The sequence below is a fragment of the Glaciimonas sp. CA11.2 genome (genome assembly GCF_034314045.1).
Taxonomy (GTDB): Bacteria; Pseudomonadota; Gammaproteobacteria; order Burkholderiales; family Burkholderiaceae_D; genus Glaciimonas.
The window spans coordinates 346029-403699 of sequence record NZ_JAVIWL010000001.1; the positions used below are offsets into that span (position 1 = coordinate 346029).

52 protein-coding genes, 2 tRNA genes and 3 pseudogenes (2 of these 57 cut by a window edge) are annotated in these 57671 nt (G+C 49.9%); 16 read left to right on the forward strand and 41 right to left on the reverse strand.

What is annotated here, in order from left to right; translation table 11 throughout:
• The 6 genes and pseudogenes from pgi to RGU75_RS23900 form a co-directional block, all read left to right on the forward strand.
• Positions 1 to 396: the final stretch of a glucose-6-phosphate isomerase gene (pgi, locus tag RGU75_RS01440; RefSeq protein WP_322232482.1), read on the forward strand. The gene continues 1308 nt to the left of window position 1, outside the view; only the last 396 of its 1704 coding nucleotides appear in the window; its start codon lies beyond the left edge, outside the window; it ends in the stop codon at positions 394 to 396.
• Between the two features lie 150 nt (positions 397 to 546).
• Positions 547 to 2019: a glucose-6-phosphate dehydrogenase gene (gene zwf / locus RGU75_RS01445; protein WP_322232483.1), complete on the forward strand. Its 1473-nt coding sequence runs from the start codon at positions 547 to 549 to the stop codon at positions 2017 to 2019.
• 15 nt (positions 2020 to 2034) lie between these two features.
• Positions 2035 to 2889 carry an SIS domain-containing protein gene (locus tag RGU75_RS01450; RefSeq protein WP_322240154.1) on the forward strand — a complete coding sequence of 285 codons (855 nt, stop codon included), beginning with the start codon at positions 2035 to 2037 and terminating at the stop codon, positions 2887 to 2889.
• Between the two features lie 127 nt (positions 2890 to 3016).
• The gene (locus RGU75_RS01455) at positions 3017 to 4228 is read left to right on the forward strand and encodes an AGE family epimerase/isomerase (RefSeq protein ID WP_322232484.1); all 1212 of its coding nucleotides are present in this window, start codon (positions 3017 to 3019) and stop codon (positions 4226 to 4228) included.
• A gap of 680 nt (positions 4229 to 4908) precedes the next feature.
• Complete coding sequence (locus tag RGU75_RS01460; protein WP_322232485.1) at positions 4909 to 6024, forward strand: porin; 1116 nt, start codon at positions 4909 to 4911, stop codon at positions 6022 to 6024.
• 191 nt (positions 6025 to 6215) lie between these two features.
• A pseudogene (locus RGU75_RS23900) lies at positions 6216 to 6299 on the forward strand (cytochrome b); the annotation flags it as partial.
• A gap of 116 nt (positions 6300 to 6415) precedes the next feature.
• Here the strand turns inward: RGU75_RS23900 and RGU75_RS01465 are convergent.
• Both RGU75_RS01465 and zwf (RGU75_RS01470) read right to left on the reverse strand, forming a co-directional pair.
• The gene (locus RGU75_RS01465; RefSeq protein WP_322232486.1) at positions 6416 to 8392 is read right to left on the reverse strand and encodes a glucokinase; all 1977 of its coding nucleotides are present in this window, start codon (positions 8390 to 8392) and stop codon (positions 6416 to 6418) included.
• A 138-nt stretch (positions 8393 to 8530) separates the two neighbouring features.
• Positions 8531 to 10006 carry a glucose-6-phosphate dehydrogenase gene (zwf, locus tag RGU75_RS01470; RefSeq protein ID WP_322232487.1) on the reverse strand — a complete coding sequence of 492 codons (1476 nt, stop codon included), beginning with the start codon at positions 10004 to 10006 and terminating at the stop codon, positions 8531 to 8533.
• Between the two features lie 367 nt (positions 10007 to 10373).
• Between zwf (RGU75_RS01470) and RGU75_RS01475 the strand changes: the two genes are divergently transcribed.
• The 4 genes from RGU75_RS01475 (at position 10374) to RGU75_RS01490 (ending at position 15067) form a co-directional block, all read left to right on the forward strand.
• Positions 10374 to 11639, forward strand: a complete 1266-nt coding sequence (locus RGU75_RS01475) for an ABC transporter substrate-binding protein (protein WP_322232488.1) — start codon at positions 10374 to 10376, stop codon at positions 11637 to 11639.
• Between the two features lie 245 nt (positions 11640 to 11884).
• The gene (locus RGU75_RS01480) at positions 11885 to 12847 is read left to right on the forward strand and encodes a sugar ABC transporter permease (protein WP_322232489.1); all 963 of its coding nucleotides are present in this window, start codon (positions 11885 to 11887) and stop codon (positions 12845 to 12847) included.
• Positions 12848 to 12851: 4 nt separating this feature from the next.
• Positions 12852 to 13748, forward strand: coding sequence for a carbohydrate ABC transporter permease (locus RGU75_RS01485; protein ID WP_322240155.1), 897 nt, complete (start codon positions 12852 to 12854; stop codon positions 13746 to 13748).
• 161 nt (positions 13749 to 13909) lie between these two features.
• Positions 13910 to 15067: a sn-glycerol-3-phosphate ABC transporter ATP-binding protein UgpC gene (locus tag RGU75_RS01490; protein WP_322232490.1), complete on the forward strand. Its 1158-nt coding sequence runs from the start codon at positions 13910 to 13912 to the stop codon at positions 15065 to 15067.
• Positions 15068 to 15472: 405 nt separating this feature from the next.
• Here the strand turns inward: RGU75_RS01490 and RGU75_RS01495 are convergent, their stop codons facing one another.
• From RGU75_RS01495 to RGU75_RS01580, 18 genes are all read right to left on the reverse strand, one after another.
• Positions 15473 to 15664 (reverse strand): DUF1289 domain-containing protein, encoded by a 192-nt coding sequence (locus tag RGU75_RS01495; RefSeq protein ID WP_322232491.1) that lies wholly within the window; start codon positions 15662 to 15664, stop codon positions 15473 to 15475.
• Complete coding sequence (gene dmeF / locus RGU75_RS01500; RefSeq protein ID WP_322240157.1) at positions 15661 to 16947, reverse strand: CDF family Co(II)/Ni(II) efflux transporter DmeF; 1287 nt, start codon at positions 16945 to 16947, stop codon at positions 15661 to 15663. Before dmeF ends, RGU75_RS01495 begins: the two co-directional genes overlap by 4 nt.
• A gap of 7 nt (positions 16948 to 16954) precedes the next feature.
• Entirely contained in the window at positions 16955 to 17236 is a 282-nt protein-coding gene (locus RGU75_RS01505) for a metal/formaldehyde-sensitive transcriptional repressor (protein WP_322232492.1), read from the reverse strand.
• 155 nt (positions 17237 to 17391) lie between these two features.
• Positions 17392 to 17733, reverse strand: coding sequence for a copper-binding protein (locus RGU75_RS01510; RefSeq protein WP_416186843.1), 342 nt, complete (start codon positions 17731 to 17733; stop codon positions 17392 to 17394).
• Positions 17734 to 17780: 47 nt separating this feature from the next.
• The gene (locus RGU75_RS01515) at positions 17781 to 18266 is read right to left on the reverse strand and encodes a cupredoxin family protein (RefSeq protein ID WP_322232493.1); all 486 of its coding nucleotides are present in this window, start codon (positions 18264 to 18266) and stop codon (positions 17781 to 17783) included.
• Between the two features lie 66 nt (positions 18267 to 18332).
• Positions 18333 to 19724, reverse strand: coding sequence for a copper oxidase (locus RGU75_RS01520; protein ID WP_322232494.1), 1392 nt, complete (start codon positions 19722 to 19724; stop codon positions 18333 to 18335).
• Positions 19725 to 19751: 27 nt separating this feature from the next.
• Entirely contained in the window at positions 19752 to 21158 is a 1407-nt protein-coding gene (locus tag RGU75_RS01525; protein WP_322232495.1) for a TolC family protein, read from the reverse strand.
• 9 nt (positions 21159 to 21167) lie between these two features.
• Complete coding sequence (locus RGU75_RS01530; protein WP_322232496.1) at positions 21168 to 21545, reverse strand: hypothetical protein; 378 nt, start codon at positions 21543 to 21545, stop codon at positions 21168 to 21170.
• Positions 21546 to 21674: 129 nt separating this feature from the next.
• A complete protein-coding gene (locus RGU75_RS01535; protein WP_322232497.1) occupies positions 21675 to 22088 on the reverse strand; it encodes a hypothetical protein in 414 nt (137 codons plus the stop codon).
• A gap of 314 nt (positions 22089 to 22402) precedes the next feature.
• A complete protein-coding gene (locus RGU75_RS01540; RefSeq protein WP_322232498.1) occupies positions 22403 to 23461 on the reverse strand; it encodes a DMT family transporter in 1059 nt (352 codons plus the stop codon).
• 68 nt (positions 23462 to 23529) lie between these two features.
• Positions 23530 to 23736, reverse strand: a complete 207-nt coding sequence (locus RGU75_RS01545) for a DUF1289 domain-containing protein (RefSeq protein WP_322232499.1) — start codon at positions 23734 to 23736, stop codon at positions 23530 to 23532.
• A gap of 275 nt (positions 23737 to 24011) precedes the next feature.
• Complete coding sequence (locus RGU75_RS01550) at positions 24012 to 24293, reverse strand: metal/formaldehyde-sensitive transcriptional repressor (protein ID WP_322232500.1); 282 nt, start codon at positions 24291 to 24293, stop codon at positions 24012 to 24014.
• A gap of 236 nt (positions 24294 to 24529) precedes the next feature.
• Positions 24530 to 24910: a copper-binding protein gene (locus RGU75_RS01555; protein WP_322232501.1), complete on the reverse strand. Its 381-nt coding sequence runs from the start codon at positions 24908 to 24910 to the stop codon at positions 24530 to 24532.
• Positions 24911 to 25082: 172 nt separating this feature from the next.
• On the reverse strand, positions 25083 to 28265 hold the full coding sequence (locus RGU75_RS01560) for an efflux RND transporter permease subunit (protein WP_322232502.1): 3183 nt from the start codon (positions 28263 to 28265) through the stop codon (positions 25083 to 25085).
• Positions 28262 to 29872: an efflux RND transporter periplasmic adaptor subunit gene (locus RGU75_RS01565; protein ID WP_322232503.1), complete on the reverse strand. Its 1611-nt coding sequence runs from the start codon at positions 29870 to 29872 to the stop codon at positions 28262 to 28264. Before RGU75_RS01565 ends, RGU75_RS01560 begins: the two co-directional genes overlap by 4 nt.
• The gene (locus RGU75_RS01570; protein ID WP_322232504.1) at positions 29869 to 31218 is read right to left on the reverse strand and encodes a TolC family protein; all 1350 of its coding nucleotides are present in this window, start codon (positions 31216 to 31218) and stop codon (positions 29869 to 29871) included. Before RGU75_RS01570 ends, RGU75_RS01565 begins: the two co-directional genes overlap by 4 nt.
• A 75-nt stretch (positions 31219 to 31293) precedes the next feature.
• On the reverse strand, positions 31294 to 31692 hold the full coding sequence (locus tag RGU75_RS01575; RefSeq protein WP_322232505.1) for a hypothetical protein: 399 nt from the start codon (positions 31690 to 31692) through the stop codon (positions 31294 to 31296).
• 414 nt (positions 31693 to 32106) lie between these two features.
• Positions 32107 to 33684: a hypothetical protein gene (locus RGU75_RS01580; RefSeq protein WP_322232506.1), complete on the reverse strand. Its 1578-nt coding sequence runs from the start codon at positions 33682 to 33684 to the stop codon at positions 32107 to 32109.
• Positions 33685 to 34045: 361 nt separating this feature from the next.
• On the opposite strand from RGU75_RS01580, the gene tal reads away from it, so the two are divergent.
• The 5 genes and pseudogenes from tal to RGU75_RS01600 all read left to right on the forward strand — a co-directional run.
• Positions 34046 to 34981, forward strand: a complete 936-nt coding sequence (tal, locus tag RGU75_RS01585) for a transaldolase (RefSeq protein ID WP_322232507.1) — start codon at positions 34046 to 34048, stop codon at positions 34979 to 34981.
• Positions 34982 to 35121: 140 nt separating this feature from the next.
• Positions 35122 to 35466, forward strand: a pseudogene (locus tag RGU75_RS01590) (efflux RND transporter permease subunit); the annotation flags it as partial.
• Complete coding sequence (locus tag RGU75_RS23905; RefSeq protein ID WP_416186896.1) at positions 35408 to 35680, forward strand: hypothetical protein; 273 nt, start codon at positions 35408 to 35410, stop codon at positions 35678 to 35680. The pseudogene RGU75_RS01590 and the gene RGU75_RS23905, both read left to right, overlap by 59 nt.
• Before the next feature lie 15 nt (positions 35681 to 35695).
• On the forward strand, positions 35696 to 35902 hold the full coding sequence (locus RGU75_RS23910) for a hypothetical protein (RefSeq protein ID WP_323506654.1): 207 nt from the start codon (positions 35696 to 35698) through the stop codon (positions 35900 to 35902).
• 527 nt (positions 35903 to 36429) lie between these two features.
• Positions 36430 to 37015: pseudogene (locus tag RGU75_RS01600) on the forward strand (ABC transporter permease subunit); the annotation flags it as partial.
• A gap of 70 nt (positions 37016 to 37085) precedes the next feature.
• Here the strand turns inward: RGU75_RS01600 and RGU75_RS01605 are convergent.
• From RGU75_RS01605 to RGU75_RS01635, 7 genes are all read right to left on the reverse strand, one after another.
• Entirely contained in the window at positions 37086 to 37937 is an 852-nt protein-coding gene (locus RGU75_RS01605; RefSeq protein ID WP_322232508.1) for an ABC transporter permease, read from the reverse strand.
• 116 nt (positions 37938 to 38053) lie between these two features.
• Positions 38054 to 38878 carry an ABC transporter ATP-binding protein gene (locus tag RGU75_RS01610; protein WP_322232509.1) on the reverse strand — a complete coding sequence of 275 codons (825 nt, stop codon included), beginning with the start codon at positions 38876 to 38878 and terminating at the stop codon, positions 38054 to 38056.
• Between the two features lie 286 nt (positions 38879 to 39164).
• Positions 39165 to 40202, reverse strand: a complete 1038-nt coding sequence (locus RGU75_RS01615) for an ABC transporter substrate-binding protein (protein ID WP_322232510.1) — start codon at positions 40200 to 40202, stop codon at positions 39165 to 39167.
• A gap of 307 nt (positions 40203 to 40509) precedes the next feature.
• Positions 40510 to 41106, reverse strand: coding sequence for a recombination mediator RecR (gene recR / locus RGU75_RS01620; protein ID WP_322232511.1), 597 nt, complete (start codon positions 41104 to 41106; stop codon positions 40510 to 40512).
• Positions 41107 to 41114: 8 nt separating this feature from the next.
• Positions 41115 to 41423: an antibiotic biosynthesis monooxygenase family protein gene (locus RGU75_RS01625; RefSeq protein ID WP_322232512.1), complete on the reverse strand. Its 309-nt coding sequence runs from the start codon at positions 41421 to 41423 to the stop codon at positions 41115 to 41117.
• Positions 41424 to 41435: 12 nt separating this feature from the next.
• Complete coding sequence (locus RGU75_RS01630; RefSeq protein WP_205321753.1) at positions 41436 to 41756, reverse strand: YbaB/EbfC family nucleoid-associated protein; 321 nt, start codon at positions 41754 to 41756, stop codon at positions 41436 to 41438.
• A gap of 285 nt (positions 41757 to 42041) precedes the next feature.
• Positions 42042 to 44234: a DNA polymerase III subunit gamma/tau gene (locus tag RGU75_RS01635; RefSeq protein WP_322232513.1), complete on the reverse strand. Its 2193-nt coding sequence runs from the start codon at positions 44232 to 44234 to the stop codon at positions 42042 to 42044.
• Between the two features lie 204 nt (positions 44235 to 44438).
• Between RGU75_RS01635 and RGU75_RS01640 the strand changes: the two genes are divergently transcribed.
• Positions 44439 to 46091 carry an isovaleryl-CoA dehydrogenase gene (locus RGU75_RS01640; RefSeq protein ID WP_322232514.1) on the forward strand — a complete coding sequence of 551 codons (1653 nt, stop codon included), beginning with the start codon at positions 44439 to 44441 and terminating at the stop codon, positions 46089 to 46091.
• 140 nt (positions 46092 to 46231) lie between these two features.
• Here RGU75_RS01640 and RGU75_RS01645 read toward each other — a convergent pair.
• The 14 genes from RGU75_RS01645 to lepA form a co-directional block, all read right to left on the reverse strand.
• Positions 46232 to 46305 (reverse strand) — tRNA-Cys (locus RGU75_RS01645).
• Positions 46306 to 46510: 205 nt separating this feature from the next.
• Positions 46511 to 46586 (reverse strand) — tRNA-Gly (locus RGU75_RS01650).
• 123 nt (positions 46587 to 46709) lie between these two features.
• Positions 46710 to 47282: a CDP-diacylglycerol--glycerol-3-phosphate 3-phosphatidyltransferase gene (pgsA, locus tag RGU75_RS01655; protein ID WP_322232515.1), complete on the reverse strand. Its 573-nt coding sequence runs from the start codon at positions 47280 to 47282 to the stop codon at positions 46710 to 46712.
• Positions 47283 to 47606: 324 nt separating this feature from the next.
• Positions 47607 to 49463, reverse strand: coding sequence for an excinuclease ABC subunit UvrC (gene uvrC / locus RGU75_RS01660; RefSeq protein ID WP_322232516.1), 1857 nt, complete (start codon positions 49461 to 49463; stop codon positions 47607 to 47609).
• A gap of 36 nt (positions 49464 to 49499) precedes the next feature.
• Positions 49500 to 50513 (reverse strand): beta-N-acetylhexosaminidase, encoded by a 1014-nt coding sequence (gene nagZ / locus RGU75_RS01665; protein WP_322240159.1) that lies wholly within the window; start codon positions 50511 to 50513, stop codon positions 49500 to 49502.
• Between the two features lie 173 nt (positions 50514 to 50686).
• Positions 50687 to 51079, reverse strand: coding sequence for a holo-ACP synthase (acpS, locus tag RGU75_RS01670; protein ID WP_322232517.1), 393 nt, complete (start codon positions 51077 to 51079; stop codon positions 50687 to 50689).
• Between the two features lie 31 nt (positions 51080 to 51110).
• The gene (gene pdxJ / locus RGU75_RS01675; RefSeq protein WP_322232518.1) at positions 51111 to 51875 is read right to left on the reverse strand and encodes a pyridoxine 5'-phosphate synthase; all 765 of its coding nucleotides are present in this window, start codon (positions 51873 to 51875) and stop codon (positions 51111 to 51113) included.
• A 118-nt stretch (positions 51876 to 51993) separates the two neighbouring features.
• Positions 51994 to 53265 carry a benzoate/H(+) symporter BenE family transporter gene (locus RGU75_RS01680; RefSeq protein WP_322232519.1) on the reverse strand — a complete coding sequence of 424 codons (1272 nt, stop codon included), beginning with the start codon at positions 53263 to 53265 and terminating at the stop codon, positions 51994 to 51996.
• Positions 53266 to 53283: 18 nt separating this feature from the next.
• Entirely contained in the window at positions 53284 to 54273 is a 990-nt protein-coding gene (gene recO, locus RGU75_RS01685; protein ID WP_322232520.1) for a DNA repair protein RecO, read from the reverse strand.
• 9 nt (positions 54274 to 54282) lie between these two features.
• Entirely contained in the window at positions 54283 to 55194 is a 912-nt protein-coding gene (gene era, locus RGU75_RS01690; RefSeq protein ID WP_322232521.1) for a GTPase Era, read from the reverse strand.
• Positions 55195 to 55252: 58 nt separating this feature from the next.
• Positions 55253 to 56245, reverse strand: a complete 993-nt coding sequence (gene rnc, locus RGU75_RS01695; protein WP_322232522.1) for a ribonuclease III — start codon at positions 56243 to 56245, stop codon at positions 55253 to 55255.
• Between the two features lie 20 nt (positions 56246 to 56265).
• Positions 56266 to 56658, reverse strand: a complete 393-nt coding sequence (locus tag RGU75_RS01700) for a DUF4845 domain-containing protein (RefSeq protein WP_322232523.1) — start codon at positions 56656 to 56658, stop codon at positions 56266 to 56268.
• Positions 56659 to 56692: 34 nt separating this feature from the next.
• The gene (gene lepB / locus RGU75_RS01705) at positions 56693 to 57610 is read right to left on the reverse strand and encodes a signal peptidase I (RefSeq protein WP_322232524.1); all 918 of its coding nucleotides are present in this window, start codon (positions 57608 to 57610) and stop codon (positions 56693 to 56695) included.
• A protein-coding gene (lepA, locus tag RGU75_RS01710; protein ID WP_322240161.1) for a translation elongation factor 4 crosses the window boundary here: on the reverse strand, positions 57607 to 57671 show its 3' portion. It continues 1729 nt past the right edge of the window; 65 of the gene's 1794 nt are visible here — the last part of the coding sequence; the start codon falls outside the window, past its right edge; the stop codon is at positions 57607 to 57609. Before lepA ends, lepB begins: the two co-directional genes overlap by 4 nt.

Here is a 57671-nt window from a genome sequence, read left to right on the forward strand (position 1 = left end):
TTGGCAAATTGTTTTGCCCAATCAGAAGCCTTCATGCGCGGCAAAACAGCAGACGAAGTGCGTGCTGAGATGCAGAATAAAGGGATGCCAGAATCTGACATCAGCGCACTCTTGCCGCATCGGACCTTTCCCGGTAATCGTCCTAGTAATACCATTTTGCTACAAAAGTTAACGCCAACATCGCTCGGATCACTGATTGCACTATACGAACATAAAACCTTTGTACAAGGTGCCATCTGGGGAGTTAACAGTTTTGATCAATGGGGTGTCGAGTTGGGCAAGGTAATGGCTACGCATATTCTTGACGAACTGACCGGCAATACGGCCCCCGACAAGCACGATAGTTCAACCAATGGTTTAATTGGTCGTGCACGTGCGGCTTTATCAGGTAACTAAAACACGCTAAGACACGCAAATAGGCCAAAACGCAGTCTCAACGCCGGCACTGCATTATCGGTTGAGGCTGCGAAACGTCACGCAGCATAGCGCGCAATAATGTCGCTCGAATCAATGTAGACTTTTTAAGTAAACGGATAATCAAACATCATGGCTCTAGCAGAATTTGACCTGGCAATCTTTGGCGGCACTGGCGATCTGTCAATGCGTAAATTGTTACCTGCGATGTACTCGCGTGATCGCGCCGACGATTTGCCACCACACGCGCGCATTTTGTGCATTGGGCGACATGAATTGTCGAACGATGATTTTCTACAGCATATCGATAAAGACGCCCGCCCTCACATTTCGATGGAGACGTTTGATCCCGTCATCTGGGAACGGTTTTGCAAGCGCGTTCAGTATGTAGCGATGGACGCCACCGATGCGAAGTCTTATAAAGCACTTGTGGCAGCAATGCGGCCTGATCCAAGCGTCACTAATGTATTTTATCTGGCGACGCCACCTGCGCTGTTTTCTAAAATTTGTCGTAACCTGTCAGCTTCCGGATTAGCCACGCCCAACTCGCGTGTAGTCCTCGAAAAACCACTCGGTCGCGATCTTGCCAGCGCCAAACAAATTAACGCTGAAGTGGGTCAGATATTTTCTGAATCACAAATTTTCCGCATCGATCATTACCTCGGCAAAGAGACTGTTCAAAACCTGCTGGCGCTCCGCTTCGGTAATGTTCTGTTCGAGCCATTGTGGCGTCGCGAATGGATTTCTGACGTACAGATCACGATCGCGGAAGAACTTGGCGTTGGTAATCGAATGGGTTACTACGAAAGCTCCGGCGCCCTGCGCGACATGCTACAGAACCATTTGCTGCAATTATTATGCATCGTCGCCATGGAGCCGCCGGTATCGATCACTTCCGATGCTGTCCGCGATGAAAAACTCAAAGTTCTGCGCTCATTAAAACGCTTTACACCAGTCAGCCTCGCGCAAAATGTCGTGCGCGGCCAATACCGGGCAGGACATGTGAATGGCATTGCAGTACCCGGCTATCGCAAAGAGCAGGATGCCGATCCGCACTCACGTACCGAAACCTTTGTGGCGATAAAAACCGAGGTGGATACATGGCGCTGGGCTGGCGTCCCCTTTTATCTGCGTACCGGCAAGCGTATGGCCGATTCGCTGGCAGAAATTGTTATTCGATTTAAGAAAATTCCACATTCAATTTTTACGCAACCGAATAGTAGTTTTGAATCCAATTGCCTCGTCATCAGATTGCAACCCGATGAAGGTCTGCATTTGAATTTAATGGCAAAAACGCCAGGCGACGGCATGCGGCTGAAACCGGTTGAACTGGAGCTGAATTTTCGCGAAAGCTTTAAAGCACCGCGCATGGAGGCCTATGAACGTTTACTACTCGATGTATTGCGCGGCCAGTTGACGCTATTCATGCGTAGTGATGAATTGGAAGCGGCCTGGGAATGGGTAGAGCCAATTCTGAACTATTGGGAGCAGGAAGAAAACGAACCGATTCCTTATAGTGCAGGTACTTGGGGACCGGCGGCGGCGAGCGCCCTGATTGGACGCGACGGCTTGCAATGGCGCGAAGAAGCATTACCGGAAGTATAGGAGTCCACCGTGGCAATGCTCCTCGATGCTATTCGTACGCAAATTGATTTGTTATCTAAGTCGGAGAGAAAAGTCGCGTTGACGATTCTCGATAATCCGCAACTCGCGCTGTCCGAGAATATCACCGCGCTAGCCAAAAATGCCCTCGTTTCTGAGCCCACGGTAGTACGCTTTTGTCGGGCTGTCGGGTATGAGGGCTGGCATGATTTCAAACTGAAATTGGCCCAGAGTCTCGCGGTAGCATTGCCTGGTGCGAATGAAATGCTGGCGCAAGATGATATCGCTGCGGATCTGGTTAATAAGATTTGCAGTCGATCAATTAATACTTTGCTGGACTTGCGCAATCACCTCAGCCCGGATGCGATTCAGCGCGCCCTGGATGTTCTGCTCAAAGCGAACAAGATCGAGTTTTACGGCCAGGGCACGTCAGGTATTGTCGCTGCTGATGCACAGCATAAATTCTTTCGATCCGGCGTTCCAACCGTCGCCTATTCCGATCCGCACATTCATAGTATTGCCGCATCGCTGTTGCAACCAGGCGATGCCGTTGTCGCCATCTCGCAACGAGGTGGCAATGCCGCGCTGCTGAGAAGCGTGCAGCTAGCAAAAAAGGGCGGTGCCGATATCATCGTGTTGGGACCAAGCGGAACGCCGTTGGCTGAACTGGCAACGGTATTAGTGCCGATCGATCTCAGTTTCAATACTGACCCGTATACGCCGATCTCAGCGCGTCTTGCGCATCTTGTCGTGATCGATATTCTGGCAGTCGGATTAGCCCTTAAACGCGGTCCGGAGTTTCGAAAGAAAATGCAGAACGCACAAAAAGCATTGCAGCAATTTGACATGCAGTTTGACTCATTCTTTCGTTGATGCACTCCTTATAAATATCGCGTAAAAATCAATCTCAAAAAGACCTGCGCTAATGTGGTTACTGCACCATGCAGCGCGGTGATACGTAACACCATAAAAATAAATTGACCCAAAAGAGACAAACCAGATGACGCTACCTTCCGGATTTCAACTACCAGTTTTTTTGCACGAACAAATGCGCCGCGACATCGCTTTTTTTCATCCACGCTCGATTGATCCCGCTGGTGGATTTTTTCATTACTTTAATGACGACGGTAGTATCTACGACGCGTCGAGTCGCCATCTGGTGAATAGCGCGCGTATGGTATTTTGTTATGCACTGGCATTTCGTCTGGATGGCAAGGAAGAATATCGGGATGCGGCGCGTCATGGTTTGCGCTTCCTAGAAGAAAAACATAAACAACCTGAATATGGTGGCTATGCTTGGGTGCTTGAAAATGGTACGCCAATCGACCGCACTCAGCATTGTTACGGCTTGGCGTTCGTTTTATTAGCCCATGCACACGCGCTAAAAATTGGCATTGCCGAAGCCGCGACCGGCTTGCGCACCACCTTTGCATTGATGGAACGCGTGTTCTGGTCGGAGGCCGACGGTTTATATGCGGACGAAGCGACGCCGGATGGCGTTGTATCGCCCTATCGTGGACAAAACGCGAATATGCATAGTTGTGAAGCGTTGATTGCCGCATTTGAAGCGACCGGCGATAAAGTCTATCTTCATCGCGCAGAGCTGTTAGCCAACAACATCACAAACCGTCAGGCGGCGCTCTGTGATGGCTGGATATGGGAACATTACGATGCTGACTGGCGCGTGGATTGGGAATACAACCGTCACGACAGTAGCAATATGTTTCGACCGTGGGGTTATCAACCGGGCCACATGACCGAATGGTCCAAATTATTGTTGCTGCTTGATCGCCATAGCGCACAGTTGCAACATGACAGCGACTGGCTGGTGGTGCGCGCACAAGCACTCTTTGATGTAACGATGCCGTTGGCTTGGGATGCGCAACACGGTGGCTTGGTGTACGGGCTAGCACCGGACGGCACCGCCTGCGACGATGACAAATATTTTTGGGTCCAGGCAGAGTCGCTGGCAACGGCTGCATTGCTGGCGCAGCGCACTGGCAACCCGGAGTATTGGGATTGGTATAACAAGCTATGGCAATACAGTGCGGATCATTTGATCGATCAGCAGCGAGGCGGCTGGTATCGGATTTTGCACCGCGATAACCAACGCTACGGTCCTGAAAAGCCACCGCACGGCAAGACTGACTTCTATCACCCGATGGGCGCGTACCTGGAGTCGTTATATGCGGTTGACTGCGCTTTAGCATAGGAAGCGTATCGATATTGTTGGTTTTTCGGATGCAGGGATTGCCGCTAAGATTTATTCCTTGATCCGCAAATACCTGCAAGCCCGTGACTCGAAGAGGTAACCAAAAACCGCCGCAAGATGCAAACCTTATTTGTGGCACAACCGCCAAATACCTCGGCTTGAATCAACAGCGCCATCAACTGCGACTCTCCTCATCCGCTCATATAAGTATCGGCTACCCACCCGCCGCAAAGCGCGCAAGCAGATTCCTTGGTGCGCCGTATAAAAACACGCTGAATTTTATTTCGCGCTGATAAATGTAGCGACAGCACCGCGACTGCGCCTTCCTATACCGTCCTTTAGAGCAATGAAAATGTACCAAAGCTACTTGTAGTAAAAATACAAAATATTACCTTCGTTCAAGACAGCATACAATTTCCATTAAACCGATAACCATTTCTATTCCAGCGATAACTTTTAAGGTATTTAAGTGCTGAACCCCTAGACCAATCTGCGGCTTTTTTGCAACACAAATATAGTAAAACTACATAAAACAAACAATTTACATCGAATGTCGTTTAACATCCTCATCAACAAATCAAGTCCGGCAATGCAAATATTTGCAATAGCAAGACTCAAAAAATTTCGAGCAAAAAGACTCGAAAAGCGTGGTTAACACCATATTTTACTTAGGAGATGAAATGAGCAAAACTGTTTTAAAAAGTCTGCGCGCGGGCTCTCGCCTGCCAATGGTAAAGCCACTTGCAGCTGCAATTATTCTGGCCGCCACTTGCGCCGGCCAAGCACAAGCCCAATCCAACGTCACCATCTATGGTCGCGTGGATGCCGGTATCGATTACAACAGCAACCAGTACAACGCTTCGAACGGTCAACGCGGTGGAAAATGGGGTACTGGCGGTAACAGCTGGGGTACCAGCATGTTCGGTTTTAAAGGTACTGAAGATCTGGGTGGCGGACTAAAAGCTATCTTCACGTTGGAAAACGGTTTTAATGCGGGCAACGGCTCAATCAACGGTAGCAGCCCAAACAACCCGGCACAAATCTGGTCACGTCGTTCTTTTGTTGGTTTGTCAGGTGATTTCGGTACTGTCAAAATCGGTCGTGATTTAACTTTACCGAGTGACATCGTCTGGAGCCTGGATCCAACCGGTCAACAGAATCTGGGTTCGGCAACCTTGGTTAAAGGACGTAACTGGCCGCAAACCAGCAATCAGGTTCAATACATCTCGCCAAGTTTCGGTGGCTTCACAGCCCAAGGCGCATACGGTTTCGGCGAAACGCCTGGTGCAACCAAACCTAAGAGCAGCAGCGGTATAGCATTATCTTTTGTCCAACCTGGTTACTCCCTTGTAGCGATGTATGACGTTGCAAACGACGGTGCTGGTCGCTACTCGACCTTGTTCACAAATTCGAAAGAGTTGACACTAGGTGGAACGGTCAATATCGATAAGCTGAAACTATATGCAGCTTACCAAAATCTGTCGGCACCACAAGACGTGACGACTGGCTCAACCAAAGCGAACCATTTCTGGGTCGGCGCCAACTATCAGTTGACACCTGCACTGACATTGATCGCGGCCGCATATCACGTAAAACTTAACCAAAATGTCGGCAGCGCCAACTTGTTTATGGTGGGTACAAACTACAGTTTGTCGAAACGCACTTTGCTGTACGCAAGCATCGGTACTGTACGTAACGGCTCGAACACCAACTTCCAGGTTGAGTCAGGCGATGGCACTGGTTTGACTGGTCAAAACCAAAATGCGTTTTACACAGGTGTCAGCCACTCGTTCTAAGCAATACCCGGGTAAAGTGGATGGTCGCGTCGCTTGAGCTCGGCACGGCTGTTCACTTTACCTTGTAAATCTGCCGATTAGTGGCAACTGCAAGACGTCCCTGGGTATCCCCCAGATTTTGCCCATTCGACTATGAATGGGCATTTTTTATGGGCGATGCTTATTGATTGATAAATCGCGATTGACTATCTTACTTTGTGATTGGCTTGAAGGCTGCGGCAGCGTTATTTCATCATTTTGTCAAACGCGACAGTGCGTTACGCAGAATGTGGTGATGTGGTGATATAGCTGGCACTCCGGTGGCTGGCACTCCGGTGGCCGGCGAACCGGTCGCCAACGGTAGGCGACAGTTCAGCAGTCACAATCATAAAGTTGAGATAGCACGCAACTTTTACTTGGTATGTGAAATCAGGTTTGGCGTTGACGGGCCATTTTTATCTGATGCTGTTGAGGGCGATGCCTGCGTACCCTCTTCGGCTGCCATTTTATCGCTGGCCCCATCACCCTCGATTGCGGCAGTGTGCGTCAGAATGCCGCGTTTAGCCTGCCTCTGAAGCTCTGCAAATGGGCTCGCACGATTCATCGATACGCCAACCGCCAGAACGTCGATCAACAACAATAACAATATCCGCGACACCATCGGAATATGCATATTGCTGCCTTCGTCGTGCTCGACCGCCAATGTGTAATCTGCCCTCTTGGCAAGCTGAGAATTGCTCGGTGCCAGCGCAATGATGGTCGCACCGGAATTCACCGCCACCTCAACCGCTGGAGCCAAATGGCGCAAACGACCGGAGTTCGAGATAATCACGGCGACATCAGTACTTCTCAACAACGAGGCTGAGATTTCCTGTAATTGTGGATCAGTGTAAGCGGACGCAGGTATACCCAAACGGAAGAATTTCTGTTGCGCATCTTCTGCCACCAGACCGCAACTACCAAAACCATAAAACTCTACGCGTGAAGCCTGACTCAGAATATCGATCACCTTGGTCAGTGTGTCTGCATTGAGATTGTCGCGTACTTCCATCATCGCTGAAATAGTATTGTCGACGACCTTGACTCCCACATCCAGAGACGAATCGCCGACGTGCACCTGACTATGCGCGACCGGTACAGTGCCGGTGACGCCCGACGCCAGTTTCAACTTAAAATCGGCAAGTCCCTGACAACCCATGGTGCGGCAAAAACGAATCACGGTTGGTTGACTGACCTCCGCACGACGTGCGATTTCCGATATCGGCTCGCTCATGACGGCGCGAGGATGGGCTAAAATCAGACTCGCTACTTTCTGTTCAGCTGGTGAGAACTGTGAACGCGCCTTGCGTATTCTTTCCAGAATCGGCACGGCGTTGCCGCCACCTAAATGCTCTGCCAAAATAGCTGCGACGCCGACAAAAGCGGGATAAGGCGCAGTGATGACATACGTTGGAATTTTGGCCAGATAAGTACCGAATCGCCCTTTATTTTCAAAGCGTGCACGGAATGCTGAAGTGGCAAAATATTCACCCAAGCGTGGCACTACACCACCGCCAATATAGATACCGCCCAACGTACCCAACGTCACCGCCACGTCAGCTGCAACTGTACCCAACATAGCGCAAAAGCACTCCAATACTTCACTACACAAGACGTCAGTGCCATTTAAAGCCCGCTCCACAATCTGGGCCGTGTGTAGCGGCTCCGGATTGACTACACCGCGCATGTCGGCCAACGCCATATACGTAATTTCGATACCAGGACCTGACACCAGACGCTCGGCAGAAACGTGAGAATAGTGTCGCCAGCAATAGGCAAGGATCGCTGCTTCACGCGCATCGCCAGGCGCAAAACTGACATGACCGCCTTCGCTACCCAGGGCAATCCAACGTCCCTCTGAAGGAATTAAGCCTCCGACGCCTAATCCGGTTCCAGCACCGACCAGTCCGATGACGCCGCCAGTCAATGGTTTTCCACCACCGATTTGAACGCAATGGACATGCTCCAGATGCGGCAATGCCATTGACAACGCGGTGAAATCATTGACCACTAACAACGTGTCAAAATTGAGGCGACGACGCGTGGCTTCGATCGAAAAAGCCCAATGGTGGTTGGTCATTTTGATCTCATCACCATGCACCGGATTGGCAATCGCGATAGCGGCATGCCGCACTTGCGGATGGGGAATGGATGCCAGATAAGCTTCGACCGCCAGCGCAAACTCTGCATAATCAGCGCAGCGTAAAGTCTGAATCGCTTCAATTTGGCCGGGAGCACGTTCCAATGCAAATCGCGCATTCGTACCGCCGACATCTGCGAGCAAGCGTGGGCCATCCAGGTAACCGTCCGCCGAGATTGCGTTAAGATTTGCGGTTGTAGATGACGCCATGAAGTGAAACTTTCAATTAATACAATTGGTTAATTAATCTAAAAGATAATTCGACTGTTGATGCATCGGTGCACTTCGACATATCGTTAAATGCACGCATCTCTTAATATCAAATTATCGCATTAGTTTTGCCAAATTTCAGCGATCCTCAGGCCATTGCGCCCCGGCTCGTGCCATCATCGCAAACGAGGCCGTTGGGCCCCAACTACCGGCCATATAAGGCTTGGGTGGAGACGCGCTTGATTGCCAGTGGTTCAACAAAGGCTCTACCCATTTCCAAGCTGCTTCTTGCTCGTCGCGACGTACAAACAACGATAAATTACCGCGAATGGCATCCAGCAAAAGACGTTCATAGGCCTCGGCCCGACGTTGTTGAAAAGCTTGATCGAACGACAGATCAAGTGCTACCGGCTGCATGATCATCCCATCGCCGGGTTGCTTTGCCAGACAATGTAATTGAATCGACTCATCCGGCTGCAAACGGATCACCAGACGATTACTCACTGTTCCGCTGGGTCCAAATGGCATCGGCAAAATCGCATGAGGAACAGGTCTAAAGGTAATAATAATCTCTGCGGCACGATGGGCAAGACGCTTACCGGTGCGAAGAAAAAACGGTACGCCAGCCCAGCGCCAATTATTAATCTCTGCGTGTAAAGCCACAAAGGTTTCTGTCTGCGAATGCGTTCCGATACCCGGTTCTTGCAAATAACCAGGCACGGACTGGTTATTAACAGCGCCTGCCACATATTGACCACGCACTGCGCGCAGTTCGAGATCTTCCGCAGAAAATGGTCTGAGAGCACGTAATACACGGACCTTTTCATCACGTACTGCGTTGGCATCAAACGAAGTCGGCGGCTCCATTGCTACCGTGCACAACAATTGCAACAAATGATTTTGTACCATATCACGCAGCGCGCCAGTCCCATCATAGAACTCTCCGCGCCCTTCCACGCCCAGTTGTTCTGCAATCGTCAGCTGCACGTGCGCAATTGATTCACGCCGCCAAAGTGGTTCGAACAAGCTATTCGCGAAACGCAACGCCAACAAGTTTTGTACTGACTCTTTGCCAAGATAGTGATCGATACGATAAATCTGATCTTCGGCAAAAACCCGTGCAACCGCGTCATTAATGGCATGCGACGAACGCAAATCATGGCCAAGCGGTTTTTCCAAGACAACCCGTGCTTGCGATAAATCAATCGTGCTCGCCGCCAGATTGGCACAAATGCGTTCAAATAAGAGCGGTGAAGTCGCCAGATAAAAAACCGAAACAACCTTATTCTCCGCCAGCAACTCGGCGAGCCGTTGATACCCGGTCGGCTCGACCAGATCCAGCGGCAGATAATCAATACGTGCCAAAAAGCTTTGCCACACCGCGTCATTCGGATTGACTGATTCGCTACCCTTCACATATTGGACGGCATTTTTGCTCACCCAATCCAGATACTCATCCCGGCTAAAAGACTGCTTTGAGACACAAATAATGCGTCCGCTCGCGTGCAACTTGGCATCCCGATGGGCGACAAAAAGCGCCGGAAGAATCTTCCGCATCGACAAATCGCCGGTCGCGCCGAACAGGGTAAAAATAAAAGGAGGTTGGGTTTGCATCGCTTTTCTGTAATAAATAAAAACTTATATTGCAATATTAATGTAGCATTACTACAATTACAAGTGATGAAAGAGACGATTTAACTTTATTATCTAATAAAATCAATTTTCTCTGTAGTTTTACTAGCTAACTTTTGATTACTCTTTAAGAGTTATCGTTTAGCCATCGCAGAGAAATAATGAAAGTTGCTGAGCAAGGGTGAACCATCACGCCGGAAAATCAGACATATTTAGTAGCAAAGGTGTAGCTTCCATGCACCGGTAGTGGATAGGTGTTTTTCAGTTTGCGTCAGCAATCGAGAAGCCAGCAATCACGGCTTACCAACGAAAGACACCTTATTTAGCGTTTTTAATACAGGAGACAAGTATGAAACTGCAGCAACTCATTAAAGCCACAATGGTAACAACGGTCACAGCAACTGCATTAATATCAGCATCCGCGGCGGTCAATGCCACGCAAGTTGAAGTGCTGCACTATTGGACTTCCGGCGGCGAAGCCAAATCGGTCGCAGAACTGAAAAAAATCATGGAAGCCAAGGGTATAACCTGGAAAGACTTCGCAGTCGCCGGTGGCGCTGGTGAAAACGCGACGACGGCACTTAAAGCCCGCGTCATCGCCGGTAGCCCTCCGACTGCCGCACAGATCAAAGGACCCGCTATTCAGGAGTGGGGCCAAGAAGGCGTGCTGGCGAATATTGACGCCGCCGCAACTGCCGGCAAGTGGGATGCGCTGCTGCCGAAGGTCGTTTCTGACACGATGAAATATCAAGGTCATTATGTGGCTGCGCCTGTCAACGTGCATCGCGTGAACTGGCTTTGGGTAAATCCTGAGGTATTAAAAAAAGCGGGCGCCAAAACGCCGACCACATGGCCAGAATTTTTTGATGCTGCCGATAAGATTAAAAAAGCTGGTTTTATCGCCATCGCACATGGCGGACAGCCATGGCAAGATGCCACGGTCTTTGAAACAACGGCGTTGGGTGTCGGTGGCGCTGATTTTTACAATAAGGCGATCGTGAAGCTGGATCAAAAGGCGCTCACTAGCCCGACTATGATCAAGACTTTTGACACGCTCGGAAAAATCAAAACCTACATCGATAAAAACGCTCCTGGGCGCGATTGGAATCTGGCTACTGCGATGGTCATCAACGGTAAGGCCGGTATGCAGTTTATGGGCGACTGGGCCAAAGGCGAGTTCACCGCTGCAGGCAAACAACCTGGCAAAGATTTCCTCTGCGTACCAGCACCGGGCACAACTGGATCATATACTTACAATATCGACTCGATCGCTATGTTCAAAGTAAAAGATCCTGCGGAACAAAAAGCACAGTTAACACTGGCAACGGCCATCATGAGTCCTGAATTTCAGGAAATTTTCAATCTGAACAAAGGATCAATTCCAGTTCGTCCAGATATTCCACGCGCCAAATTTGACAGTTGCGCAATCGAATCAATGAACGACATGGCAGCCGCAAACAAAGCCAATACTTTAGAGCCAAGTATGGCCCACGGCATGGCGGTCAGTTCGGCAGTCCAAGGCGCAATGCTGGATGTAGTTTCGAAGTTCATGAACTCGAATATGACATCGCAAGCAGCCACGCTGGCATTGGCCAAGGCAGCAAAAACTAAATAATTTTTTATTTAGACAAATCAACCTTTAAGACGTACATATACATAAACTCGCACATGAAGCTAACAAAATAAATTAGCGCACTAGTGAAGTAAATAGGTATGTAATAAGTACGTAAATAAAACCCGGATGTCAGCGTGATCGATATTAGCGCGTTGGCATCCGCCCGGTCTGAGGTTGGCTACTATTGCACATGCAATGGCGTCAGCACCGATGACCTGGCTATGATCCTGCATCAGGAGACTCGCATGTCCGATCAAACCCTCCCCTCTTCAACGATATCAGCCGGGAGCGCTCGTCATCCCTCGAAAAATCTAGCACCGCGAGGGCGCATCGCTGCTTTCGCCGATAGCTGGCTACCGCGTCTGGTATTATCACCGACCATTATTATTTCACTTGTATTTGTCTACGGATTCATTGCACTGACGGGATGGATGTCGCTGACCGACTCCCGCATGATGCCGAACTATACGTTAGTTGGTTTTCATCAATATACGGATTTGTTCGGCCTTGACCGTTGGTGGGTCGCTGCGACGAATCTAGGCATTTTCGGCGGGCTGTTCATTGTGATTTGCCTTGCAATTGGCCTTTTCATGGCGATTTTTCTGGATCAGAAAATTCGCGGTGAAGGCGCTTTACGCGCCATTTATCTTTATCCAATGGCGCTGTCGTTCATCGTTACTGGCGCGGCGTGGAAGTGGATTTTGAATCCAGGACTCGGTCTGGAAAAGATGATGCATGACTGGGGATTTACCCACTTTACATTTGACTGGCTGGTTAATTCTGACTTCTCGATTTATACCGTGGTCATTGCCGGTGTCTGGCAGTCATCGGGATTTGTAATGGCGTTATTTCTGGCGGGGCTACGCGGCATTGACGACAGCGTTATCAAGGCCGCCCAAGTCGATGGCGCCAGCCTGCCAACGATCTATCGGCGCATTGTCATCCCTGCTTTACGTCCGGTATTTTTTAGCGCCTTACTGATACTTGCCCACATCGCTATTAAGAGTTTCGATCTGGTGATGGCGTTAACTGCTGGCGGTCCTGGCACTTCGTCCGACGTACCGGCAATCTTCATGTATCAATATTCATTCTCCCGCGGTCAACTGGGATTGGGCGCGGCGTCGGCAATGATGATGCTGGCAACCGTCATGGCAGTATTAGTGCCGATGATGTACCTGGAAACGAAAGGAGCGCGCAATGGCCGCTAACCGCATGAGCAACACTAAAAGCAACGGCAGCACCATCCACCACGAGGGTTCCAAGCTTACAATCGGTCGTGCGGCGATTTACGTACTGTTGATTTTTTGCGCGCTGTATTACCTGATACCGCTGTATGTGATGCTGAGTACATCCGTCAAAACGCTGGATGAAATACGCACAGGCAATCTACTCTCGCTACCGCACACTCTCACCGGCGCAGCATGGATCAAAGCATGGGGTCACGCATGTACGGGCGTCGATTGCAACGGCCTGGCCCCCTACTTCTGGAACTCACTCAGAATGGCGATTCCGGCCGTACTCATATCGACTCTCATCGGTTCACTGAATGGTTACGTGCTCGCGCATTGGCGCTTCCGCGGGTCTGAGATTGTCTTTACCGCACTGATGGTCGGCTGCTTCATTCCGTTTCAGGTTGTTATTCTGCCGATGGCGCGTTTGTTGGGGATGGTCAATTTAGCCAATACAACGCCCGGCCTGGTGTTTGTACACATTGTGTACGGCATCGCGTTCACCACCTTGTTCTTCCGCAATTACTACATTACGGTGCCAGAGGAGCTGGTGAAGGCGGCACGTATTGATGGTGCAGGTTTCTTCATGACTTATCGCAAAATTATTTTCCCATTGTCGCTGCCGATTTTCATGGTCTGCTTCATCTGGCAATTTACGCAAATCTGGAATGACTTTTTGTTCGGCGTGGTGTTTGGTGGCTCGGACGCTAAACCAGTCACAGTCGCGCTCAACAATCTGGTCAATACCTCGACCGGGGTGACTGAATACAATGTCAATATGGCCGCCGCGATCATCGCTGCATTGCCGACATTGGTGGTGTACTTGCTGGCTGGAAAATATTTTGTCCGCGGGCTAACTGCTGGCGCTGTGAAAGGCTGAAAACCGTTCACCGCAACTATTGTTGTGGCGTGACTGAAGACTCACCAAAGACTCACAACGACTCACAACTGACTCACTAACGGGTGAATGTAACCCTCTTATTTTGCATCAGTCGACATAATCATTTCGACTGTAAAGATCGATCAAGGGATGGAGTAAAGATGGCTAGTTTATCAATTCGCAATGTGCGCAAAGTGTATCCAAACGGCAATGAAGTTCTCAAAGGTATTGATCTGGAGATTGCAGATGGGGAATTTCTGATTTTGGTCGGTGGCTCCGGGTGCGGCAAGTCGACGCTGCTGAACATGATCGCCGGGCTGGAAACTGTCTCCGAAGGGGAAATCATGATCGGCGACCGCGTGGTCAACGATATCCCACCAAAGGCGCGTGACATCGCGATGGTATTTCAATCGTATGCTTTGTATCCAACCATGACCGTGCGCGAAAATATTTCGTTTGGTCTTGGCATCCGCAAAGTACCCAAAGCCGAACAGAAAAAAATCGTCGACCGGGTAGCACAAACCCTTCAAATTACCCATCTGTTAGACAGCAAGCCAGCCCTTCTTTCGGGCGGCCAGCGCCAACGCGTCGCTATGGGTCGGGCTATCGCACGCGATCCGTCGCTGTTTTTATTTGATGAACCGCTATCCAATCTGGATGCCAAACTACGGGTAGAAATGCGGGCAGAAATTAAATTATTGCATCAACGTCTTGGCAGCACTATCGTCTACGTTACCCACGATCAGATCGAAGCGATGACGCTGGGTGACAAAATTGCCGTCATGAAAGACGGCGTGGTGCAACAATTCGGCACGCCACAAGACATCTACGACAATCCCCAAAATTTGTTTGTGGCTGGGTTTATCGGCTCGCCGTCAATGAACTTCCTGCGCGGCAAACTGGTCTCGCACGGAAGCAATGGCGGTGCTGCCTTCAATCTGGAACATGACGGACAATCCACATTGGTTCCGCTGCCCCCAACGCATACAGAAACACCCGCCATTGCCAGTTGGATCGGTCGCGAAATCATCTTGGGGATTCGTCCGGAACACGTCACTGATGCACAAAGCGCCCGCGGTGCAGAAATTGGCGCTTCGATTTCACATGATGACTATTGTCCGAGCGAAGTCTCCTGCACCATCGAAATGACCGAGCCAACCGGCCCTGACACGCTCGTATTCACGTACTTCAATGGTGCACGCGTCACCTGCCGCACCCATCCTCGCGCAGCCGCAAAACCGAAGGAACAAATGCAATTGGCTTTCGACTTATCGAAGGCGGTATTTTTTGATCCTGAGTCGGAGCAGAGAGTTAGTTAAGTAACGGCACACCATCACCGTGCTCTCATCCATGACAAGATAAATGTAATATTAGCGAATAAAATAGGCGGCGCATAAGGCCGCCTATTTGCATCCTGTTAAGCTTATTGCCGCGTATCCGGCGCTCTTACTGTCATTACTTTAAGACATTTCATCGATCAGATAAGGCCAGATTAAACATTGAGGTGGCGCATCTCAAATGCGCCCGAAAGTACACCTCTTTTGATCCTCGACTAAGTCTGCGTTATTCCACATAGACTTGCAAAATGGCGTACTGGGAGCAAACAGCGCCGCCGCTAGCAGCGGATAAATAATGCCTTTGTACGCAATGATTCTAATGCTTGACCCTATTGACGCCATCTTCTCCTGATGAAATAGATTCCGCGACAATCGGCCTATTTTTGATTAGGGCGATGACTCGCCTCCGGCGGGCAGCTTTGTTTCTCGTCTTCGGCGGTCATTGATTATTTGATGGCGTTGGTTATCTTTCATTTTTTTCCATCCCTTGCACTCGTCACGCGTGCGCAGGCAAGCGGTGCAGAAGCCAGATTTTCGGTCAAATTTACAGACCTCTATACAGGGTGATTTCACACTCATATTTTAGCGGCCAATTGCGGCATATGGACTTCCACTGTAATGTGCGATAGTCCTGTAACTTGCCGTAACAGAGCGTGATAGAAAGATGGACCATGCGCTAGCTTGTCAGTCACCACTGAAATTACGGCACCAAAGTGGCCGGGGCCAAGACGCCAAACATGCAAATCGATCAACTTATCGCCGGCAGTATCAACAATTGCCTTGACCTTGCCAGGCAATAAATCATCAGGGCTGACGTCCACCAGGTTTGCGCCTGTATCGCGAATCAGACCATAGGACCAGTTTGCAATCACTAATGCACCGACAAGGCCAGCAAGTGGGTCCATCCATAGCCAGCCAAATGATTGTGCCAACAGAAGACCAATAATCGCCAATACCGAGACCGCTGCATCGGCAATGACGTGAATATAGGCTGCACGCATGTTGTGGTCACGGCGATCAATCGTATCACTTTCTTGCTGATGCGCATGCTCTTCAAAGGCAACACTGTGAACACCTTGCGGCAGTGTTAGTAAAGCTGTAAACGCGTGAGGCTCGGGAATCTCTGTCGTTGACTCAAGATAATCCAATGTTTGTTTGAAGGAGAATATTTGGCGGGTACCGTTCGGACGCACGGTCGTGACACACACTTCCCCTGTGGGTAAACTGGCACCCGCGGTTTCTACTTTGATGCGAAAAACAGGCGGGACGCCGTCCTCAAAAATGGAGAGTACCAACAACCCGCCAGAGGTTTCTATGTTGTGAACTTCTTCACTGTGACCATGTGCGGCGTGATCGTGTTGATCGCTATCCGAATGCCCATGACTATGGCCAGCATGGTTACCACCGCTCAGTAACCAGGCGCTAGCAATATTCACCAGCAATCCGACCACGGCAATGGGAATGGCCTCACTAAAGCTAATAGGTACTGGCGACAAAAGGCGGGCAATGGCTTCATAACCAATGAACAAAGCAATCATCGCTAGGATGATGGCGCTGGAAAAGCCCGCCAAGTCGCCCAACTTGCCTGTTCCAAACACAAAGCGGGTGTCATTGGCATGTTTGCGGGCGTAAGTGTATGCTAACGCCGCGATCAACATCGCACCTGCATGGGTAGACATGTGCATGCCATCGGCCACCAAGGCCAGCGACCCAAATAAATGACCACCAATAATTTCGGCCAGCATCATAGCAGTGCAAAGCACAATCACAGCCCAGGTTTTGCGCTCGTTTTTGTCATGGCCTTCACCTAAAAAAACGTGGTGATGATCAACTTCAAACGGGGTATCATAAAGTTTATTGATCATAGATTCACTTAAAATAGCTGTGGACAACTTCAATCAGTCGCTCCTTTGCATCGCCTTGCGCACCGTCATGCGAATGAGGATCGGCGTCGACCAAATGGGTACGAATATGGTCCTCCAAAACCACAGCGAGCAAGCCGTTCATAGCACCTCGGCAACTGGTAATTTGCTGCAATACAGTAATGCACTCACTTTCCTCGCTCAAGGCGCGCTCAATCGCATCGATTTGCCCTCGAATGCGACGCACACGGTTTAAAAGTTTCTGTTTGTCGCGGATTGTGTGGCCCATATCTTCAACTCCATAAATAGGATAGGGGACTATATCATAATCAGGCAAATAGGAATGAGCAATTAGAGGAGCACCGGATAGAGGAGCACATATTGCGAATTGCTCGCGCTTCTTCCAAAAAAAGGGCGTTTCCGGCGAAGTGGGTGAAACGCCACTTATCCACCAAGCTCAATTTTTGTTACGACCAAGGCACCGTTCACTTTTTCAGCGACGAAATTGACCGTCTCTCCTTGTTTGACCTGGTCCAGCATTACCGGATCTTTCACCCTAAAAACCATCGTCATGGCTGGCATTTCCAGATTTGCCAATGGGCCATGCTTGATCGTGATCTTACCGGCTTCTTTATCAATTTTTTTGACTTCTCCGGTCGACATGGCAGCAGCATCAGCGGATGGCACTTCCGCAGTGTTAGCTTTGGCTATTTCTTCGGCCGCCATCGCACCAAACGGCATAGTCAATGAGACAGCGATTATCATGGCGCGCGCTGCCGATTGAATTGAATGGGTTCTCATTTGAAATCCTTTACGATATGTGTGGAAAAAATTTATTTGACAACGATATTCCCGCGCATCCCCGCTTCGAAATGTCCTGGTTGTAGACAGGCAAAATCGAATGTACCGGCTTTGTTGAACTGCCAAATCAGTTCACCGGTTTTACCTGGTTCCACAGATACCTGATTAGGGTCAGAGTGTTCCATTTCCGGAAATTTAATCATCAATGCGGCATGTTCTTTTAGCTCTAAGATAGAACCCAAAACTATTTCGTGCTTTACCTGGCCGGTATTCTTGACAACGAACTTGACCGTTTCACCGCGTTTGATTGAGATGGTCGCCGGTGTGAAACGCATCGCGTCGTTCATATCAATTTCTATTGTTTTAACTACCTTGCTTGCGTCGCCCGGCACCCCCATTGGTGCGGCATGGCCTTCCTGTTTGTCATCTGCCTTAGCATGGCCATCGTCACCATGAGCGAAGACATTCATCGATAACAGGGACAGTGCCAGCATCGTTGCGATTAAAGTGGATTTCATAAAATTATCCTCATAGTTAAAACCAGATGTTGTAGTGCCTAAAATAGAAACAAATCGCAAAAACTATTAATGGTCGCTATGCGAGCCTCCCCTAATGACCTTCAGAATTTTTTCACCTGGCTTCGCCTCCATGTGCTTGGCATCTGGCGCTTGCATAGCGTCCGGCATCGCGGCATCGTCACTTTTCCATTCATAGGCCGTTGTGCCGGGTGGATGCTTATACCAACCGGGGTCCTTATAGTCATTTCGCGCTATCCCTTGACGTATTTTTACGGTGGTAAACATGCCACCCATTTCAATGCCGCCAAACGGACCGGTACCGGTCATCATAGGTAAAGTGTTGTCGGGCAAAGGCATCTCCATCTCTCCCATTGAGCCGCCTTTGTCGCCCATCACCATATAGTCCGGTATCAGCTTGTTAATTTTGCTGAGAACATCGCGTTGATCCACGCCGATCATCGTTGGTACGTTATGACCCATCGCGTTCATGGTGTGATGTGCCTTATGGCAATGGAAGGCCCAATCACCTAGCGCATTAGCATCAAATTCAATCGCCCGCATTTGACCTACCGCGATATCTGTCGTCACTTCAGGCCAACGCGATCCAGGGGGCGTCCAACCGCCATCGGTTCCTGCGACAACAAATTCATGCCCATGCAAATGGATCGGATGATTGGTCATTGTCAGGTTGCCGACGCGGATGCGCACCCGGTCATTCTGGTTACACACCATCGGATCAATGCCAGGGAACGCACGACTATTGAAGGTCCACAAATTGAAGTCGAGCATCGTGCTGGTTTTAGGTGTGTAACTGCCGGGATCAATGTCATAAGCGTTGAGCAAAAAGCAGAAATCACGATCTACACGGTGCTGAGTCAGATCTTTCGGATGCGTGATCCACAGCCCCATCATGCCCATCGCCATTTGTGTCATTTCATCCGCGTGCGGGTGATACATAAACGTACCGGGACGCTTTGCAATAAATTCATATACGAATGTTTTGCCCGGTTGGATACCGGGTTGCGTCAGGCCAGTCACGCCATCCATGCCATTCGGCAAGCGCTGTCCATGCCAATGGACGCTCGTATGTTCTGGTAATTTATTGGTGACGAAGATACGTACCTGATCGCCTTCTACCACCTCAATGGTAGGTCCCGGAGACTGACCGTTATAGCCCCATAAGTTGGCCTTCATCCCTGGCGCTATTTCGCGCACTACGGGTTCGGCTACCAGATGAAACTCTTTAACGCCATTTTTCATGCGCCACGGCAAAGTCCAGCCGTTCAGAGTGACCACCGGGTTATAAGGACGCCCGTTAGATGGCGAGAGAGGCGCTTGTGTAGTCGCCCCAGCCATTGTGGCGGCTTCAGGAAGTGATGCGGCCCCCACCCGACTGACTAAACCAGCGCCAATCGCGACAGCGCCCGCACCGTTGATGAAATTTCTACGTGAGACCATAATAATTATCCTTGTATTGTTTGTCGATTAGTCAGCGGCCGCGCCAGAAGAAAAACCGGCTTTATTACTGCCAACCGACGATCGGCCGGTCTGTGCCATTTTTAAGGTGGAATCGGCGATCCAGTAATCGCGCAGCGCTTCAATAGCGCCATTGACGCTGATAACTTGCGCGCGGGCGTCAGCTAGCAAATCAAATACGCTGATTAGCATGCCGTTGTAACGCAGCATTTGTTCGTCCGAAATCCGTTTCTTGAGAGGCACGATTTCATCCCTGTAATGGCGGGCGATATCGTAAGAGCTGCGATAGTCGGCGTACGCTACGCGCACCTCCGAGCGGGCGTTTACGGCCAACTCGGCTGAACGATTTACCGCTTGCATGTATAGCGCCTCGGACTTTGCCACCCGTGCGCCGCCCCAATCGAACAAGGGAATTTCAAGCTGAATCGAATAGCCATTCTCACGCAAAGGACTTTGGTTATAGTTGTTATGCATTAATCCTACATCGAGGATATTAATGAACCGCGTGGTCTTGGAAAGCCCTAGCGATGTCGCCAGAGCGGCAAGTTCGCGCTTCGCCATCATGATGTCGAGTCGATTTTGCATGGCCTGCACTTCGACATCGACAATCTCTTCAGGCGCTTTAGGCAGATCAGGGAGGCGAGCCGGTAATTGAAACGCGGTACCGCTTCCCCATAAACCAAGCAACCGTGTCAGTTTTTCACGTTCAGCGACTTGCATCTGTGCCGCCCGTGCTAGTTGCACCGTCACGTCTGCATAGAAAGACTGCTGACGCAAATGCTCCAGTTTGCTCCAGTTGCCAACCGCCGCCATCTGTCGTGCCAGTTGCGCGCCACCTTCAGCGGAAGTACTGACTTGCGTCAAATACTTAACGGTTTCCTGCGCTGAGACGGCAGCAAAATAGGAGCGGCGTGTTGCATCGGCTACAGCTAAAACTTCCGCAGCAGCAAGCAATTGTGCCTGCTCGAAGTAACGCCGTTCAAGCTTGCTGGCAATGGGCATTGTCAGCAAGCTCATGATAGGCAGCATTAAGGTACGATCAATCTCGATATCGTCGCCGCGGCGCAAACGACCGAACGTAAAAGAAGGATTCTTGAGGCGCCCAGCCTGTACAAAATTAGCTTCAGCGATACCCAGTTCGCTGTAACTCGCTTGCAGACCTTTGTTATTAAGTAAGGCGATCTTTACCGCATCGTCAACGTTTAGTGGCTTTGTGAGAAGTGGTTCAATGGTCATGGCAACACTATTGACGTCCGCGTCAGATTTGACCCACTTGACTTCCTGACCGATGCGCTCCTTCGTCATAGACTGAACCGACGAAAAGCCGCCGTCCTGCGACAGCGAAGCACAACCACCCAAGAATAAAACCGAGGCTGTAAGAACAAGCCGGCAAAAAGAAACAGAAGATAATCGCATGATCGCTCCTTAGCGTGATTGCATGCCGTCGTGCACTGGCATAGCGGGTGGCATTTGATCGGGCGGCGATGCTGCTTTTTTATCTGCGAGCATGGGACTATTTTCTTTCATATTATCCATGCTTTTGTCAGACATGCCTTTCATGCCTCCCATGCTGGAGGCCTTCATCGCATCAATCTCGCTCACGTCAGCGTTGGACTTCTTCCAAGCCTGAACATCAGGATCCTGATAACTTTTGTAATCCAAAAAAACGGATTTATACGGCGTACTAGCGGATGTGGCTCGCACGTTTTGTGCATCGTCAGAGGTTACTTTCGCCCCGACAGCGAATGGTATTAACCAGGCGCAGGCAGAGAGAACGCACCTCGTAAAAAGGGTGGAGTTCATGATGTCTATCGAAGATCAAAGTCAAATAAAGTCAGAATGCGCACAACAAGTGGGCATGACGTGGATGTGCAGAATTTAACTATGCAGCGGTGGCTAGAATAGCCCTGTGCAAAAAATTAAATTTGCTTTTTAAATAAAGAGGAGATGAGGTGGCCGTTCAAGGCCGTCTGGAAAAATGACAGTAAAACGTTTCTCGCTAGGAATACGTAGCGCGCTGCCTATTGCCGTTGGCACGTTGAATGTAGCCATCGATGGAAGAAATGCAGCGGTCCCAAGACAGCAACCGGCACAAGTACCACATTTGCTAAAGCTCGATTGCTTGCCATTCGCTTTAGAGAGAAACCCGTCACTGCCAGTAACACCATGATCAGAATCGAAATGATCACTTTGTTGACTAGTGGCATGATCACCCCCCGTTGAGGCAACTTCCGCTGTGTGGTGATGGCTGGATCCACAACCGATCATCATAGCTGATGCGAAGCCTTGCGTCGGGAGCGCAATCATCACCAGCCATAACAACGCAATTTTCAGGATTTTAGCCATGAATTAATTATAATTTAAAAAACAGGGATACAAGGTGAAGAATGCAAAAACCACACGACATAACCGCTGGATGCGGAAAAAATCGAGGCAAGGACGGCTATTTATTCTAGAGCAAGCTGCAATTTTTCGTGTCCAGGATTACTCTTATACGCTGAAAATTGTTGAAACACTCCTACTTGGTAAGTGTATGGTACGTACCAACTTGCCAACACACCGAGATCATCCTTGAAACACTACGATTGGCGTAGAGGAGACCGCCACCTTGACTACGTAAGGTGATCCCTATCTGAAACTAGTTTCGAAATGTAGCTCCCTCAATGCCGATGCCGATGATGCAAGTCTGGAAAATGGGCATGTGTGTGCACCAACGCTTGCTGCTGATGGGCGTGGTTATGCGGTTCTTTGCCGTCCCATGGAAAGTCATGTGCGTGTTGATGATGGATATCATGGTAATGCATGTGGGAATGAGAATGTGGCATCGGCAAATGGGCATGCTCATGCGCATGCCTTTCCGTCACGTGCAACCAGATGCCAATCCCCATCAACGCCGCACTCATCCAAAATACGTTACCGGGAACTTCACCAAGAATGAATAGTGACATGATCGCGCCCACAAACGGTGCGGCAGAAAAATAAGCACCGGTCCGGGCCGAGCCGAGATGCCTCAATGCCAGTACAAACATCACTAGACTGAGGCCGTAACCGCAGAAACCGACAATTCCGGCACTCAATACAGTACGACCTTCCGGCACAGAATAACCCATAGCCAGCGCAATCGACAGATTCACCAGTCCTGCCACCAGACCTTTCATTCCAGCTACTTGCACGGCATCGCTTCCTGATACTTTTCGGGTCAGATTATTGTCGATGGCCCAACATATACACGCGGCAATGATAGCCAGCGCTCCCCAAGGCGTGCCTAGCTCCTTGGTCTGCTCCCCTGACAGAAAAATACCCGCCAATACAATGAAAATCATTCCCATGAATATACGGCGGTCGAAATTTTCACGAAAAACAAACCAGGCTAGTAAGGCGGTTAATACGCCTTCCATATTGAGCAATAACGAGGCAGACGAAGCCGGAACATGCATCAAACCAACCAGCAATAATACCGGCCCGGCAACACCACCGAATAGGATTGCCCCAGCTAACCACGGGAGATCGCGGCCCGTGAGGCCGTCAGTTCGTTTTTTCTTGTCGTAAGTCGCGATGGTACGTATCGCATACCATGCGAGCAGACCAACCCCGCTCCCAAGGTAAAGCAGTCCTGCAGCCATGACCGGTGCCATTTGACCCACAAGCAACTTGGAAAATGGGGTACTGGCACCAAACAACGCCGCCGCTAACAGCGCGTAAATAACGCCTTTATGCATGATGGATCCATTGTCTAACTAATATAGTTTAAACCCAATTTTGCGTTGGGAAATAAATCCCACAACCATCAGCCAATCGTTGATTCGGGTGATGACTCGGCTCCGCTGGGCAATTTTGCTTCTCTTCTTCGACGGTCATTAATTATTTGATGACGTCGGTTATCTTTCATCTTTTTCCACTCCTTACACTCGTCGCGTGTGCGCAGGCAGGCAATGCAGAAACCAGATTTTCCCTCAAATTTACAGATATCAATACAAGGTGAACTCCCACTCATATCTTAGGTGCGAACCCTGTGACCTGCCGCCATAGATGCTGGCAGAACGATGGACCATGCGCTGACTCCTGCGTCACTAATGACACTACAGCGCCAACATAGGCAAGGCTAAAACGTCGAGCTGATGAACGCCGATAACGTCGGCCTATATCATGGCACTGCAAAGCAAGATCACAACCGCGCTTTTGCGCGCGCTCTTTGTCGTGATCTTCCCCTAAAAAAAGTGATGATGATCAATTTCAAATGGAGCACCGTATGGTTTATTCATCATAGATTTACTTAAAATAACTATGAACAACTTCAATCAGTTGCTCCTTTGCATCACCCTGCACGCCATCATGTGGATGAGGATCGGCATCGACCAAGTGAGTACGAATATGATCCTCCAATACCACAGCGAGCAAGCCGTTCATAGCACCTCGGCAACTGGTAATTTGCTGCAATACAGTGATGCAGTCACTTTCCTCGCTCAAGGCGCGCTCAATCGCATCAATTTGTCCTCGAATGCGACGCACACGGTTTAAAAGTTTCTGTTTGTCGCGGATGGTGTGGCCCATATTTTCCCCTTAATAAATAGGATGGGGGACTATATCATAAGAACGAAAATCGAAAGACGGAGTTGTGAAGCGTGATGCGCTCTTTAAAATGTGCAGTTTGTTCACATTACAACGGCAGGTCCGAGTGGCTGACGATTGGTTCGCGCATGCGCTATCAGTGCAACACAAAGACGACCTGCTCGGTGAGAAAAGGCTGGTACATTAAACAGAACTAGGTACTCAGCCCTTTGACCACCTTAGTTCACAGCGGTTACGACATACTTCGCGTCCTGTTTGGTAAAGTCGATCGTCACTTTTTTGTCGACAGAAAGTTTGTCGAAGAACATCTTGTCTTTCACCGAGAAAGTCATTGTCATTGCTGGCCAATTCAAACTTTTCACCGGTCCGTGTGCCAACGTCACTGTGCCCTTGGTCGGATCAACTGCCTTCACCGTACCAGTCGCCTTGTGGCTGGTTGCTTTGACGCTGGAATCGGAACCCATTTTATCCATAGGCATGGTCTTCATGTCCATGGTCTTCATGTTCATGTCCATGTCCTTCATACCACCAGATTGCGCCGTGGCCAAGGCGGATGCAGATAACGTCATCATCAGGGCCAGCGTTACGATAGATTTCATATTTATTTCCTTATTAAGTTAAGAGAGATGATTTAAAACTGACTGCCTCCATCCATTCAACGAACATGGTGCGGATGGCGGGCATCTGATACTTCACACACAATTGCTGCTACTTCTTGGTCGTCTCAATGGCGACCATAAAACGTGCTATTCAGGCCCTATGCTTCTACCTCTATGCTTCTACTTTTAAGGTTGTGCTCGCAATAGCCATGCTGGCGGCGATTCGACTCCGTCGCAGCTGACGCCGCCGTAACAGCAAATAGACCGCAGGCACGACAAACATTGATAGCAACGGTGCCGTAATCATTCCACCCACCATCGGTGCCGCGATGCGCTGCATGACTTCCGATCCAGTGCCAGTGCCCAGCATAATCGGCACTAGCCCAGCGATGATGACCGCGACCGTCATCGCCTTGGGGCGGACCCGTAACACTGCACCCTCCCGAATCGCATCGATCAAATCTGCCTCACTATCCTTGCCGTTAGCCAGGCGCTGTTCCCAGGCGTGTTTCAGGTAAAGCAACATAATCACCCCGAACTCGGCGGAGACGCCCGCCAATGCGATGAAACCGACGCCGCCAGCGACCGACAGGTGATAGTCGAGCAGCCATAACAGCCAGATACCGCCCGCCAGCGCAAACGGCAGCGTCCCCATAATCAAGGCCGCTTCGTCGAAACGCTGGAAGGTCAGATACAGCAGGACGAAGATAATCAGCAAGGTGGCCGGAACGACAACTTTGAGTTTGGCGGTGGCACGTTCCAGATACTCGAATTGTCCAGACCATGCAACAGAGTAGCCAGCCGGTAATGCGACTTCTTTGGCGACGGCTTGCTGCATATCGCGTACGGTGGAGCTTAGGTCGCGGTCCCGAATATCAACATAGACCCAGCCCGACAACCGTGCATTTTCACTTTTCAGCATCGGCGGGCCATCGTTAATGCGAATGGCAGCGACATCACCCAGTTGAATCTGCGCGCCGCGATCGGTCAAGACTGGTAACTGGCGTAGCTTTTCGATAGAGTCTCGCACCTCGCGCGGATAACGCACATTGATCGGGAAGCGCTGCAAGCCCTCAATGGTTTCACCAATGTTGTCGCCGCCAATCGCCGTGGAGACGATGCTTTGCACATCAGCGATATTTAAACCATAGCGCGCGGCCGTATCGCGATTGATGTCAACATCGATATAGCGGCCGCCGTTCAAACGCTCAGCCAGCGCCGACGACACACCGGGTACGTGCTTGACAGCATGTTCGATGGCTTGCGTAATACGGTCAATTTCCAGCAAGCTGGCCCCCGCAACCTTGATACCGACCGGACTTTTTATACCTGTTGCCAGCATGTCGATCCGGTTGCGAATCGGTGGAACCCAGATGTTAGACAGCCCAGGGACCTTGACTATGCGGTCGAGTTCCTGAATCAGCTTGTCCGGCGTCATGCCGGGTCGCCATTGAGTGTGCGGCTTGAACTGAACGATGGTTTCAAACATTTCCAGCGGCGCCGGATCAGTGGCGCTCTCGGCTCTCCCTGCTTTACCAAACACGGTCTGAACCTCTGGTACGGTTTTAATCAGACGATCAGTCTGTTGTAGCAACTGTGACACCTTGCCCGCTGACAGGCCCGGCAATGCAGATGGCATGTACAGCACATCTCCTTCATCCAGCGGTGGCATAAATTCAGCGCCAAGATGCCGCATCGGCCAGATCGTTACGATCACCACCAACGCTGCACCCAGCAAGGTTAGCTTCGGAAACCGCAGCACGATATCAAGCAACGGGCGGTACAACGCGATCAGAAAGCGATTGAGCGGATTTTTTTGCTCTTCCGGTATCCGACCGCGTATCAAGTAACCCATCAAGACAGGAATCAACGTCACGGCCAAACCGGCCGCCGCAGCCATCGCATACGTTTTGGTAAAGGCCAGAGGCGCGAATAACCGCCCTTCCTGCGCTTCCAGCGTGAACACCGGAATAAAAGAAAGTACGATGATCAACAGCGAAAAGAATAGCGCTGGACCAACCTCGGCGGCGGCGTCGCCGATAACGCGCCAGTGGTCGTTGCCTTTTAATTTTGTTCCGGGATGGGCGTGGTTCCAGGCTTCGATATGTTTGTGCGCATTCTCGATCATCACCACCGCCGCATCGACCATGGCACCGACGGCGATAGCGATACCACCCAGCGACATGATATTGGCGTTAACACCCTGGTAATACATGACAATAAAAGCGATCAGGATACCGATCGGAAGCGTGATGATGGCAACAAGTGCCGAACGCAGGTGAAACAGAAAGATCGCGCAGACCACAGCGACGACGATGAATTCCTCGATCAATTTGTCTTTCAAATTGGTGACCGCGCGTTTGATCAGGTTCGACCGGTCATAGGTCGGGACGATCTCGACGCCGGGCGGCAGACTGGCTTTCAATATCGCCAGCTTCGCCTTCACGGCAGCGATGGTATCCAGTGCGTTCTTCCCAGAACGCATAATGATCACGCCACCAGCGACTTCACCTTCACCATTTAGTTCGGCAATCCCGCGCCGCATTTCTGGACCAATCTGAATCCGCGCTACGTCAGCCAACCGCACTGATACACCCGCCTCGGTGGTCATTAAAGGAATTTTGCGGAAATCGTCCAGCGACTTCAGATAACCCGATGCGCGCACCATGTAGTCTGCTTCCCCCAGTTCCAGCACCGAGCCGCCAGTTTCCTGATTCGCTTTCTGCACCGCCTCGATAATCTTGCCTTGCGGGATGTTGTAAGCGCGCATCTTTTCAGGATCGAGCACAATCTGGTACTGCCTTACCATGCCGCCAATGCTGGCGACTTCAGAGACATTCGGTATTGTTTTCAACTCGTATTTGAGAAACCAATCCTGTAAGGCTCGCAACTGCGACAGATCATTCTTACCGCTGCGATCCACCAACGCATATTCGTAGATCCAGCCGACACCGGTCGCGTCCGGCCCGAGCGCGGTTTTGGCTTGCGGCGGAAGGCGCGACTGGACCTGGTTCAAATATTCCAGCACGCGCGAGCGCGCCCAGTAAGGGTCGGTGCCATCTTCAAATAATACGTAGACGAAAGAATCACCGAAAAATGAATATCCCCGCACAGTCTTGGCCCCCGGCACCGACAGCATGGTCGTCGTCAGCGGATAAGTCACCTGATTCTCGACGATTTGTGGTGCCTGACCTGGATAGCTGGTGCGGATAATGACTTGTACGTCAGACAGATCGGGAATAGCATCCAGCGGTGTGCGCGAAAGTGCCCAGATGCCCCAAGCGGTCACCATCAGCGTCACCAATAGCACCAGAAAACGGTTCGCAATTGACCACCGGATTAGTCTGGCGATCATTGCGCAGCTCCCATTGGCTTCTTCGCTGCGTCGTTCGTGTTGAGCGGCTTGATAGAGCTGATCTCAAATGCGCCATCCTTGATCGGACGAATCTCGAAAACGACGGTGTCACCCACTGCAACGTTATGCGGCAAACCACTCGCTGGCAATTTGAATCCCATCGTCATTGGCCCCCATTGCAGAGTTGGAATCGGACCATGAGAAATGGTGATCTCTTCTTTGTTAATACTTTCGACCTTACCTTGGCCGCGGTGCATAGGTCCAGTGCCTTTGCCGGTTTGCGCAACGGTGGCGTTGGCCGGTGTGGGTGCATCCATACCGCTCATTGGTGCATTCATTGGGCTCATGCGGGTTTCGGCTCCCTTCAGGCTGGCTTCGGAATCAACCAGGAACTGACCGGAGACCACGACCTTCTGCCCGACTTCCAATCCTTTGCGAATTTCGGTCTGACCGTTGGTTTCGCTACCGACCTCAACCTCGACTGGGAGAAACTTACCCTCTCCTTGCGCCACCATGACCAAGCTGCGAGTGCCTGTCTGAATCACCGCTTCCGTAGGTATTAGCAAGAGGTTCTTACGCGTAGCGGGGTACAAATTGAGCATCGCAAACATACCTGGCACTAGTTGACCGGTAGGATTCGCTAACTCAATACGTGCCTTCAGTGTGCGGGTAGTGGCATTCACGTCCGGCAAGATTGCGTTGACCTTCCCCTTAAATACCATTCCTTGCAACGCAGGCGTGCGCGCCTCAACGGCATTGCCTGGACGCACCTGAGCGGAGACGCTCTCAGGTATGTCGGCATTAATCCAGATCGTGCCCAGACCATTGATTTTGAACATCGGCGCGCCCGCCATCACGGTCATCCCTTCACGCACCGTAAGCTCCGAAACAACGCCGCTAATCGGCGCAACAATAGTCAGACGCGCTTGCACCTTGCCGCTGGATTCGACCAGACGTATCTGTTCATCAGTCATGCCGACCAGCCGCATGCGTTGGCGCGCACCATCAAGCAGCGTCTCTAACCCATTCCCCTCCATGCGTCTGACAGATAGGTACTCTTCCTGCGCCGCGATCCACTCCGGCACATACAATTGCGCCAACGCTTGCCCTTTGCGGACCGGATCAAGGGGCGCACGCACAAACAGTCGTTCGAGAAAACCGTTGCTGCGTGCCTGCATCGATACCACATCGCGTTCGTTGTAGGCAACACTACCAACGGCAACGACTGCCGACGTCAGGTTTCCCCGAGTGACTTCGGCGGTACGGATACCCAGATTTTGTTGGACGCGCGGGCTGATATTGACCTTGCCACCGCCGGCACCGTCGGCACCGTCGGCACCATCGCCCCCGCCGTGAGCATAAACCGGTACCAGTTGCATATCCATAAACGGCGACTTGCCAGGCTTGTCAAACTTTTGCCCGGGTACCATCGGGTCGTGCCAATACAGTACTTTTTTACCAGTATCGCTATTAGCCGTGGCACTCGATAATGGCGTCGTGATCTTCCTGCCCTGATGCATGCCAGCCGCATATAAGCCATAACCGGCTGCTACGAGCACAACGACAGCGGCAGCGGCAGCGGAGACGAGAATTTTCTTATGCTTCATTTGGTATCCTTGTTCATTCCCGTTTGCGCCATCAGATCGTCGGTAGGAAATAGAAAATTGAGTTGCGCCCACAGACGGTCGGTGTCAGTTGCCAGTTGTAACGCCTGAATGCGGATATCGATATCATTGCGACGGGCCGCCAGTACGTCTACCAAACTGGCTTTGCCACCACGGTAGGCGGCAATCGTTGCTCCCGTGCGTTGATTGGCTAGCGGAATCAGTTCGCGTTCATAGCGCACAGAACGCTCGCGATCGTTTTGCCATTCGTCGATCATGCTGCGCGTCTCTGCAATATGCGCGCGCAACGTATCCTCGCGGGTATCTTTGGCTTGTTCGACTAGCGCCAGTTTGGAAGAGAGTTCGCGATCCTGGCGGTTCTTCCGATCCCATTGCAGTGGAATCGAAACGCCAACCGACACCATATTCGAATACGCAGAGCCACGTTGCTGGAACGCGACCTCGACGGTCCAGTCGGCTTGTTCGTTGGCCTTCGCCAGTTTGGCGTCGGCTTCGGCGACTTCCACCTGCTTGGTGAGAACAGCTATTTGAGGATGATGTTCAAGCTGCGTATTCAACGTCGCCGGGTCCAGCCGGATAGTATTGGTGGCAGGTTTCGCGGCCAGGGATAAGCTGGCTACATCGCCGATCCAGCGTGCCAATATAATATTGGCATTGCGCACACGGCGCTGTATTTCGCTGGCACGATCATCAAATATCGCTAGTGCGCTGCGGGCAGCAAAAACGTCGGCTTGGCTGCCACGACCGGCGCGATATGCCCCTTCGGCTGATTGGATTTCAAGTTTGGCCTGCTCACCTTGCTCGGCAACAACCTGGGCCATCGCGTCTGCGTAATACCGGTCAAGCCACGCCAGAGCCGTATCGCGCTCAATTGCAGCGGTTGTTACGGTTTTCTCGGTAAGGCTTTTTTGTGCCTCAAGCTCGAAACGGTCAGAACGTAGTCGGCGTTTATCGGAACGTGTGATTTCCTGCATCAGGCCGACCCGACGCATGGTCATGAAATCGTTATTGAGACTGCCACGATCGCGGCCCGTGGCTGGCAGATTGTCGATACCGACTTTCAATACCGGATCAGGCAACTGACCTGCAGCAATCGCCATGTCACGCGCAGAGGCGACAGAGAAATCCTGAGCGGTCAGCTGGCGCGAACGTTCTACGGCGCGGCGCTGTGCCTCGGCCAACGTCAGCGGAACCTCAACTGCGTAAACATTGGCAGGGTGCACCAGCGATAATGCTGATGCGATCAGACTAATTCTTAGGAAAAAACGAACAATCGCAGTGCGCACTTGAGGGTGCGCAGCAGGCGGGGATAGCATCGGCGATGACATGAAAGCTCCAGATAGCGAAAGACAACATCAGACGTGCTCACGGCACGTCGATGACGGACTAGGCGATCTGGGAAATTAAATGCGGAAGCAACAGTTGCGGATGGACAATGGCGGCGCCGTGGTCCGCGTTAAAAGGAGGGATTCCGCATGCGTGGTAATTGGCGTATCGATGAGCGCCACATCGTGCACTACCAAGGTCAGTGTGGCCGCTACAAAGGCTTTAACATGCGGCAACTCGGGTTTGTCAAGTGATTGATTACCTGCCTGATCGTTCGCCTGGCACAAACTCGGCTGCATCGTATCCATGCCCTGACAGCCAACCATCGCCTGATCCACCTCCATCGTTACCGACTCGCTAACCTGTCCTATCTTCAGGCCTGGGCAAGCATATCCAGCCACAGCAAGCTGCATGAACAGCATGCTGATCAGCACAATGATTGTGGCAATCAGGCGAGACGGGCGGGAGAGTTTCATTATTCTTAAATTTTTACTTAATTTATAGTAAACAGCAGCGGTAATTATTGTCAAGTAACGACAAATTTTTGGCAGCTAATTTTCCATTTTTTGTTCCTAAAAAATACATCCCAGGTAATGCAATATTGTCACTTGGCGTCGTTAAAAAATATTAACAGTGCATTATCATCATTCCCCCTGTGGGAAGGTCAAGTAATATTTGAGGCTAAGCCAAGATACAGTAGTTTACTATTGGACCGTGGATCGACGTGTAAAACGATGACAACGCTCATAAAATAAAAGTTGAAATAACTAGAAAATAAAGCATCGACAGCCCTTTGATTAATATGAAAATGACGGGTGCATCTGATATTAAAAAACCGGATACACGCGTCCTTCACTAAGTGTCGCATGTAAATGCTTTTCGACAACTAACTACAGTTTCGTATTGTCCGAACGACTATTAGCTCTTGAGCGCATTGAAGAATAGGCGCTGTTGACCGATAATTCCTGGGTCACACGCTGTCTGAGTACTGTTTCTGGCGTTTCCTGTGCTTCCATTGATTCCATTGATTCCGGCGATTCTTCCGAATCATCATGAATAGATCGCATTTCGAAATCTTCGGTGGCCTCGCGGATGTCCAAAACAGCTTCAGGTCCTCCATCGCTCTGAGTAGATATAGTCATCACTTCCCGATCATTAGCGGTAGCGTATACATTGCGCGTATTGTCTTTAACACTCACAACCGAGGCATTTAATCGGTCCAGATTTCGCATACTTACTTTGAGGCCATCCAGAACAGGTTTGCTACTATTCGCGCCAAAATCGATACCAGCCGTAAAACCCTCAGCAATATTGACTACTTTTGTTGGCGGTAAAAAATTCATAGCGCTGGTCATTTTTCCACCAAGGAAGCATCCTCCCACTGCTGACGCAAACAGAAGCGGAATACTAGCAGTACCGACCACTACCTGAGACATAACAGTGGCTACCGCACCGGTGGCCACCAATGCAGATGCGGTCTGAATAGCGGCATGTCCTCCAGCAGCGATCATCCCGCTTGAAGTGCAATCGAAAAGGCGTTGTTGTACAAAATCAGCACCGAAGGTAAGTTGCTCATTAAATTGCACATGATCTGTAGGTTGCTTCACTGAAACATTCACTTCAGCACGTTGAACCGATTCAAAAGCAATACATAAATTATCCAGCGAGAAGGGCAACATGCCTTCTCCATTTTGAGATAATCTGTAATCAAATCCAATATGTTCTATATCCGCCACATACGCGCCAGCTTTAATAGTTTCTCCGAAAGGTGCTGACCAGCCAGTTTCAAAGTGAGCAAAAGCCTGAATATGTGTCTCGGGATTCACTTGCACGTTACCCAAGCATTGACAGAGAGAAAGTGAAGGGAATACTGTTTGAATTTGCACACCCACTTTTGCAGACACTCCCGGCAGCTCTGGCGCATCTCCCCCAATTGCAAGCTGCTGTATAAGCAATGGCGTCCGTATCGCCATCCCGGCCTTGAGTATCTGAAGAAAAAGGCTGGTGTTGGTACTCATTTTCATACTGGCCATTAAGACATCAACTTTGTCACTTAGCGCCTGAACCAACGCAGGATTCTCTCCTGAATCGCGGGCCACATGATACTTTATAAGCGCTTTGCTTAGGCCATCAACTTGCGCTCTCGGATTGCGTTTGTCCAAATCTGCCCTGATGTCGAACACCTTTCCTCGTACGTCCTTTATTTCATCATTGATCTGCTGCGTAGCCATTTCCTGCAGATCGTTAAAAAATTGTGACGGAGAATCGAGTATCCACAACATTGCCTGTCTGGAGGGATTCAGAGATTCAATTTGTTCCCTCGGGAGAGGGAGTTCTCTTATGTCTGCCGCCATGACGATCGTTTGTTGATCCGGCGTATTTTGCAGTGGAACAATAGCAGTAGGATTTTCTGGGATTATATGATGTAGAGATTGTGGCTGACAGGTGATCACTCTTGGATTTATCATACATTTTTACCCTTCATTTTATCGATAAGAATCCCTGGCCGAATGGGATCGATCATGTTGTTTTTTTGAAATTATTCAACATCATCATTCTATAAAGTCGCGGTATTCGCCTGATATCAGTAAACGCTCAAAATAAGACAGATAACGCTATTAATTTATAAGACTTGTCACCATCATCAACGGCGCTAACGCAGCGTTATGCACAAAAGGAAATAGGCGGTAAGGAACTAATCGCATCACCTGGATACAAATGAGAAGGTGGTAACTGCCGTGATTTTGGCTTGCGCTCAAATTCTGCGTAGAATAACCATTAGGACTAGTAAAGTTTTCGATCAACCCTTCACCGTACCGATACCTTGCCATGAACCAATTAGAACAACTCAAGCAGTTCACCACCATCGTTGCCGACACCGGTGATTTTCAGACGATGAAAGCGTTCGCGCCACGCGATGCGACGACGAATCCATCTTTGATCCTGAAAGCCGTGCAAAAAGCGGATTACCAACCGCTCATGGAAAAAGCTGTACGTGATCATTCCAGTTTGTCGACACGCGATATTATTGATCAGCTGTTGATCGTCTTCGGGCTCGAAATATTAAAAATTATTCCGGGCCGGGTATCGACAGAGACAGATGCACGCCTGTCGTTCGACACGCAAGGAACCATCGAAAAAGGCCGTAAATTGATCGGCCTGTATGAAGCGGCCGGTATTGATCGCCAGCGCATACTGATTAAAATTGCCTCGACATGGGAAGGCATTCGCGCAGCTGAAGTTTTAGAAAAAGAAGGCATTCATTGCAACCTGACTTTGCTATTCTCTTTGCCGCAGGCGATTGCTTGTGCGGAGGCAAAAGTTCAATTGATTTCGCCGTTTGTTGGTCGGATTTATGACTGGTATAAAAAATCGACTGGCCAGGAATACACCGGCGCGGATGATCCTGGTGTGCAATCTGTGAAGCAGGTTTATAGTTACTTCCGAAAATTCGGCTACGCCACTGAAGTGATGGGAGCAAGCTTCCGGAATACCTCCCAAATTCTGGAACTCGCTGGCTGCGATCTACTCACCATTAGTCCTGATTTACTACAAAAACTGGAAGAAAGTAACGATCCGGTAACACGCAAACTGAGCGCTGACGCATCGAAAGAAACTGAAGTTGAAAAAATAAGCCTGGATGAATCGGCATTCCGAAACATGGTGAATGACGATGCTATGGCGACCGAAAAATTGGCCGAAGGTATTCGTCAATTTAGTGCCGACACCGTTAAGCTGGAAAAATTAATCGAAGCGCTACGTTGATCAATTTTCAGTAAATTTTCAGTTTTATTGACGTTAACTATTCATCAAGACTAGTGAACGTATCCGACAATATGGGGTTTTTTAAGCTTAATTTAAGCTGAAGTCTGTATCCGCATTACGTATAAATCTCTCCTATAAGAATGCCCCGTCGCCTGGCGCACGGGGTATTCGGCGTCAAACTAACGCACGGCGACAACAATATCTTTACCCGGATCGCCTTGTTTGTCCTTGTCGGACTGACGTACCAAAAAACCATCCTGATTGTCAAGTTTGCCCTTGAACTGGAGAACCATGGCCGCTCCATCGTGAAAGCGGCTCTGGAATCTTCACATTTGCGATTGCGGCCCATCCTGATGACGTCTTTCGCGTTCATCATGGGAGTTGTGCCACTGGTATTCTCGCAAGGGGCCAGTTCAGAGATGCGCCATGCAATGGGCGAGACCGTCGTTAGCGGTATTGTTGGGCAAACCAGCAGCGGATTTTTCTGCCAGTGACAATCCGCTCACCAGTATTGCAGGCTTGCCGATTATTCCAGCCGGATTACCATCGTCGCTACTAGAGCGTCGTCCGGATATCACTGCGGCGCAACGCACCATGGAAGCATCCAATGCCCGCATCGGCGTTGCACGTTCGGCGATGTTTCCTGCATTGATGCTGAATGCTTCGGGTGGCGAAGGCACTAGCCTCGCTAATATTTAATTGTAGTAGCCGCTCATGGGTGCTCGGCGCGTTGATGTCTTTGCCCATAATCGATGGCGCCCCAACAAAAACGATGTCACTCAAAGCGAAGCGGTATTGGAAGAGTCGGTTGCCAGTTACCGGCAACGTGTACTAGTCGCATTTAGCGAAGTTGAGGATAACTTAGCCGGATTACGTATTTTGCCGGGACAAGCGGCACAAATTGACGACGCACTGGTATAAGCCAGACGCTCAGCCGACGTCGCACAAAAATTGTATGACGCGGGTCGTTTTCGTTATCTGGACTTACTCGATGCACAGCGCAAATTAACCGCAGTTGAACGCAACGAAGCGCAGCTAAAGGGCAGTCGTGCAGTCACTACTGTCGCACTCATCCGCGCATTGGGTGGCGGTTGGGATAGCAACGTTGCAGTAGGAAGTCCTGACAAGGACATATCGATAAAGGTTAGGCAAATCAATTTGCGTTGAGGGATCAAGCTGTTAAGGTAGCACGGGAGTACTTTTTCCAATGCGTCTCAGCCCTTTGGATTAACGTCAGGAAAATGAAAATTTCCGTGTCACCCATGGGCTTGATGAAGCCTTCGATGAAATCGACCGTCTTATTACGGTCATCAGAGGAATCTCTTCCCAGCGTCCAGGCGTCGCACTAGCTGAAGCGAGTAATGTAAACCTGGATTTTTTGAACGCGGTCATGCCCAAATGCATGACCGCGTTTTATCATGGTTTCACACTTTTCTCTCCTCGGCGTGGCATGGAGTCTGTTGCGCGTATTCGGTGCCTTTGTACTTGCCGCTATTACTGCCATTCCGCTTGGACTACTGATGGGAACCGGCAGGATTGTGCGCGGCATCTTCGATCCGCTGCTTGAATTTTTATCGTCCGCTGCCGCCGCTAGCGTATCTGCCCTTGATCGTGATCTTGTTCAGGGTTGATGAGACGGCAAAAATTCTACTTATTTATCTTGCCTGTTTTGCGCCAATCGCCGTGGCAACTCGCGCGGGCGTTGCCGGCGTTCAGTCAGAGCAGTTGCATGCTGCGCTATGGATGGGCGCCAATCGTTGGCAACTGTTACGGCATGTAATTTTACCGGCGGCACTGCCCGATATTCTGACCGGCTTACGGATTGCTATCGGATTCGGCTGGACGACGCTAGTCGCCGCTGAAATGGTGGCAGCTACGGCAGGTATCGGTCAGATGGTGTTGAATGCATCCAACTTCCTGCGCACCGATATCGTGATAATGGGCATCGTCCTCATCGGGATTATCGCTTGTCTATTCGATTTGGTCATGCGATATCTGGAACATAAACTGGTGCCTTGGAAGGCGCACCACTGACTCCACCATCATACAAAGTAGTGAAAAGATGCCCTGTAAATTACTGCGCACCACAGAAGATCGCAGCAAATTATAGGCGCTCGGTATCGCCCGTTTTTGGCTGCCACTTCATTAGTCGTTTCTCAATCATGCCGACCAAGGAATCAAGAATCAACGCAAATGCAGTTAACACCATAATGCCGGCAAATACGGTATTGATATCAAACGCCCCTTCAGCCTGCAAAATCAAGTAGCCAACACCACGTGCAGAACCTAAATATTCACCGACGATCACGCCGACAAAAGCAAGCCCGACAGACGTATGCAAGCTGGAGAAAACCCATGATGTCGCCGATGGCAAATAGACTGTGCGCAGCAATTGCCGCTGATTCGCACCCAACATGCGAGCGTTTGACAGGACCACAGGACTGACTTCTTTGACGCCTTGGTAGACATTAAAGAATACAATAAAAAATACCAATGTGACCGCCAATGCGATTTTGGACCAAATGCCCAATCCGAACCACATAGCAAAAATAGGTGCCAAAATAACCCGTGGCATGGCGTTAGATGCTTTGATATAGGGATCAAGGATTGCCGATGTCAATGGTGACAGCGCAAGCCATAATCCTACGCCTAAACCCAATACAGTACCGATCCCAAACGCCAGCATGGTTTCTGTCAGCGTCACCAGCAGGTGGGAATAAATCTCGCCTGGAAACTTCAACGTGAACCATGTTGTGTCACCGATACCGACATCCAGACTGCCGCTGCCAACCGTGAACCATTGCCAGACCCGCTCCAATACTTTGATTGGCTCGCCGAAGAAAAATGCGGTCTGCTGGTTACGGGTCACTACATGCCACGCTGCAAAAAATATGACTAATACCAGCGCTTGATAAACGCGCATATTTTTGTAATTGGGTTTAATTGCTTGCCACATAATGTCGTGCTCTTTCTTATTTTTTTGGAAATAGTCACAATTTCTATTCGATGACTAACCTATCCTGATATCGTCTTGCGTCTTGCGTCTTGCGTCTCGCCTTGTCGCTTGGTCTGTCAGGCGATTTTTTTCTGCTGCTGATAGCCTTTCAGCACTTCGTCCCTCAATACGCTCCATATCTGCTGATGCAGTTCTACGAAGCGAGGATCGCTGCGAATTTCTGCGACGTCACGCGGACGCTCAAGATCAATCACAAACTCACCAATCGGATGCGTTCCCGGCCCGGCAGACAGGACGATGACACGATCCGACATGGCAATTGCTTCGTCCAGATCATGGGTAATAAAGAGAACCGCTTTCTTTTTCGCACTCCACAATGCAAGCACTTCATTTTCCATCAGCTGACGCGTTTGAATATCCAGTGCCGAAAACGGCTCATCCATCAAAATAATGTCTGGATCAAGAATCAATGTTTGCGCCAACGCCACGCGCTTGCGCATGCCGCCGGATAGTTGATGCGGAAAGCGATCGCCAAACCCTTGCAGTCCGACCCGCGCTAACCATTCCTCACCGAGCTGCTTTGCCTCAGGCTCTTCCATCCCTCGATATTGCAAACCGGCGATCACGTTTTGCAAGGCGCTGCGCCATGGCATTAATGCTTCCGACTGGAACATATAACCGGCACGTTTATTTATACCCGTCAACTCTTCACCGAACACTTTGACGCTGCCGGTAGAGGGTTGCAACAAACCCGCACCAACATTGAGCAAGGTCGACTTGCCGCAACCGGTCGGTCCCACTACCGAAACAAATTCCCCTGGCGCGATGGTAAGGGTGGTGTCTGCGACGGCGGTATAGCGCTGTGAACGATCATCTTTTGAAATGAAAGTACAGCTGATATTGTCGAGAAATAATGCTGGCGTCGGTGAAACTGGAGTCATAAGAATGATGGCGCAAGCCGAAAAAATTGCGATGGAAAATAAAACGCATCAGATAAGTTTTATCGATAAAAATCAACGATAAATCTGACCTATAAAAATCATCGTTCAACGCACTTATATAGTGACACAACATGGCGATGCTGCTGCCGCATTCATCTAACCGCAGGATGTCGGCAATTAACTAAAAACCAAATCGCCCTGCTCTCCTTTTTCTGGTGCAGGGCGATTTATTTACCGAGATTAATACTTGATTGATCTCAGCATTTTATATCAGCTTACTATCGGCTTACTTAAACTTAAGATCGGCCTTTGTCACGAATGCATTGGTGTACGTTTTAGACAGGTCAATTTTTTTATCGGCCAACGTCGGATCGAACGATTCTAGCGTGCGCAATGCAGTAGCGGCGCCTGCGTCCGGGAACTTTCCATCCGGTGAGATCGCTTCACGAACCTTGGTGAACGCTTCAATATAGAGTGCACGATCGCCTAGTAAATAATTTTCAGGGACGGCCTTGACGATATCTTCTGGCGCCGCTTTTTGCAACCACCGTAAAGCGCGCACCATCGCGTTGGTTAAAGCTTGCGTCGTGTTGGGATATTTCTTGATAAAGTCAGCGGAGGCGTACAAAGTCGCCGCTGGCATCGGTCCGCCGAAAACAGCTTCAGTCTCTTTTATTGTGCGTGTATCAGATATGATGCGAATCTCATTTTTTTGCTGCAGCATCGTAATCAAAGGGTCCAGATTAGCAATGGCATCAATCTGTCCTGAACGTAATGCAGACAATGCACCGGCCGATGCACCGACGCCGATATACGAAACGTCAGTAGGCTTTAAACCACCTTTTGCGAGTACGAAATTGCTCATCATACTGGTAGAAGAACCGGGTGCAGTCACGCCGATTTTCTTACCTTTTAAATCAGCAATCGATTTGTAATTCGGCATGGTCTTATTGGAAACCGCCATCACGATCTGTGGCGCACGGCCTTGCAGCACGAACGCCGTAATCATCTGATTTTTTGCTTGCATACTAATGGTGTGCTCGAATGCGCCGGATACGACATCCGCGCTGCCACCAATCAGTGCCTGCAACGCTTTCGCACCACCGGCGAAATCAGAGATTTCAACCTGCAAACCTTCATCTTTGAAATACCCTAGTTGGTCAGCGACCGTCAAAGGAAGGTAATAAAACAAGTTCTTGCCGCCGACAGCAATCGATACTTTCGGCTTTTCTAGTGTTTGCGCAAATAATTTGCTGTTAAATGTAAAATATCCTGCCAAAAACAGGCAAAGTGCGACACCAAACTGCTTCCAGTTAAACTTCATTTTGTCTCCTCAACATCAATGGTTACGTTGTAACGATATTATTTATTCCGCTATGGGAAGCGATGAACTTTGTTTTTTTAAATCCTAGTAGGATTGTGACCACATAATACCGCAGGCATCGCGTTATCTCGCGTTACAAGCTGAAAAGACACATGGTGAGTTTTTTTTATCGTTATTCGGCGACATAAAATGAATACCATCGCCCCTTATGCTGTGTATTAATCAACTACCAGTTAAATCGACAATGTTTAGATCTCTAAGGCTGCACGTGACGAAAAAGCATGTCGACGACGACGAATGATTATCGTTAAGTGGCGCGACGGTCCAACATGGCACGCGCAATAGTACCGGCATCCACGTATTCCAACTCGCCACCAACCGGAACCCCACGAGCCAGGCGGCTAACCTTCAGGCCGCGTGCTTTCATGGTTTCGCTAATGTAATGGGCGGTGGCTTCGCCTTCGTTGGTGAAATTGGTCGCTAACACTACTTCGGCTACGACCCCATTGGTGGCGCGGACGATTAATTTTTCAAGTTGAAGATCCTTCGGGCCAATACCATCAAGCGGCGACAACCGTCCCATCAACACAAAATATAGGCCTTTAAACGTCAACGTCTGCTCGATCATCAACTGATCGGTGGGTGTTTCCACTACACAGAGTAATGACGTGTCACGCTCAGGATCCAAACATACCTCACACAGATCATGCTCGGTGAAAGTATTGCACATTGAACAATGCTGTACTTTTTCGACCGCTTGCATCAATGCGCGACCAAGCAACGCTGCGCCATCACGATCATGCTGCAACAGATGATAAGCCATACGTTGCGCCGACTTCGGGCCGACGCCGGGCAAGTGGCGTAAAGCTTCTGTCAAAAAGGCCAGACTGGAAGGGGTTTTCACATCAGACCTTAAAAACCACGATAGATCTTGCGACCCACCGGTGCATAGTGAAGAATCGGTGGCGGCTTATAGAAATGCTGCATTAGCGTGCGCCACTCTTGATACTGAAACGATTGCATGAAGCCGATCGTGTGGTGTTCTAGCGTCTGCCAGTGCACCAGTAAAATATAACGATTCGGGAGTTCCACGCAACGCTGCAACGCATGCGAAATATAACCCGGCGTGGACATAATCAGTTTTTTCGCCTCCGCGAAAGCCGCTTCAAATGCGGCTTCCTGACCGGGAATAATATCCAGCGTTGCAGCGTTAAGAATCATAGGATGCGGTACTTAAAACGGCATTTTGAAGCCTGGTGGCATACCAGCAGTAAGCCCGGACATTTTTTCTGCCGAGGTTTCTTCTGCCTTGCGTACGGCGTCATTGAAAGCAGCAGCGACCAGATCTTCTAGCATGTCCTTGTCATCAGCCAGCAGGGACGGATCGATCGTCACGCGCTTGACAGCATTTTTGCAAGACATGACTACTTTGACGAGACCGCCGCCAGATTCACCTTCGACGTCGATCAAGCCCAATTGATCCTGCGCTTTTTTCATATTATCTTGCATTGCTTGCGCTTGCTTCATCAAGCCTGCGAGTTGGCCCTTCATCATAATGTTGCTCCTTTAAGTTAATTCAGTGTTGGGAATGACACAAAATCGCACATTGATGGCGATAATTTTTATTGCTATTTAGCAATCTATCCAGCCCATTACGGTTGGGCGATACCAACTGTTTAACTGCTCTTCGACGGCGTTTATAACAATTCCTCCGTCGAAGCAGTTAGCCCAATTTTAAATTGGCTTGTTTTTTCGTCACCCATGTCAATTTTACATTGCCGTGACCTACCGTCCGTGACCTACCGTCCGTGACGATACTGCTCAAGTTCAGGCTTAGCTTCAGGCTAACGGTTTGACCGATCCAGGAACAATCGCTGCACCGAACTCACGAATCATGCTTTGAATAAATGGATCATTTTTTGCGGTCTCTTCAGCTAAACGCTGCCGTTCCGCCTGCTCGCCTTGCGCCTTCACATTCGCGGTGTGACGCACGTTACCAATTTCTGTCTCGACCCGCACCGTGCGACCAAAACGCTCGGTTAACGCCGCAGTTAGTTTATCAACATTAGCGGGTAAGCGTAACGTCTCGAGGGGAATGCGCAGGTAAATTTGAATGGCTGCTCCGGTACTGTCCAAACGCAGCAACTCACTTTGCTGCGCTAGTTGATGTGCAACACCACGTACCGGCAATAGTGCCGCCAAGGTTGGCCAGTCGCCATCCCAGTTCAATGATGGATCTGGATGATAAACGAACGGGTCAGCAGCGGCTTTCTGTGGCAGCGGATTTGACGATGACGATTGCATTGACAGCGCATCCATACTCAACGTTGCGGTTGGCTTGTTTGCCGGTGTTGGCACAGACGGAGTACTTGTTACAGGACGCGCTTCTGAACGACCTGATGTGTGCATGGCGGAAGCGGTACGTGGCTCTGCGCGCGCGTCATAGCTCGATCCGGATGAATCGTTATCCGACAAGTCCATCGGCAGCGGAATATCCTCTTCCCAAGGTGGTGGCGACGATACAGTAGAGGTTACTTTCGGTGGTTGACTTGCCGGTACTTTGATCTCCGGGATCGCCGTCGGCTGAGATCTGACCGGTATCGCAGAATTACTGATTGCCGCGGTAACCGAAGCAGTTGCAGGCGCGGCGGGAGAGGCGCCCGGGCGTTTGCTGGCGAGGCCACCTCGCGCTGCTGCCAATGCTGCCATCGCCGGACTGAGGTTACCATCGACACGTCCTACAGGAGCGCTGGTGGTAGCGGCCTGCGGCGCACTACTTAATCGTGCAGCGGGAATTGACGGCGTCGGAGCGGCGGTTATTGGGGCTTTAACTGCAACCACTGCTGATGAAGCGGGAGTGAAAGTTGATACAGACGGGCGCGATGGCGCAACCGATCGTTGCTGTGCTGCCACTATTCCGGTTCCATCTCCCGATTGTGGCCGAAAAGCCAACATCCGCAGTAAGGTCATTGAAAACCCTGCGTACTCATCCGGTGCTAAGCCAAGTTCATTACGACCATGCACAACGATCTGATAAAACAATTGGATTTCTTCGACATCAAACGCCGCAGCCAGACGCATGACATCTTCGCGCTCAGGCAAATCTTCTGCTAACGCTGCAGGGACGCTTTGCGCCAACGCGACGCGATGCAACAAAGTACCGAGATCTTGCAACGCGGCACTATACGACAAACTGCGAATTGCCATTTCATCAGCAACAGCCAACAAACCGGCACCATCGTTTAGGGCCAAAGCATCTAGCACCCGAATCAAATAGGTCTGATCCAGCGCGCCCAACATTCCCTGCACCGCCTCAAGCGTTACTTTGCCAGCTGCGTAGGCGATCGCCTGATCGGTTAACGATAAGGCATCGCGCATTGATCCGTGTGCGCCTTGTGCCAGAAGGCGCAAAGCCGGTGTTTCGAATTCAATTTGTTCCTGCCCCAGAATATCGTCCAGATGGCTAATGATATGACCCGGCGGCATCTGCTTCAGATTGAATTGCAGGCATCGCGACAGGACCGTTACCGGGATTTTTTGGGGATCGGTAGTAGCAAGGATAAACTTGACATGATCGGGCGGTTCTTCCAGCGTTTTCAACATGGAGTTGAATGCGTGGTTGGTCAGCATGTGGACTTCATCGATCATGTAGACCTTGAAACGGGCGTTTGACGGCGCGTAGACCGCCTGCTCCAGCAATTGCGCCATTTCATCCACACCGCGATTGGATGCTGCATCCATTTCAATATAATCAACAAATCGCCCCGCATCAATCGCCACGCAGGCATCACACACACCGCACGGCTGAGCGGTAATTCCACCGTTGCCATCAATACCCTGACAATTTAAGGCCTTGGCGAGTATGCGCGACAGCGTCGTTTTACCAACGCCCCTTGTACCAGTGAACAAATAAGCATGATGTAGGCGCTGTTGCTCCAGCGCATGCGTCAATGCCCGCACAACGTGCTCCTGACCAACCAGGGTGTCGAAACTTCTTGGGCGATATTTACGAGCTAGGACTTGGTATGACATAGAGTGGCGGGCGCGCATTGCTGGCTGTTAAATTCAGCACTCATTTTACCTTAGAGGAAGCGCTCGCAAGGATTTTAAGAAATGCCGACAAATCTGCCCCGAGTTGGCTCGCTTTTGCGCTGGCACATATAACAAATTCAGACTACGCTAACCTTGCCATGCGTTCAAACATGCAACGTCAGATCAAGCCCGCCAGGAGATGCCATGCAATCGCCCACGCACCAAGTCACTAATCAGGTCAAACCACTGACCGATAACAATTTGTATAACGACGACGCCATATTGACGGCGGGCGTGCAACGCCTGCAAGCTGGCTGGCACGCCGCAGAGCTAGCCCGTTACGGTGCAGAATTGGGTCGCGAAGAAATCTGGGCGTTGGCAGATGCAGCAAATCGTCATGCGCCAGAATTGCAGTGCTTTGACAGTTTAGGTAACCGTATCGATGCAGTCGAATTTCACCCAGCCTGGCATGCGCTATTAGGAATGTTACGTCGCGAAAACTTACACGCCTTGCCTTGGAGTGCGCCCCGCCCCGGAAGCCATGTTGCACGGGCAGCTGGCTACTTTCTCCATGCGCAGGTGGAGGCAGGATCATTGTGTCCAACTACCATGACGTTTGCCTCGATTCCTGTCTTGCAAAAGGAACCAGCCCTGTTCGCTGCCTTGCAAGCCAAATTATATGCGTGCGAACACGACGGTCGCGATCTGCCGCTAGGACAAAAAACGTCCATGCTAATTGGTATGGGCATGACTGAAAAACAAGGTGGTTCCGATGTGCGATCAAACACCACACTGGCTATTCCACTACCCGGAGGTGGCGGTCGTGGTGCAGACTACCTGTTGACAGGCCATAAATGGTTTTTTTCTGCACCGATGTGCGACGCACACATGGTATTAGCACGTACAGAATTAGGATTGAGCTGCTTTTTTGTGCCGCGCTGGCGGCCCGATGGCAACAAAAATACCGTATTTATTCAACGACTCAAGGACAAACTCGGCAACCGTTCAAACGCTAGCAGCGAAGTCGAATTTGAAGATGCCTTTGGCATTATGGTGGGTGACGAAGGGCGCGGTATCGCTACCATCATCGAAATGGCAAATCACACACGCCTCGATTGCGTCATCGGCAGCGCCGGTCTCATGCGCCAAGCGCTTGTGCAAGCATTACATCATGCGCGTCATCGTAGCGCTTTCGGTGCCCCCTTGGCCGAACAGGCATTGATGCAAAACGTCCTCACTGATCTGGCGCTGGAAAGCGAAGCCGCAACACTATTAATGCTACAACTTGCCAGTGCATTTGAGGCACCCAACGATCCCTTACAGCGCGCATGGAAACGCATTGTCACGCCCGCCGCAAAATTCTGGATATGCAAGCGGGCCTTAGAATTCTCAGGAGAATGTATGGAAATCTGGGGCGGCAATGGATACGTCGAAACTGGCCCGATGGCACGTTTTTACAGAGAAGCACCGGTCAACTCAATCTGGGAAGGCTCAGGCAACGTCATGTGCCTAGATGTATTGCGGGCAATCGGGCGCGAACCAGAAGGATTTACCCTGTTACTTGAACATCTGCACAGTGTCACCAGCGGCCATGCTTCTATCGGCGTGATGTTGAGCAGTCTAAAAAACTTACTTTCAACACCGCCGGATCAGCAAGAACGCAACGCTCGCCGATTGGTTCAAACCCTCATATTAACGGTCCAGGCCGCATTGATGGCGCAACATGCCCCGCCAACAATTGCCGACGCATTTATTGACAGTCGTTGCGACGCTGCGGCAGGACGTGTTTATGGGACTTTGAGCAGTGAGATCAACGCGGATGTTCAGAAACAAATCCGGAAGCGGGTAATGCCGTAATCTGAGCATTGATATGTGAAGTAATGGTTTTCGCCAAATAGAGCCTGACGATACTTATACTGGAGCGGATTTTGACACTTCAGACAAAAAAATAGCCCACTATGATGTGGGCTAAGCTCTTGATTTCATTGACTTATACTTGGAGGCGGGGGTCGGGATCGAACCGGCGTAGACGGCTTTGCAGGCCGCTGCATAACCACTTTGCTACCCCGCCATTCCTTGAAGTCAACAAGTAACAACAGTATCGGAAAATTTGCCAACTTTCCTGCTAGCACTACCATTCCTAAACTATCGGAACAGACGCACATTCTAATGCTGGTTTAAAACTGCATTAGGTCCATTTACATCTATCAACATGGCTGATAGATGCTAGCTCGGACATTAAAAAAGGAAGCTTTTTGAGCTTCCTTTTTTGAATTTGGAGCGGGAGAAGAGGCTCGAACTCTCGACCTATACCTTGGCAAGGTATCGCTCTACCAACTGAGCTACTCCCGCATTTTCTTTTGTATCCGCTACGCTGCTCTGCAACATCTACTGGAGAGACGCCATTATAGATGGTCTAAAAATGATGTCAAGCATTTTACAAAAGGTACTTAATAAAAATTCGACGCATGGTTTTTACTGCGCTTTTTCTTTAATCAGCGGCCAAGCCTTACGCAGGTAATAGAACATTGACCAAACCGTCAGTACGGTTGCGATCAACATCAATCCATGCCCAAGAAGCCGGATATCAACGCCGAATAATTTGCCGGAATACAGCAGAACTGGAATCGCAGTCATTTGGGCGGCTGTCTTAATTTTCCCTAGTGAACTAACCGCTACCGATTTAGACGCACCAATTTGTGCCATCCATTCGCGCAACGCGCTGATGGTGATTTCTCGTCCGATGATGATAAACGCAATGATCGGACTTACCCGATCCAAATTAACTAACACTAACAACGCGCCGACGACCATTAATTTATCGGCGACCGGATCTAGAAATGCGCCAAATGCCGAAGTTTGATTCCAGCGACGAGCGAGAAAACCATCGAACCAATCCGTCAAGGCTGCCACGATAAACACAATGGCCGATCCTAGCCCGATATCCGTAGCAGAAAACCCAAAATCAGGGAGATAGAACACACCAACTACCAGCGGAATGAGCGCAACGCGTAGCCAGGTCAGAAGAATAGGAAAATTAAAGGGCATAAATTATATTTAATGTTATCGCCATGAGACTAAGGGCTTAACTCTGCGTCCCACGATATTGAAACGCAAAATGCGCTGAGCAAGACCAAATTTTAGCCAACTTTCCTGCCAATAACGCGCTATTGGTCAAGAGATTGGTAAAACACGGATCGTTTAGTTCATTTTGCAGCCAATTCCTCGCAGGAGCGCAGAGCCGATCCGACAATCTTCTGGCTTATTGCTCGGTATGCTCTGTGACCAGCACTAATTATCTAGGAGTATGGCTGCAGTTGGGAAATAAAACACGGATAAACCGCCTTAATCGATTTTACGCAACAACTTAGGTCAATGGAGTTGACGATAAATATCTTCAGCCAGTTGCCGCGAAATACCCTCCACAGAAGCTAAATCATCAACACTGGCATCTGCCACCGCTCTGAGTCCTCCAAAGCGTGCCAGCAGCTTTTGGCGTCTCTTTGCACCAACGCCCTCTATCTCCTCCAAACGAGAGGTTTGACGTGCTTTAGCACGTCTAGCGCGCATGCCCGTGATGGCAAAACGATGTGCCTCATCGCGAATCTGGGCGATTAACATCAACGCAGCAGATTCTTTACCTAATTCGCGCGGCGTACGTTCGTCAGCAAAAATCAACGTCTCCAGACCTACTTTGCGGCCCTCGCCTTTAGCAACGCCGACGATCAGACTAATATCCAACCCAAGTTCGGTCAGCACTTGCCGCGCCATTTCGACCTGACCTTTGCCACCATCAACCAACACGATATCGGGCATCGTACCGCCGCCATTGGCAACTTTCTCGTAACGTCGCATCAATACCTGGCGCATCGCGGCATAATCATCGCCCGGGGTAATGTCCTTAATGTTATAACGCCGATATTCGCCATTTTGCATCGCGTGATGATGGAACACAACACACGATGCCTGCGTTGCTTCGCCAGAGGTATGACTAATATCGAAACACTCCACGCGAAAAGCATCCACATCTGGAATATCGATAGTCAGGACATCGACCAATGCGCGTGTTCGGGCCTGCTGTGAACCCTGCTCCGACAACAGACGGGTCAACGAAATTTCTGCACCCTTTTGTGCCATGTCCAACCATTGACGACGTTGGCCTTGCGGTTGGAACACCAGATTAATACGATGTCCACATTGCGCCATCAATGCCAGCATTAATGCCGGTTCGTCGATATCGAGATTCAGGATCAATGTGCCTGGAATAAAAGTATCAATATAATGTTGTGCCAGAAAAGCCTTCATGACGGAAACATCAATTGCTTCATCAGCGCCAATCAATGCGCTCTCGACATGCGTGGGGAAATATGCCCGATCCCCAAGATGGCGACCGCCGCGCACCATCGCCAGATTGACGCAGACGCGACCGCCTTGCACAATTGCGGCAATAATATCGATGTCGCTATCACCAACGATTTCCATACTCTGCTGGTGTAATACTTTAGATAAAGCACTAATCTGATTGCGTACTACAACCGCTTGTTCAAATTTTAATTCAGCCGCAAACGCGTGCATTTTTTGATCTAGTGTCGCCATCACTTCGGTTTGACGACCTCGTAAAAATTTGGCGGCATTGTCGACATCAACGGCATAATCCTCACGCGTGATCAGATCGACACATGGAGCACTGCAACGCTGGATCTGATGCAGCAAACAAGGCCGTGTTCGATTGGCAAATACCGAGTCTTCGCAGGTTCGGAGCAGAAAAACTTTCTGCAAAATTTGTATCGATTCTTTTACCGCCCATGCGCTGGGGAATGGGCCGAAATATTGATTTTTTTTATCGATTCCGCCACGGTAATATGCCATACGCGGATATTCCTGGCCACTAATCTTGAGATACGGATACGACTTATCATCTCGAAAAAGAATGTTGTAGCGCGGCTGCAAAGACTTGATTAAATTGCTTTCAAGTATCAATGCTTCAGCCTCACTGCGCGTCACAGTAGTCTCTAATCGCGCAATTTTCTGCACCATCATTGCGGTCCGTGGACTAGCAAGATTTTTCTGGAAATAACTGGAGACGCGCTTTTTTAGTTCGCGCGCTTTTCCAACGTACAAAATATTGTCGGCAGCATCGAAATAGCGATACACGCCGGGCAGATTCGGCAATTTGGCAACCGTGTCTAAAACGACTGCCATTGGATCGGGTATCTCGGAATCAATCATATTTTGAACTATTTAACATTGCTACCGCACTGGCACTCAAGCGGGAACGAGTGCGATAACCAACTTCTTGGCAGCCCGGTATTCAGCATTTTTTTGTAGCTCATCCCATTCCAGCGCGATACTCTGCGGCACCAACGTTGTCAGACGGGCCGCACTGGCTTGCGATGCCGGACTAGCTTCGAGACGCAGGCCAGCCAGCAATTCATCAGCTTTATCGGGAGAGTTACAAATCATCACGACATCGCAGCCAGCGTTTAAGGCTGCATTTGCGCCCTCTAACACTGTACCAGCAGAACTAGCCGCAGCCATGCTCAAATCGTCGCTAAAAATAACACCGTTAAAGCCAACTTCTTCGCGCAGTATCGTCAGCCATTTTTTTGAAAATCCGGCTGAATGTGGATCTACTTTTGGATAAATCACGTGCGCCGGCATCACCGCCGATAAACTCATTCCGAGCCAGTCATATGGCTTGACGTCCTCTTCCATAATCTGCCGCAATGACCGCTGATCAAGCGGAATCGAGAGATGCGAATCGCCTTCTACAAAACCATGACCTGGAAAATGTTTTCCGCAGTTTGCCATCCTGGCTAACCGCAGTCCATGGCTCAAGCTTTTTGCCAATAAAGTCACTACGCGTGGGTCACGATGAAAGGCACGCTCACCGATCACGGTAGACCCACCATAATCAAGATCGAGCACTGGCGTGAACGACAAATCGATTCCGCATGCCCGCAATTCTGCGGCCAGCACAAAACCGACCGCCGTAGCCAGTTTGGTCGCGCCTAATACATCGCGGTCCCAATACTCTCCAAGCGCGCGCATTGCGGGTAGGCGTGTAAATCCATCTGTTCTGAAACGCTGCACGCGTCCGCCTTCATGATCTACCGCAATGAGTATATTCGGACGGGCTGCACGAATAGCAGCAGTTAACGCCGTCAGTTGCGCCCTATCCTGAAAATTGCGCGTGAAGAGAATGACGCCGCCTGTGAGCGGATGTTGAATCCTTCGAATATCATCCGCAGTCAGGCTGATGCCGACGACGTCGAGCATTACTGGCCCCATTGGCTGTCGTGGCTGACTGTCGCCATCGGTTTCAATTTTTACTTTATCAATCATTACCTGATCAATTTCGACATGACCAAGCTGAAGTTGATCAATCAAAAGATGATCAGTCATTAGCGTGCTGTCTTGCTGATCCGCATTTGAAACTATTACACTCATACTCATATTTTTTCCACAATGACAAAAGCGACCGCATACTCAACTTCGTCAGTAATCGACACCTGCGCGGTCAGACCGTTCTTCAACATAAATTCTTCCAGAACACCGCTGGTGACGACCACAGGCTTGCCGCCAGGTGCATTCAACGTCTGCGTCGCGCGCCATGTCATCGGCATTCTCAGACCTATTCCGATGGCCTTGGAAAATGCTTCCTTTGCCGCAAAACGCGTCGCTAAAAATCGAATACCGCGTGCCGCTATCTTAGCTTTTCGATGATGGTATTTTACGAGTTCTTCAGGCCCCAGAATTTTTTCCGCAAAGCGGTCGCCATGACGCGACAACGCCGCTTCAATCCGTGGAATCTGAATAATGTCAGTACCAATGCCGTAAATCATGATGTCCTTTTACATTCTGTTTAGCCGCGATTTAACTGTGACGATTCAACCGTGCCTTCACCATCAATGCTTTCATTTCACTGACCGCCGCTTTCCAACCAACAAACACCGCGTGCGCCACAATCGCATGCCCGATATTGAGTTCAGCGATGTCTGGTATCGCGGCAATCGCCTGGGCATTGGTGTAATGCAAACCATGGCCTGCGTTCACCTTCAACCCACGGATAACGCCTTCCTGGACTGCCCGCTGGACGCGCTCAAGTTCGCTACGCTGTTCGGTAGCTTGATGCGCTTCTGCATAGCGCCCAGTATGCAGTTCGATGACTGGTGCGCCGACTTCTGCCGCTGCCTGAATCTGATCCACATTGGGATCGATGAAAAGGCTCACGCGTATTCCCTCGGCTTGCAGTTGACGCACAGCGGACTGCACTTCGGAAAAATATTTGATGACGTCGAGGCCACCCTCGGTTGTCAATTCGTGTCGCCGCTCCGGTACCAGACACACATCTTGCGGTTTAATTTTGCAAGCGAAATCAATCATCTCTTGCGTCACGGCCGCCTCCAGGTTCATCCGGGTACGCAACAAGGGACGAATGATCTCGACGTCTGCGTCCTTAATGTGACGACGATCTTCCCTGAGATGCAATGTGATTGCATCCGCCCCAGCTTCTTCCGCCTCCAAGGCGGCCCGTAGTGGGTCCGGATAGGTTGTGCCACGCGCATTACGTAATGTTGCGACATGGTCGATATTAATGCCGAGGTCAATGACCGTTGGGGTGGGATTAAGATAGCTCATCAGTTTATGGGGTAGCAGATGGAATTAGTGGGTAGATATATTGGGCAGAGATGGTCGGTAAATAAATAGACAGTAGAATTAAAGCATAATTCAAAAGTACACCGACCTAACCGCTCTGTCATGAGTTTTGACGCAAAGAGGTCTGCACCGTAGAAGATGAAGGTCGGACAGATAGCGATGGTGGCTCCACAACGGTGGTGACAACAGCGGCAGCGTCCGAAGTTTGCGGAGCAACCCGAGCGCGCGAAGTCAGCAAAAATAAAGCAAGCGCCCCGGCCAGTAGCCCCCAGAACGCGGAACCAATACCCGCAAATGAAACACCGGATGCGGTAACTAGAAAAGTAATTAATGCAGCCTCACGCTGACTGTCATTCGACATCGCTACCTTAAGGCCATTCGCGATAGTTCCAAGTAGCGCCAGCCCCGCAATTGCCAGTATCAGTTCTTTTGGAAACGCAGCGAATAATGCCCCCACTGTTGCGCCAAATACTCCCACCAGCAAATAAAATATCCCTGCGAAAACACCAGCCCAATACCGTTTTTGTGGATCTTCATGCGCTTCTTTGCCAGTACAGATTGCTGCCGTAATGGCGGCCAGATTCAGTGAAAAACAACCAAATGGCGCGAGCAGAAAATTGGTTATTCCAGTCCACGTAATGAGTGGAGAAATCGGCACATCGTAACCCGAAGCGCGCAGCACCGCGACGCCTGGTGCGTTCTGTGATGCCATATTGACGACAAATAAAGGAATCCCTATACCTATCGCCGTTGCCCACGAAAAGGTCGGCATCGTAAATACCGGTTGGGCGAAGGCGATATGAAAATTCTCGAAATGCAATAAGCCCTGTTTCGCCGCAATCGCTATGCCAACTCCCAGTACGAGGATGATGGCATAACGTGGAATCCAGCGCTTGCACAACAGATAAGCAATAAACATGGCGAAAACCAACCAAAATTGCAGCTTCATAGCAACAAAAACATCCATGCCGAAGCGCACCAGAATACCGGCCAGCATCGCTGCGGCTATCGATAATGGAATTTTACCCATTGCCCGCTCGAACCAACCTGTCACGCCGCATATGATGCAAAGTGCTGCTGAAAATAAAAATGCCCCAATCGCCGCCGACATCGGTACGCCAGCAAGGCTGGTGATCAACAGCGCTGCGCCTGGCGTTGACCACGCGGTAACGACTGGCGTCTTGTAGCGCAATGACAAACCGATGCATGTGACGCCCATTCCCAATCCAAGCGCTAGCATCCATGAGCTAATCTCAGCGGGTGTCGCACCGGCAGACGCGGCGGCCTGAAACACGATAGCTGCCGAGCTGGTAATGCCGACCAATACGGTGATGAAGCCAGCAGCCAAAGTGGACCATGGGAAATTTTTCATTCGCATTTTCTTGTTGTCTTACAATTGCATCAAATCAATCAAAATCTGGCGCGTATTTAACGGTGCGCCCCCCAAATGATAGGCCAGCAAAAATCGCATTAATACTTTGCTCTGCGCCTGCGTGTTGATATCACTGTAATCCTCGCGCGCCATATCCAGCAATGTTTTACCGCTAACTGATGGCCAGCTATCGGATAGCCGCGCCACCCTAGGTCCGCGCTCCGGATCGACCACATACAGGAGATCGGACTCGACACGCTGCCGACTACCGGTACAGATCGTAAAATCCCCGGAAACCCCGGTTTCTTTCAATAATGCGCGTTCAAACTGCCGCAAGACGATCGGTGCTGGCTCCTGATGCGCCAACTTGTTTAGCGTGACGACGTAATGATTAAACAAAGTTGGATGGGCGTCGTCCCGCGCCAACAGCTTTACCAGAAGTTCATTAAGATAAAAACCACATAATAGCGCTGACTTTTCCAATGGCAACATCCCGCCAACCCATTCGGCAGCGGTTAATGTACGGATTTCGGATTTGCCGCTCCAGCTGAGAGAAAGAGGTTGGAACGTTTGCAGCACACCACGCAGTTTCGACAGCGGACGCTTCGCACCTTTGGCTACCAAAGCAATCCGTCCATAATCGCGCGTAAATACATCCAGTATCAGACTGGTTTCGCGATGCGGATAACTATGCAGAACAAAGCCAGGTTGCCCCGCAATCCGCGACTCTGCAGAGGGACGAGTAACGCGCTTAGTTGCGACCGCGGCGGCGGCGGATGATTTTCCGCCATTAGGGGGAGTTGAATGTTGAATTGACGGTGAGTTGGCAATCAATCCAGGAGAAGGTGCAGATTCGGTTGTTGCGGCTATTGTGGTTGCACTATTTGCCAAACCAGAGGACGCGTTCTCGACAACAGCAACAAGTGTAGAGTCCGCCACCACGGTAGACAATTGTTCCGCGTGGACAGTAATTGCCTCTATAGCCGCATCAACACTGGTGGCACTCATACCGACGTCTTACTCGTAACCGTAGGCGCGCAATCCGGCTTCGTTATCGGCCCAGCCGGATTTTACTTTTACCCAAATTTCCAGATAAACCGGACCACCGAAAAGGCGCTCCATATCCAGACGGGATTGTGTCGAGATATCTTTCAAACGCGCGCCCTTTTGACCGATTACCATCGATTTATGCGTATTACGCTCAACCAGAATCGCGGCAAATACACGTCGCAAATTACCTTCCACCTCAAACTTTTCGATAAGAACAGTACTGGTGTAAGGCAACTCATCGCCAACAAAACGGAATAACTTTTCGCGCACGATTTCAGCGGCTAAAAATTTTTCGCTACGATCGGTAATGTCATCTTCGCCAAACACCGGCGGGTTAAGCGGGAGATATTTACGCGTCTCCGCTTGCAAGTTTTCCAACTGAAACCGCAGTTTGGCAGACACAGGCACAACCGCGGCAAAATCCCGTAACGCCGCAATTTTCTGGGCGAATGGCAACAACACAGCTTTGTCTTTAACGCGGTCTGACTTATTAATTACCAATATGCAAGGCACGCTAGCGGGTAAGAGCTCAAGCACTTGCTGGTCGGCTGGTCCAAAAGTACCAGCCTCAATCACAAACAAGATGACATCTGAAGCCGTCAACGTCGTCGTGACAGTGCGATTCAGCGTTTTATTCAATGCATTTGAGTGACGGGTCTGGAAACCAGGCGTGTCCACATAGACAAATTGCGTATCGGGCAAAGTTTGGATGCCGGTAATGCGGTGTCTGGTGGTCTGCGCTTTGCGCGAAGTGATACTCACTTTGGCACCGATAAGTTCATTCATCAACGTCGATTTACCAACATTGGGACGACCTACTATAGCGATGTAGCCGCAACGAAAGTCGGATGCGGGTGCCTGGGATACGGATTCTGTCATGCGGTTGTCGATTTACTCGCGGTAAGTGGTAAGGTATTTAGAGCTATTTTTAAAGCCATTAACGACGCGCAGCAACGGTAACTTTAGTACCGACTGTTGCCGTCGTAGTTGAGGTCGTTGTTGCCGCGCCCGTTTGCGCTGGTTGCGCTTTCGATACTACAGAAACGTCTGCGACGATAACTGGTGTCAAATTGGCAGGAAGCGCCGCCGCCTTAACAGGATGTTTTACAGCCTCGCTTTTAACAACATCCTTTATTGATACTGGCTTTGACAGTGCCACTTCCTTACCGGGCGCATCAGGCTGAATGGTAGCAATCCCAGCAAGTTTCAATTGGGAGGTTCTAGGCTTACTTTTTCGCGTCGCACCCGGTGTTTTTATAAAAGCTTGTTGCACTGCTTCCAAAGCTAATTTTGCAGCCGCTTGCTCACCTGCGCGACGACTTCCTCCGGTGCCAAATACTTGAATTTCTAATTTTGGAACGAGACATTCAATTTCGAATTCTTGATTATGCGCAGCTCCATGCGTCGCCACTACATTATATTGCGGTAAAGCAATTTTCTTTCCTTGCAGATATTCTTGCAATAACGTTTTAGCATCTTTACCCAACGTCTTTGGATCGACGGTATCTAAAATAGGAATATACAAGGCCCGTATTGCATCGCGCGCGACATCGAAACCAGCATCAAGGAAAATCGCGCCAAACAACGCCTCCAACGTATCTGCAAGAATGGAAGGACGGCGAAAACCACCAGACTTGAGTTCGCCTTCACCCAATCGCAAAAATTGAGACAACTCCAGGCGTTGTGCAATTTCATATAACGATTGCTGCTTTACCAAATTAGCACGCACCCTGGACAAGTCACCTTCATCAATTTTGGTATAGCGGTCAAACAACAACGATGCGACAACGCAATTCAATATCGAATCGCCTAAAAACTCTAGCCGCTCGTTATGCAAGGTGCTATGACTGCGGTGCGTCAAGGCCTGCTGCAACAACGTAGCATCCTTAAATGTGTGGCCAAGCCGATTTTGCAATAATATAACGTCCATTTGGTCTACGACTTACTCCATCAATCGATGGTTTTTTTGCTAGACGAACTAGCGGTTGTTCCAGAATAGTCAATTAACAAGCTGACCGGTGCAACGATCGAAATTATTTTTCTATACGCGAAGTTAATTTCAATATCCTCGCCATTTTTGGTAATGTCCAGATCTTTACCGTGGATTGCATCGATATAGCCCACTTCGGTTTGACGATCAAATGCGTCGCGAATTTCTTTTACAGTACCGCCGCTTGATTTAACAGTTGCAACTGCTTTTTTAATCGATGTATATTCAATAATAGTAGGAATAACTTTTGCAGAAAGGACGACAATAAATCCAAGAATTGCTAACCAGACAATTAAGCCAAACAACGTAATACCCCGTTGCTGCCTCCAGGCATTCCTTGAATTTCTTGTCATTCATCGCTCCTGATACGTTATTGCGTCAAAGAATTTAATCAAAAAAAGTACCAATACGCTTCAGATTACCTAGATTCATCCACACCAAAAATGCCTTACCAACAATATTTTGATCTGGGACAAAACCCCAATAACGACTATCTTCGCTGTTATCACGATTATCGCCCATCATGAAATACTGCCCAGAAGGAACAGTACATGCGAAGCCATCTTGATTATAAGAACAGTTTTCTTTATACGGAAAATCCTGAACACCACTTAAATTGATCGGCGGGGCTTGTTCCACAACGGCAATTTTATGATCAACATTCGACAGATTTTCTGCAAATTGCTTGGAATAATTTAAGCTATCTTCATTTAAATAGTCTGGTAGTGCGGTATAGGTAAGCGCGGTGCCATTAATGGTTAAGCGCTTGTTTTTATACACTATTTTATCACCAGGAACGCCAACTACGCGTTTGATGTAATCCAATGACAAATCCTTCGGATATTTGAACACCATCACATCACCGCGTTGAGGGGTACTTACGTCAATGATTTTTTTGTTGAGGATGGGTAGCCGAATACCGTAAGTAAATTTATTCACTAGAATCAAGTCACCCACTAACAAAGTAGGGACCATTGAACTCGATGGAATTTTAAACGGCTCATAAAGAAAGGAGCGCAAGAAAAATACCATGGCAATGACGGGGAAAAAACTGCCGGAATATTCGACCCAGGTTGGCTGACGCAATAGGTTAGCTTCCAGTTCGGCGCGACCACTACTTTCTAATTTGATGCCTTCTGCACGTAATTTGACATTCCGCGCATCAAATGCTGCCAGCGCCGCATCGGCTTTAGCGCGACGTTGCGCGCGTAAATAAAATCGGTCCAAGAACCAGATAATTCCTGTTACCACCATCAGCACAAACAGAATTAACGCGAAATTTCCTAAAATTGATTGCAATGTCATTTGTCATCCACTTGTAAAATTGCGAGGAACGCTTCTTGTGGAATTTCCACCGAACCGACCT

Coding starts and splice junctions, on each gene's coding strand:
- RGU75_RS01485 (WP_322240155.1), top strand. CDS start 12,852: ATGAGCAACACTAAAAGCAACGGCAGCACCATCCACCACGAGGGTTCC.
- RGU75_RS01625 (WP_322232512.1), bottom strand. CDS start 41,423: ATGATTCTTAACGCTGCAACGCTGGATATTATTCCCGGTCAGGAAGCC.
- RGU75_RS01525 (WP_322232495.1), bottom strand. CDS start 21,158: ATGCGATTATCTTCTGTTTCTTTTTGCCGGCTTGTTCTTACAGCCTCG.
- RGU75_RS01530 (WP_322232496.1), bottom strand. CDS start 21,545: ATGAACTCCACCCTTTTTACGAGGTGCGTTCTCTCTGCCTGCGCCTGG.
- rnc (WP_322232522.1), bottom strand. CDS start 56,245: ATGGACGTTATATTATTGCAAAATCGGCTTGGCCACACATTTAAGGAT.
- RGU75_RS01450 (WP_322240154.1), top strand. CDS start 2,035: ATGCTCCTCGATGCTATTCGTACGCAAATTGATTTGTTATCTAAGTCG.
- RGU75_RS23910 (WP_323506654.1), top strand. CDS start 35,696: ATGGGTGCTCGGCGCGTTGATGTCTTTGCCCATAATCGATGGCGCCCC.
- RGU75_RS01560 (WP_322232502.1), bottom strand. CDS start 28,265: ATGATCGCCAGACTAATCCGGTGGTCAATTGCGAACCGTTTTCTGGTG.
- pgsA (WP_322232515.1), bottom strand. CDS start 47,282: ATGCCCTTTAATTTTCCTATTCTTCTGACCTGGCTACGCGTTGCGCTC.
- RGU75_RS01465 (WP_322232486.1), bottom strand. CDS start 8,392: ATGGCGTCATCTACAACCGCAAATCTTAACGCAATCTCGGCGGACGGT.
- RGU75_RS01580 (WP_322232506.1), bottom strand. CDS start 33,684: ATGATAAATCCAAGAGTGATCACCTGTCAGCCACAATCTCTACATCAT.
- RGU75_RS01540 (WP_322232498.1), bottom strand. CDS start 23,461: ATGCATAAAGGCGTTATTTACGCGCTGTTAGCGGCGGCGTTGTTTGGT.
- RGU75_RS01550 (WP_322232500.1), bottom strand. CDS start 24,293: ATGGGCCACACCATCCGCGACAAACAGAAACTTTTAAACCGTGTGCGT.
- nagZ (WP_322240159.1), bottom strand. CDS start 50,513: ATGCTCGACGTCGTCGGCATCAGCCTGACTGCGGATGATATTCGAAGG.
- RGU75_RS01635 (WP_322232513.1), bottom strand. CDS start 44,234: ATGTCATACCAAGTCCTAGCTCGTAAATATCGCCCAAGAAGTTTCGAC.
- RGU75_RS01605 (WP_322232508.1), bottom strand. CDS start 37,937: ATGTGGCAAGCAATTAAACCCAATTACAAAAATATGCGCGTTTATCAA.
- pdxJ (WP_322232518.1), bottom strand. CDS start 51,875: ATGAGCTATCTTAATCCCACCCCAACGGTCATTGACCTCGGCATTAAT.
- RGU75_RS23905 (WP_416186896.1), top strand. CDS start 35,408: ATGCAATGGGCGAGACCGTCGTTAGCGGTATTGTTGGGCAAACCAGCA.
- era (WP_322232521.1), bottom strand. CDS start 55,194: ATGACAGAATCCGTATCCCAGGCACCCGCATCCGACTTTCGTTGCGGC.
- zwf (WP_322232487.1), bottom strand. CDS start 10,006: ATGCAAACCCAACCTCCTTTTATTTTTACCCTGTTCGGCGCGACCGGC.
- RGU75_RS01520 (WP_322232494.1), bottom strand. CDS start 19,724: ATGGTCTCACGTAGAAATTTCATCAACGGTGCGGGCGCTGTCGCGATT.
- RGU75_RS01535 (WP_322232497.1), bottom strand. CDS start 22,088: ATGGCTAAAATCCTGAAAATTGCGTTGTTATGGCTGGTGATGATTGCG.
- RGU75_RS01460 (WP_322232485.1), top strand. CDS start 4,909: ATGAGCAAAACTGTTTTAAAAAGTCTGCGCGCGGGCTCTCGCCTGCCA.
- RGU75_RS01515 (WP_322232493.1), bottom strand. CDS start 18,266: ATGAAATCCACTTTAATCGCAACGATGCTGGCACTGTCCCTGTTATCG.
- RGU75_RS01630 (WP_205321753.1), bottom strand. CDS start 41,756: ATGATGAAGGGCCAACTCGCAGGCTTGATGAAGCAAGCGCAAGCAATG.
- RGU75_RS01610 (WP_322232509.1), bottom strand. CDS start 38,878: ATGACTCCAGTTTCACCGACGCCAGCATTATTTCTCGACAATATCAGC.
- RGU75_RS01680 (WP_322232519.1), bottom strand. CDS start 53,265: ATGAAAAATTTCCCATGGTCCACTTTGGCTGCTGGCTTCATCACCGTA.
- RGU75_RS01495 (WP_322232491.1), bottom strand. CDS start 15,664: ATGAGTGTGAAATCACCCTGTATAGAGGTCTGTAAATTTGACCGAAAA.
- tal (WP_322232507.1), top strand. CDS start 34,046: ATGAACCAATTAGAACAACTCAAGCAGTTCACCACCATCGTTGCCGAC.
- RGU75_RS01490 (WP_322232490.1), top strand. CDS start 13,910: ATGGCTAGTTTATCAATTCGCAATGTGCGCAAAGTGTATCCAAACGGC.
- RGU75_RS01565 (WP_322232503.1), bottom strand. CDS start 29,872: ATGAAGCATAAGAAAATTCTCGTCTCCGCTGCCGCTGCCGCTGTCGTT.
- lepB (WP_322232524.1), bottom strand. CDS start 57,610: ATGACATTGCAATCAATTTTAGGAAATTTCGCGTTAATTCTGTTTGTG.
- RGU75_RS01575 (WP_322232505.1), bottom strand. CDS start 31,692: ATGAAACTCTCCCGCCCGTCTCGCCTGATTGCCACAATCATTGTGCTG.
- RGU75_RS01615 (WP_322232510.1), bottom strand. CDS start 40,202: ATGAAGTTTAACTGGAAGCAGTTTGGTGTCGCACTTTGCCTGTTTTTG.
- RGU75_RS01555 (WP_322232501.1), bottom strand. CDS start 24,910: ATGAAATCTATCGTAACGCTGGCCCTGATGATGACGTTATCTGCATCC.
- RGU75_RS01480 (WP_322232489.1), top strand. CDS start 11,885: ATGTCCGATCAAACCCTCCCCTCTTCAACGATATCAGCCGGGAGCGCT.
- RGU75_RS01570 (WP_322232504.1), bottom strand. CDS start 31,218: ATGTCATCGCCGATGCTATCCCCGCCTGCTGCGCACCCTCAAGTGCGC.
- acpS (WP_322232517.1), bottom strand. CDS start 51,079: ATGATTTACGGCATTGGTACTGACATTATTCAGATTCCACGGATTGAA.
- recO (WP_322232520.1), bottom strand. CDS start 54,273: ATGAGTGCCACCAGTGTTGATGCGGCTATAGAGGCAATTACTGTCCAC.
- RGU75_RS01700 (WP_322232523.1), bottom strand. CDS start 56,658: ATGACAAGAAATTCAAGGAATGCCTGGAGGCAGCAACGGGGTATTACG.
- RGU75_RS01505 (WP_322232492.1), bottom strand. CDS start 17,236: ATGGGCCACACAATCCGCGACAAACAGAAACTTTTAAACCGTGTGCGT.
- zwf (WP_322232483.1), top strand. CDS start 547: ATGGCTCTAGCAGAATTTGACCTGGCAATCTTTGGCGGCACTGGCGAT.
- RGU75_RS01545 (WP_322232499.1), bottom strand. CDS start 23,736: ATGAGTGGGAGTTCACCTTGTATTGATATCTGTAAATTTGAGGGAAAA.
- RGU75_RS01475 (WP_322232488.1), top strand. CDS start 10,374: ATGAAACTGCAGCAACTCATTAAAGCCACAATGGTAACAACGGTCACA.
- RGU75_RS01455 (WP_322232484.1), top strand. CDS start 3,017: ATGACGCTACCTTCCGGATTTCAACTACCAGTTTTTTTGCACGAACAA.
- uvrC (WP_322232516.1), bottom strand. CDS start 49,463: ATGATTGATTCCGAGATACCCGATCCAATGGCAGTCGTTTTAGACACG.
- RGU75_RS01640 (WP_322232514.1), top strand. CDS start 44,439: ATGCAATCGCCCACGCACCAAGTCACTAATCAGGTCAAACCACTGACC.